General features: G+C 67.2%; 52 protein-coding genes and 1 tRNA gene (1 of these 53 only partly in view). 26 read left to right on the forward strand and 27 right to left on the reverse strand.

Features of this window, described 5'->3' with window-relative positions; genetic code table 11:
- Positions 1 to 101: 101 nt before the first annotated feature.
- A tRNA-Leu gene (locus E3T61_RS02270) sits at positions 102 to 186 on the forward strand.
- Between the two features lie 128 nt (positions 187 to 314).
- Here E3T61_RS02270 and E3T61_RS02275 read toward each other — a convergent pair.
- The gene (locus E3T61_RS02275) at positions 315 to 1,364 is read right to left on the reverse strand and encodes a LacI family DNA-binding transcriptional regulator (protein WP_166793123.1); all 1,050 of its coding nucleotides are present in this window, start codon (positions 1,362 to 1,364) and stop codon (positions 315 to 317) included.
- Positions 1,365 to 1,556: 192 nt separating this feature from the next.
- On the opposite strand from E3T61_RS02275, the gene E3T61_RS02280 reads away from it, so the two are divergent.
- From E3T61_RS02280 to E3T61_RS02310, 7 genes are all read left to right on the forward strand, one after another.
- On the forward strand, positions 1,557 to 3,662 hold the full coding sequence (locus E3T61_RS02280) for a beta-galactosidase (protein WP_241992350.1): 2,106 nt from the start codon (positions 1,557 to 1,559) through the stop codon (positions 3,660 to 3,662).
- Positions 3,663 to 3,708: 46 nt separating this feature from the next.
- Positions 3,709 to 5,061 carry an ABC transporter substrate-binding protein gene (locus E3T61_RS02285; RefSeq protein ID WP_174776973.1) on the forward strand — a complete coding sequence of 451 codons (1,353 nt, stop codon included), beginning with the start codon at positions 3,709 to 3,711 and terminating at the stop codon, positions 5,059 to 5,061.
- 99 nt (positions 5,062 to 5,160) lie between these two features.
- Positions 5,161 to 6,132 (forward strand): carbohydrate ABC transporter permease, encoded by a 972-nt coding sequence (locus E3T61_RS02290; protein ID WP_134639308.1) that lies wholly within the window; start codon positions 5,161 to 5,163, stop codon positions 6,130 to 6,132.
- A complete protein-coding gene (locus E3T61_RS02295; RefSeq protein WP_134639309.1) occupies positions 6,129 to 7,064 on the forward strand; it encodes a carbohydrate ABC transporter permease in 936 nt (311 codons plus the stop codon). The genes E3T61_RS02290 and E3T61_RS02295 overlap by 4 nt, the downstream gene beginning before the upstream one ends.
- A 2-nt stretch (positions 7,065 to 7,066) precedes the next feature.
- Positions 7,067 to 9,085 carry a beta-galactosidase gene (locus E3T61_RS02300; protein ID WP_134639310.1) on the forward strand — a complete coding sequence of 673 codons (2,019 nt, stop codon included), beginning with the start codon at positions 7,067 to 7,069 and terminating at the stop codon, positions 9,083 to 9,085.
- Between the two features lie 186 nt (positions 9,086 to 9,271).
- Positions 9,272 to 11,743, forward strand: coding sequence for a glycoside hydrolase family 94 protein (locus tag E3T61_RS02305; RefSeq protein WP_134639311.1), 2,472 nt, complete (start codon positions 9,272 to 9,274; stop codon positions 11,741 to 11,743).
- A 34-nt stretch (positions 11,744 to 11,777) separates the two neighbouring features.
- Positions 11,778 to 12,503, forward strand: coding sequence for a hypothetical protein (locus tag E3T61_RS02310; RefSeq protein ID WP_134639312.1), 726 nt, complete (start codon positions 11,778 to 11,780; stop codon positions 12,501 to 12,503).
- 74 nt (positions 12,504 to 12,577) lie between these two features.
- On the opposite strand, the gene E3T61_RS02315 is transcribed toward E3T61_RS02310, so the two are convergent.
- Together E3T61_RS02315 and E3T61_RS02320 are read right to left on the reverse strand one after the other, a co-directional pair.
- Positions 12,578 to 14,173, reverse strand: a complete 1,596-nt coding sequence (locus tag E3T61_RS02315) for an ABC-F family ATP-binding cassette domain-containing protein (RefSeq protein WP_134639313.1) — start codon at positions 14,171 to 14,173, stop codon at positions 12,578 to 12,580.
- 67 nt (positions 14,174 to 14,240) lie between these two features.
- On the reverse strand, positions 14,241 to 14,612 hold the full coding sequence (locus E3T61_RS02320) for a hypothetical protein (RefSeq protein ID WP_134639314.1): 372 nt from the start codon (positions 14,610 to 14,612) through the stop codon (positions 14,241 to 14,243).
- Positions 14,613 to 14,676: 64 nt separating this feature from the next.
- Here E3T61_RS02320 and E3T61_RS02325 point away from each other — a divergent pair, with 64 nt between their 5' ends.
- Complete coding sequence (locus E3T61_RS02325) at positions 14,677 to 15,567, forward strand: hypothetical protein (RefSeq protein WP_134639315.1); 891 nt, start codon at positions 14,677 to 14,679, stop codon at positions 15,565 to 15,567.
- On the opposite strand, the gene E3T61_RS02330 is transcribed toward E3T61_RS02325, so the two are convergent.
- The gene (locus tag E3T61_RS02330) at positions 15,564 to 16,490 is read right to left on the reverse strand and encodes a J domain-containing protein (protein ID WP_134639316.1); all 927 of its coding nucleotides are present in this window, start codon (positions 16,488 to 16,490) and stop codon (positions 15,564 to 15,566) included. The two genes, E3T61_RS02325 and E3T61_RS02330, sit on opposite strands and share 4 nt — an antisense overlap.
- A 126-nt stretch (positions 16,491 to 16,616) precedes the next feature.
- Here E3T61_RS02330 and E3T61_RS02335 point away from each other — a divergent pair, with 126 nt between their 5' ends.
- Positions 16,617 to 17,264, forward strand: coding sequence for a DUF1345 domain-containing protein (locus tag E3T61_RS02335; protein WP_241992351.1), 648 nt, complete (start codon positions 16,617 to 16,619; stop codon positions 17,262 to 17,264).
- Positions 17,265 to 17,282: 18 nt separating this feature from the next.
- Here E3T61_RS02335 and E3T61_RS02340 read toward each other — a convergent pair whose 3' ends face one another.
- The 3 genes from E3T61_RS02340 to E3T61_RS02345 form a co-directional block, all read right to left on the reverse strand.
- On the reverse strand, positions 17,283 to 18,131 hold the full coding sequence (locus E3T61_RS02340; protein WP_134639317.1) for an SMP-30/gluconolactonase/LRE family protein: 849 nt from the start codon (positions 18,129 to 18,131) through the stop codon (positions 17,283 to 17,285).
- Between the two features lie 57 nt (positions 18,132 to 18,188).
- The gene (locus E3T61_RS21820) at positions 18,189 to 18,353 is read right to left on the reverse strand and encodes a hypothetical protein (protein ID WP_166793124.1); all 165 of its coding nucleotides are present in this window, start codon (positions 18,351 to 18,353) and stop codon (positions 18,189 to 18,191) included.
- Between the two features lie 89 nt (positions 18,354 to 18,442).
- The gene (locus tag E3T61_RS02345; RefSeq protein ID WP_134639318.1) at positions 18,443 to 19,168 is read right to left on the reverse strand and encodes an SOS response-associated peptidase; all 726 of its coding nucleotides are present in this window, start codon (positions 19,166 to 19,168) and stop codon (positions 18,443 to 18,445) included.
- An 84-nt stretch (positions 19,169 to 19,252) separates the two neighbouring features.
- On the opposite strand from E3T61_RS02345, the gene E3T61_RS02350 reads away from it, so the two are divergent.
- The 5 genes from E3T61_RS02350 (at position 19,253) to cspE (ending at position 26,446) form a co-directional block, all read left to right on the forward strand.
- A complete protein-coding gene (locus E3T61_RS02350; protein WP_134639319.1) occupies positions 19,253 to 20,008 on the forward strand; it encodes a hypothetical protein in 756 nt (251 codons plus the stop codon).
- Between the two features lie 5 nt (positions 20,009 to 20,013).
- Entirely contained in the window at positions 20,014 to 21,663 is a 1,650-nt protein-coding gene (locus E3T61_RS02355; protein WP_241992352.1) for a Y-family DNA polymerase, read from the forward strand.
- A 65-nt stretch (positions 21,664 to 21,728) separates the two neighbouring features.
- Complete coding sequence (locus E3T61_RS02360; protein WP_134639321.1) at positions 21,729 to 25,142, forward strand: error-prone DNA polymerase; 3,414 nt, start codon at positions 21,729 to 21,731, stop codon at positions 25,140 to 25,142.
- Positions 25,143 to 25,152: 10 nt separating this feature from the next.
- The gene (locus E3T61_RS02365) at positions 25,153 to 25,992 is read left to right on the forward strand and encodes a DUF3097 domain-containing protein (RefSeq protein ID WP_194114241.1); all 840 of its coding nucleotides are present in this window, start codon (positions 25,153 to 25,155) and stop codon (positions 25,990 to 25,992) included.
- Between the two features lie 250 nt (positions 25,993 to 26,242).
- Positions 26,243 to 26,446 (forward strand): transcription antiterminator/RNA stability regulator CspE, encoded by a 204-nt coding sequence (gene cspE, locus E3T61_RS02370; protein ID WP_035840308.1) that lies wholly within the window; start codon positions 26,243 to 26,245, stop codon positions 26,444 to 26,446.
- A 186-nt stretch (positions 26,447 to 26,632) separates the two neighbouring features.
- Here cspE and E3T61_RS02375 read toward each other — a convergent pair whose 3' ends face one another.
- Positions 26,633 to 27,112, reverse strand: a complete 480-nt coding sequence (locus tag E3T61_RS02375) for an Lrp/AsnC family transcriptional regulator (protein WP_130177483.1) — start codon at positions 27,110 to 27,112, stop codon at positions 26,633 to 26,635.
- A gap of 139 nt (positions 27,113 to 27,251) precedes the next feature.
- Positions 27,252 to 29,087, reverse strand: a complete 1,836-nt coding sequence (locus E3T61_RS02380; protein ID WP_134639571.1) for a DEAD/DEAH box helicase — start codon at positions 29,085 to 29,087, stop codon at positions 27,252 to 27,254.
- Positions 29,088 to 29,278: 191 nt separating this feature from the next.
- Between E3T61_RS02380 and E3T61_RS02385 the strand changes: the two genes are divergently transcribed.
- Entirely contained in the window at positions 29,279 to 30,073 is a 795-nt protein-coding gene (locus tag E3T61_RS02385) for an SGNH/GDSL hydrolase family protein (protein WP_134639322.1), read from the forward strand.
- Between the two features lie 15 nt (positions 30,074 to 30,088).
- Here the strand turns inward: E3T61_RS02385 and E3T61_RS02390 are convergent, their stop codons facing one another.
- Both E3T61_RS02390 and E3T61_RS02395 read right to left on the reverse strand, forming a co-directional pair.
- On the reverse strand, positions 30,089 to 31,312 hold the full coding sequence (locus tag E3T61_RS02390) for a D-alanyl-D-alanine carboxypeptidase family protein (RefSeq protein WP_134639323.1): 1,224 nt from the start codon (positions 31,310 to 31,312) through the stop codon (positions 30,089 to 30,091).
- 64 nt (positions 31,313 to 31,376) lie between these two features.
- Positions 31,377 to 32,180 carry a TrmH family RNA methyltransferase gene (locus E3T61_RS02395; RefSeq protein ID WP_134639324.1) on the reverse strand — a complete coding sequence of 268 codons (804 nt, stop codon included), beginning with the start codon at positions 32,178 to 32,180 and terminating at the stop codon, positions 31,377 to 31,379.
- Positions 32,181 to 32,344: 164 nt separating this feature from the next.
- On the opposite strand from E3T61_RS02395, the gene E3T61_RS02400 reads away from it, so the two are divergent.
- Complete coding sequence (locus E3T61_RS02400; RefSeq protein ID WP_134639325.1) at positions 32,345 to 33,199, forward strand: Sir2 family NAD-dependent protein deacetylase; 855 nt, start codon at positions 32,345 to 32,347, stop codon at positions 33,197 to 33,199.
- Between the two features lie 40 nt (positions 33,200 to 33,239).
- A complete protein-coding gene (locus E3T61_RS02405) occupies positions 33,240 to 33,809 on the forward strand; it encodes a histidine phosphatase family protein (protein ID WP_134639326.1) in 570 nt (189 codons plus the stop codon).
- Positions 33,810 to 33,828: 19 nt separating this feature from the next.
- Here the strand turns inward: E3T61_RS02405 and E3T61_RS02410 are convergent, their stop codons facing one another.
- Together E3T61_RS02410 and E3T61_RS02415 are read right to left on the reverse strand one after the other, a co-directional pair.
- Complete coding sequence (locus E3T61_RS02410; RefSeq protein ID WP_134639572.1) at positions 33,829 to 34,926, reverse strand: glycosyltransferase family 4 protein; 1,098 nt, start codon at positions 34,924 to 34,926, stop codon at positions 33,829 to 33,831.
- A 17-nt stretch (positions 34,927 to 34,943) separates the two neighbouring features.
- The gene (locus E3T61_RS02415; RefSeq protein ID WP_134639327.1) at positions 34,944 to 35,861 is read right to left on the reverse strand and encodes an alpha/beta fold hydrolase; all 918 of its coding nucleotides are present in this window, start codon (positions 35,859 to 35,861) and stop codon (positions 34,944 to 34,946) included.
- Positions 35,862 to 35,978: 117 nt separating this feature from the next.
- Between E3T61_RS02415 and treS the strand changes: the two genes are divergently transcribed.
- Positions 35,979 to 37,676, forward strand: a complete 1,698-nt coding sequence (gene treS / locus E3T61_RS02420) for a maltose alpha-D-glucosyltransferase (RefSeq protein ID WP_134639328.1) — start codon at positions 35,979 to 35,981, stop codon at positions 37,674 to 37,676.
- Between the two features lie 48 nt (positions 37,677 to 37,724).
- Here treS and E3T61_RS02425 read toward each other — a convergent pair whose 3' ends face one another.
- The 5 genes from E3T61_RS02425 to glgA all read right to left on the reverse strand — a co-directional run bounded on the left by E3T61_RS02425 (position 37,725) and on the right by glgA (position 42,044).
- The gene (locus E3T61_RS02425) at positions 37,725 to 38,987 is read right to left on the reverse strand and encodes an RNA polymerase sigma factor (protein WP_198418629.1); all 1,263 of its coding nucleotides are present in this window, start codon (positions 38,985 to 38,987) and stop codon (positions 37,725 to 37,727) included.
- Between the two features lie 4 nt (positions 38,988 to 38,991).
- Positions 38,992 to 39,354 carry a YciI family protein gene (locus tag E3T61_RS02430; protein WP_134639330.1) on the reverse strand — a complete coding sequence of 121 codons (363 nt, stop codon included), beginning with the start codon at positions 39,352 to 39,354 and terminating at the stop codon, positions 38,992 to 38,994.
- A gap of 299 nt (positions 39,355 to 39,653) precedes the next feature.
- Positions 39,654 to 39,905 (reverse strand): type B 50S ribosomal protein L31, encoded by a 252-nt coding sequence (locus E3T61_RS02435; protein WP_066595443.1) that lies wholly within the window; start codon positions 39,903 to 39,905, stop codon positions 39,654 to 39,656.
- Positions 39,906 to 40,039: 134 nt separating this feature from the next.
- Complete coding sequence (locus E3T61_RS02440) at positions 40,040 to 40,822, reverse strand: ABC transporter ATP-binding protein (protein ID WP_134639331.1); 783 nt, start codon at positions 40,820 to 40,822, stop codon at positions 40,040 to 40,042.
- Positions 40,823 to 40,862: 40 nt separating this feature from the next.
- Positions 40,863 to 42,044: a glycogen synthase gene (gene glgA / locus E3T61_RS02445; protein WP_134639332.1), complete on the reverse strand. Its 1,182-nt coding sequence runs from the start codon at positions 42,042 to 42,044 to the stop codon at positions 40,863 to 40,865.
- A gap of 81 nt (positions 42,045 to 42,125) precedes the next feature.
- Between glgA and E3T61_RS02450 the strand changes: the two genes are divergently transcribed.
- The gene (locus E3T61_RS02450) at positions 42,126 to 43,370 is read left to right on the forward strand and encodes a glucose-1-phosphate adenylyltransferase (protein ID WP_134639333.1); all 1,245 of its coding nucleotides are present in this window, start codon (positions 42,126 to 42,128) and stop codon (positions 43,368 to 43,370) included.
- Positions 43,370 to 44,014 (forward strand): phosphoserine phosphatase SerB, encoded by a 645-nt coding sequence (gene serB / locus E3T61_RS02455; protein ID WP_134639573.1) that lies wholly within the window; start codon positions 43,370 to 43,372, stop codon positions 44,012 to 44,014. Before E3T61_RS02450 ends, serB begins: the two co-directional genes overlap by 1 nt.
- 107 nt (positions 44,015 to 44,121) lie before the next feature.
- Here the strand turns inward: serB and fabG are convergent, their stop codons facing one another.
- Positions 44,122 to 44,832, reverse strand: a complete 711-nt coding sequence (gene fabG / locus E3T61_RS02460; RefSeq protein WP_134639334.1) for a 3-oxoacyl-ACP reductase FabG — start codon at positions 44,830 to 44,832, stop codon at positions 44,122 to 44,124.
- Positions 44,833 to 45,008: 176 nt separating this feature from the next.
- On the opposite strand from fabG, the gene E3T61_RS02465 reads away from it, so the two are divergent.
- The 3 genes from E3T61_RS02465 to E3T61_RS02475 are packed head-to-tail and all read left to right on the forward strand — an operon-like array spanning position 45,009 to position 46,440.
- Entirely contained in the window at positions 45,009 to 45,374 is a 366-nt protein-coding gene (locus tag E3T61_RS02465) for a DUF3099 domain-containing protein (RefSeq protein WP_134639335.1), read from the forward strand.
- A complete protein-coding gene (locus tag E3T61_RS02470; RefSeq protein ID WP_134639336.1) occupies positions 45,371 to 45,601 on the forward strand; it encodes a hypothetical protein in 231 nt (76 codons plus the stop codon). The genes E3T61_RS02465 and E3T61_RS02470 overlap by 4 nt, the downstream gene beginning before the upstream one ends.
- Positions 45,598 to 46,440 carry an SURF1 family cytochrome oxidase biogenesis protein gene (locus E3T61_RS02475; protein WP_134639337.1) on the forward strand — a complete coding sequence of 281 codons (843 nt, stop codon included), beginning with the start codon at positions 45,598 to 45,600 and terminating at the stop codon, positions 46,438 to 46,440. The genes E3T61_RS02470 and E3T61_RS02475 overlap by 4 nt, the downstream gene beginning before the upstream one ends.
- Positions 46,441 to 46,513: 73 nt before the next feature.
- On the opposite strand, the gene E3T61_RS02480 is transcribed toward E3T61_RS02475, so the two are convergent.
- The 7 genes from E3T61_RS02480 to sufB all read right to left on the reverse strand — a co-directional run bounded on the left by E3T61_RS02480 (position 46,514) and on the right by sufB (position 53,187).
- Entirely contained in the window at positions 46,514 to 48,112 is a 1,599-nt protein-coding gene (locus E3T61_RS02480; RefSeq protein ID WP_134639574.1) for an ABC-F family ATP-binding cassette domain-containing protein, read from the reverse strand.
- Between the two features lie 117 nt (positions 48,113 to 48,229).
- The gene (locus tag E3T61_RS02485) at positions 48,230 to 48,880 is read right to left on the reverse strand and encodes a TetR/AcrR family transcriptional regulator (RefSeq protein ID WP_134639338.1); all 651 of its coding nucleotides are present in this window, start codon (positions 48,878 to 48,880) and stop codon (positions 48,230 to 48,232) included.
- Positions 48,881 to 49,040: 160 nt separating this feature from the next.
- Entirely contained in the window at positions 49,041 to 49,370 is a 330-nt protein-coding gene (locus tag E3T61_RS02490; protein ID WP_134639339.1) for a metal-sulfur cluster assembly factor, read from the reverse strand.
- A 4-nt stretch (positions 49,371 to 49,374) separates the two neighbouring features.
- The gene (gene sufC / locus E3T61_RS02495; RefSeq protein ID WP_130177464.1) at positions 49,375 to 50,139 is read right to left on the reverse strand and encodes a Fe-S cluster assembly ATPase SufC; all 765 of its coding nucleotides are present in this window, start codon (positions 50,137 to 50,139) and stop codon (positions 49,375 to 49,377) included.
- Positions 50,140 to 50,215: 76 nt separating this feature from the next.
- Positions 50,216 to 50,542 (reverse strand): non-heme iron oxygenase ferredoxin subunit, encoded by a 327-nt coding sequence (locus E3T61_RS02500; protein ID WP_130177463.1) that lies wholly within the window; start codon positions 50,540 to 50,542, stop codon positions 50,216 to 50,218.
- Positions 50,543 to 50,544: 2 nt separating this feature from the next.
- Entirely contained in the window at positions 50,545 to 51,768 is a 1,224-nt protein-coding gene (sufD, locus tag E3T61_RS02505; RefSeq protein WP_134639340.1) for a Fe-S cluster assembly protein SufD, read from the reverse strand.
- Positions 51,769 to 53,187: a Fe-S cluster assembly protein SufB gene (sufB, locus tag E3T61_RS02510; protein ID WP_130177461.1), complete on the reverse strand. Its 1,419-nt coding sequence runs from the start codon at positions 53,185 to 53,187 to the stop codon at positions 51,769 to 51,771.
- Positions 53,188 to 53,471: 284 nt separating this feature from the next.
- On the opposite strand from sufB, the gene E3T61_RS02515 reads away from it, so the two are divergent.
- A complete protein-coding gene (locus tag E3T61_RS02515) occupies positions 53,472 to 54,413 on the forward strand; it encodes a COX15/CtaA family protein (protein WP_134639341.1) in 942 nt (313 codons plus the stop codon).
- Between the two features lie 242 nt (positions 54,414 to 54,655).
- Here the strand turns inward: E3T61_RS02515 and E3T61_RS02520 are convergent, their stop codons facing one another.
- Positions 54,656 to 55,606: a heme o synthase gene (locus E3T61_RS02520; RefSeq protein ID WP_134639342.1), complete on the reverse strand. Its 951-nt coding sequence runs from the start codon at positions 55,604 to 55,606 to the stop codon at positions 54,656 to 54,658.
- Between the two features lie 261 nt (positions 55,607 to 55,867).
- Here E3T61_RS02520 and tkt point away from each other — a divergent pair, with 261 nt between their 5' ends.
- Positions 55,868 to 57,119, forward strand: the 5' portion of a protein-coding gene (tkt, locus tag E3T61_RS02525; RefSeq protein ID WP_134639343.1) for a transketolase. The gene runs 842 nt beyond the window's last position; only the first 1,252 of its 2,094 coding nucleotides appear in the window; the start codon lies at positions 55,868 to 55,870; its stop codon lies beyond the right edge, outside the window.

Here is a 57,119-nt window from a genome sequence, read left to right on the forward strand (position 1 = left end):
GCCCGCGGGGTGCTCGGGGAACCCGTCGGTGTCCGGAAGGGCTTCGGATCCGTGCTAAGTTATTCCCCGGCAGCAAAACATAACTGCGGCCAAAACATCCAGTCCGGGTGGCGGAAATGGCAGACGCGCTAGCTTGAGGTGCTAGTGCCCGTATAGGGCGTGGGGGTTCAAGTCCCCCCTCGGACACGGAGATTGTTGGTAAGACAGCAGTCAACGAGAACTGGTTGAGACAGTTCACGGGCCGGATCTTAGGATCCGGCCCTGTCTCGTTAACGCGCGAGGGTCGACCCGCCCAGATCGAACGCCGCGCTCGGCTACCGCTGCGGAGCGGGTCCCGACGACCGCCGGATCACGAGTAGCGGGGCCGGCACCGACATGGGAGCCACCTCGGTGTTCCCGATCCGCGCCAGGAGCTGGAACACCGCGGCGCGGCCCTGGCCCTCGAAGTCGTTTCGCAGTGTGGTCAGCGGCGGATCGAAGAACGCGGCCTCGGCGATGTCGTCAACACCGACGACGCTGACATCGGCCGGAATCCGGAAGCCGCGTTCCTTCAAGGCGAGCATCGCCCCCAGCGCCATCTGGTCGTTGGCAGCGAGGAACGCTGTTGCATCGGGGACCTGAGCGAGCTCGCTGATGGCGCGGTATCCCGAGGCCGCCGACCAGTCGCCATGCAGGATGCCGACCGACTGGAGGCCTCTCGAGTGAAGGGCCGCCTCGTAGTCGCGGACGCGGTTACGCGCAGCAGACCACATCGACGGTCCGGCGATGTGCACGAAGCGCCGGTGCCCCAACTCGGCGAGGTGCGCGACGAGCATCGGAAGGCCGACCCGTGACAGGATGCCTCGCGGGTCAGCGGGAACCCCCTCGGACTCCGCGGCAACGTAGGCGGGTACGCGGAAGGCCGTCGCGGCGAAGGCCCTGGTCATCTCGTCGGTGACGGCGAGAGCGAGGACACCGGCCAGATCGTGCTGGGTGATGAGCGCGAGGGAGTCCTCGATCGCGCGAGGATTGCTACTGTCGAGCGACACGATGTCCAGGACGTATCCCGCTTCGCGGGCAGCGATGCTCGCGCCCTCCACGATGCGGCTCGGGCCGACCAGCGAAATCTCGTGGGTGAGTGCGCCGATGCGGTGCGACCGCCCCGACTTGAGGCTGCGCGCGGTGAGATTCGGGCGGTAGCCCAGGTCTTCGAGCGCCTGGACGACCCGTTCCCTGGTTTCCGGACGTATCCCCTCGAACCCCCTGAGGAACCGGCTCACGGTCTGGTGGGACACTCCGGCGGCCTGGGCGACGTCGTAAATGGTCGCGGCCTTTCCGCGGGTGGCGGCGCCGCCGCCTCCGAGTGGATCTGCGCGTGTGTTCACTGCGGTCCTCTCGTCTGCCGGTCGTGGGGCGTTGGTGGCCCAGGCCTTCAATGGACGCTCCGGATTGATTTGACCCTTGACAACCGATGTTATCGACAACATCCTAGATCCTACCCAATGTGGTCGAAAACATAAGCAATCATCACCTCCGCCCGGCACCACCCTGACACCCCACAACGAAGTGAGGATCACGTGAACTCTGCTCTCCCCGTCCACCCCCGGAGCGGCCTTCTCTTCGGCGTCGCGTACTACCCGGAATACCACCTCACGGACCGCGTCGAGACCGATCTCGACCTCATGCAGCAGGCCGGGATCAACGTGATCCGGGTCGGAGAATCGGTGTGGTCCACCTGGGAACCCCGGGAGGGCGAGTTCGACCTGGACTGGCTGGCGCCGGTGTTGGACGGCGCCCAACGGCGCGGCATCCAGGTGATCCTCGGCACACCGACCTACGCGGTCCCGCCCTGGCTGCAGGTCGCGCATCCCGATATCGCCGCTGAACGCCGGACGGGCGAACCCATCCCCTGGGGCGGTCGTCAGGAGATCGACTTCACGCACCCGGCCTTCCGCCGGTACGCGGAACGCGTCATCCGTGCCGTCGTCGGACGATACGCCGAGCACCCCGCCGTGATCGGGTTCCAGGTCGACAACGAACCCGGGCTCGAACTCTTCCACAACGACCATGTCTTCACAGAATTCGTCAGCCGGCTCCGCAGCCGGCACGGCACCGTGGAATCCCTCAACCGGGAATGGGGCCTCACCTATTGGTCGCACCGAATCAACGACTGGGCCCAGCTGTGGCGGCCGGACGGCAATTCTTTTCCCCAGTACGACCTCGCCTGGCGACGCTTCCAGAGCGACCTCACGACCGAGTTCATCTCCTGGCAGGCCGACCTGGTGCGCGAGTACAGTCGCCCCGGCCAGTTCGTGACCACCTGTTTGCAGTACGGGCGCCCTGCCCTTGACGACGAACGGGTGAGCCGGGCCCTGGATATCACCGCGGGGAATCCCTACTACGGCATGCAGGACCGTCTTGATGCCACGCTCGAGCTGTCGCAGTTGAGCGACTGGACCACGACGGGCGTCCCCGCCCTCTTCCGCCAAGCGGACCGGATGTACTCCTCGAAGCAGGGCCGTTACCTCGTGACCGAGACGAACGCCCAGTCGATCGGACACTCCGACACCAACTTCCCGCCGTACCCGGGCCAGCTGAAGCAGGCCGCTTACGCGTTTATTTCGCGTGGGGCGGCCATGATCGAATACTGGCACTGGCACACGTTGCCATACGGGATCGAAACCTACTGGGGTGGAGTACTCCCACACAGCCTGGTCCCCGGCCGAGTCTACTCGGAAATCGCCGAGATCGGCGGTGAACTCGCCCGGATCGGCACCACGCTGGACGGCTTCGAACCGGATGCGGATATCGCGGTCCTCTGGTCCAATCCGAGCCGAAACGCTATGCAGTTCACCCCATTCCTGCGAGCGGACGGGCTGCCCGATGCGCAGTCCTACGAAAGAATCGTCGACGCGTTCCAGCGTGGGGCCATCGAAGCCGGCCGGCAAACCCGCCTGCTCCACCTTGCCCAGGCGACAGAGATCGGCGCCGGAGCACTCGCCGCCCGATTCCCGGTGCTCATCGCGGCCGGGGTCTACGTGACAACGGATGCTGATCTTGCGCTGTTGAGGGACTACGTCGCCGCCGGCGGCCATCTCATCGTCGGCCCGCGCACCGGCTATGCCGACGAAGAAGCGCGTGCCCGCGTGGAGGTCTCCCCGCCCCGCCTGGCCGACCTGGCTGGCAGCCGCTATGACGAGTACTCCAATCTTGAGCAGGACGTGCCGGTCGTCTCCACGTCCGACGAGCTCCGCCTGGGCGCCGGAGCAGTCGCACGGCTGTGGATCGACGGCCTCATCGCCGACGACGCCGAGGTACTCGCCCGCTACGTCCACCCGAGATTCGGCGATTTCCCCGCCGTGACAAGCCGCGCCGTCGATGACGGTCGAGTCACCGTCGTGGGCTGCGTGCCCGGTCCCACCCTGGCCAGCGGGCTCGTCAGCTGGGCTGCGGCAGCCGGGCACGGACACGAACTCGCGGGAGACACCGCGGAGCCCGTCACCGTGGCCTCCGGCGCGCTCCCCGGCGGGCGACGCGCCTGGTTCGTCTTCAACTGGGGATGGGAGCCGCAGGCGCTCACGCTCGCGGTCACCGTCTCCGACACCGTCACCGGAGCAGTCCTCCAGACGGGCACAGAAGTCTCACTGACCGCATGGTCGAGTAGGACCTTTCTCAGCCAGTGAGCACCCCCGGGATCCTGCGATCCAACCAACCACAGAAAGAGTGATCATGAACAAGAAGGCACGGAGAACAGCAGTGGCGCTGGTGACCGGCGCCGTGTCGATCGGGCTACTCGTCACCGGGTGCACGCCGAGCTCCAGCGACGAGTCCACCCAGGAATCGGTCAGCCAGGACGACATCGACACGGCGATGACCACCCCCACGAAATTGACGTTCTGGACCTGGGTCCCCGACATCGAGAACGAGGTCGCTCTCTTCGAGGCGAAGTATCCCGCGATCGACGTCACGGTCGAGAACGTCGGCCAGGGCCTCCCTCATTACCAGAAGCTGCGCAGCGCCATCGAGGCCGGCGAGGGCGCACCCGACGTCACCCAGATCGAGTACCAGTACATCCCGTCGTTTGTGCTCAACAACTCATTGCTCGATCTGACGGCGTACGGTGCGGACGACCTCTCCTCCGACTACGTCGACTGGGCCTGGAACCAGGTGTCGCCCGATGAGGAGGTGTGGGCGATTCCCCAGGACGTCGGCCCGATGGGCAATCTCTACCGGGAGGACATCCTGACGGCGGCGGGCATCACCGAACCGCCCGCAACCTGGGACGACTATGCGGCCGCGGCGAAGACGGTCAAGGACACGACGGGTTCGTACATCTCGAACGTCGGCGCTACCCAGGCCGGTCAGATGATCGGTTTCCTCTGGCAGGCGGGCGTCAAGCCCTTCGGCTATGACGGGAGCGAGACCGTGTCGATCGATGTGAACAGCGACGAGGCCAAGAAGGTCGCGGACTACTGGACCGACCTGATCCAGCAGGACCTGATCTCCACCGACGTCGATTTCCAGGACCAGTGGTACCAGGGTCTCGCCAGCGGCAAGTACGCCGGCTGGCTGACCGCCGCGTGGGGGCCGATCTTCCTGCAGGGCACGGCTGAAGCCACCACGGGCCTGTGGCGCGCGGCTCCGCTGCCGCAGTGGAACGCCGGCGACGAGGTCTCCGGCAACTGGGGCGGCTCGTCCGATGCCGTGCTCGCGTCCAGCGAGAACAAGATCGCCGCATACGAGCTCGCGAAGTTCATCAACAACGACGAAGAATCGGCCATGAGGCTCGCGACGGAACAGTTCCTGTTCCCGCCGCAGGTGTCGGTGCTGGAGGACCCGGCGTTCGTCGATCAGGAGTCGGAGTTCTACGGAGGCCAGAAGGTGAACGAGTTGTTCGCCGAGATCTCGCAGACCGTCGACACGGACTTCCAGTGGTTGCCGTACATGGACTACGTGTACTCCTCCTACGAGGACACCGTGGGAACGGTGATCGCCGACAAGGGTGACATCTCCGGCGCGCTCGATGTCTGGCAGGACCAGCTCGTCACGTACGCCACCGACCAGGGCTTCACGGTCGAGTAAGACCCCGCCGGGCGTCCGCCGTCCTGTCGGCGGGCGCCCGGCTCCCACCGCATCGCATCGGCCGGTCCGACCGGTCTGTCACTCCCAGAAGGAGTCGTTATGACGCACTCCCCGGCGCTCGCCAGCGAGCGCCCCGCCTCCGCTCCCCCGCTGAAGAAGCGCACGACGCCGATGAAGCGCAAGCAGCGCCTCGCCGCCTACCTGTTCCTGGTGCCGTTCTTCATCGTGTTCATCACGATGCTGGTCGTCCCGCTCGTGTACGCGGGGTACCTCAGCCTGTTCGAGAGCAAACTGATCGGCGGTGATGTTTTCGCAGGCCTCGCCAACTACGTCCGTGCCCTGACCGACTCCGCGTTCCTGGCCGGACTCGGCCGGGTCGGCCTGTTCTTCATCATCCAGGTGCCGATCATGCTCGGCCTGGCCCTGTTCCTGGCCCTGGCGCTCGACAGCGCTCGCGGCCGGGGATCGAAAGCCGTGCGCCTACTGATCTTTGTGCCGTATGCGGTGCCGGCGGTGGTCGCCACGCTGATGTGGGGCTACCTGTACGGGCCCGACTTCGGACCGATCGCCCAGATCTCCCGGGCGGTCGGGCTCGGGACTCCGGACTTCCTCTCGCCGGAGTCGATTCTCGGCTCGATGATGAACATCGTCACCTGGGAGTTCGTCGGCTACAACATGATCATCATGTACGCGGCCCTCCGGTCGATCCCCGCCGAACTCTACGAAGCGGCCGAGATCGACGGCGCCGGCCAATTCCGGTTGGCGTGGAGCATCAAGATCCCTGCCATCAGGCCGGCGCTCATGCTCACGGTGATCTTCTCGATCATCGGCTCCTTCCAGCTTTTCGCCGAGCCGAGTCTGCTGAACGCGATCGCCCCCGACGCGATCTCAACCTCGTTCACGCCCAACTACTACGCCTACAACCTCGCCTTCATCAACCAGGAGCTGAACTACGCGGCAGCCATCGCGTTCCTCCTCGGAGTCGTGATCGCCATCGTGTCGTACTTCGTCCAACTCGCCGGGGAACGCCGGGAACGGGTCGGCCATGCTGAAAGGGGAATTGAGCCATGACCTCCATCGACACGAGCCTGATCACGACGGACGATGCGAGCGATGGCACGGCATCCCCGCCTCGCACCGGTCGCCGGTACTCGCCGGAGGGGCGCCGCAGCCTGCTGCTCACAATTCTGCTGTGGCTGTGTGTTCTCTACTTCGTGCTCCCGCTGTGGTGGTTGTTCGTCTCCTCGACCAAGAACAACTCCGCGCTCTTCTCGACCTTCGGCATGTGGTTCGGCGGAGACTTCTCGTTGTGGGAGAACCTGCAGACTCTCTTCACCGTGCGCGACGGGATCTTCCTGCGCTGGATGCTCAACACCTTCGTCTACGCGTTCGTGTCCGCGGCCGGAGCCACACTGCTGGCCACCATGGCGGGCTATTCGTTCGCGAAATACGACTTCCCCGGCAAGAAGCTGCTCTTCAGCGCGACCCTCGGTGCCGTGATGATCCCGTTGACCGCCCTCGCGCTGCCGACCTACCTACTGTTCTCCCAGGCGGGCCTGACGGACACTCCGTGGGCGGTCATCATCCCGTCGCTGGTGAGCCCCTTCGGGGTCTATCTGATGCGGGTCTATGCGGCCGATGCGATTCCCGACGGCCTCATCGAGGCGGCGCGGGTGGACGGCGCTGGAGAGTTCCGGATCTTCGCCCAGGTCGGCCTGCGCCTGCTCGGTCCGGGCTTGGTGACGGTGTTCCTGTTCTCCCTCGTGGCGACCTGGAACAACTACTTCCTGCCGCTGATCATGCTGAACAGTTCCGAGCTCTACCCCATCACCGTGGGCCTGGCTCAGCTGCAATCCGCGGCGTCGGCGGGCGGCGGTTCCCAGGCGCTCTTCTCAACGGTGATCACGGGATCGTTCGTGTCGATCCTCCCGCTGGTCATCGCGTTCCTGTTCTTACAGCGTTACTGGCAGTCCGGTCTCGCCAGCGGTGGAGTGAAAGGTTGATCATGACGATCTGGTATGGAGGGGACTACAACCCGGAGCAGTGGCCGAGGGAGATCTGGGACGAGGACGTGCGTCTGATGAACCGGGCGGGCGTGTCGCTTGCGACGGTGGGAGTGTTCTCCTGGGCGCGGCTGGAACCCCGTGAAGGGGACTACGACTTCGCCTGGCTCGACGAGGTGCTCGACCTGCTGCACGCCAACGGTGTGCGGGTCGACCTCGCCACCGCGACGGCGTCACCGCCACCCTGGCTGGCGCTGCGGTATCCGCAGACGCTGCCCGTGACCGAGCACGGCGTGCGCCTCTCGGTGGGCAGCCGGCAGCAGTACTGCCCGAGCTCACCCGTGTACCGCCAGAAGGCAGCGGAACTCGTCCGACGCATCGTCGAACGCTACGCCGACCATCCGGCGCTTGAGTTGTGGCACGTCAACAACGAATACGGCTGCCACGTCAGCCACTGCTACTGCGAGGTCTCCGCCGAGGCCTTCCGGGACTGGCTGCGCGCAAAGTACGGCGACGTCGAGGAACTCAACCGGGTCTGGGGCACAGCGTTCTGGTCACAACGGTACGACTCGTTCACCGAGGTTTCTCCGCCGCGGGCGGCACCCACCTTCCGCAACCCCACCCAACTGCTCGACTTCGACCGGTTCTCCAACGACGAACTCCTCGCCTGCTACCGGGCCGAAGCCGCCATCATCCGCGACCGCTCCGCAATACCCGTCACCACGAACTTCATGGGGTTCTTCAAGGCCGTGGACTACTGGGCGTGGGCGCGCGAGGTCGACGTCGTCAGCGACGACACCTACCCCGATCCCGCCGACCCCGATGCGCCCGCGTATGCGGCGATGGTGCGGGACCTCATGCGTTCGCTCGGCGGTGGGGCGCCGTGGCTGCTGATGGAGCAGGCGCCGAGCGCTGTCAACTGGCGGCGGCAGAACGCCGCGAAAGCGCCCGGGCAGATGCGGGCCTGGTCCTACCAGTCCGTGGCCCGAGGGGCCGACGGCGTCCTCTTCTTCCAGTGGCGGCAATCCGCGGCTGGCTCCGAGAAATTCCACTCCGGGCTGGTCCCGCACGCCGGAACCGACACGCGGCTGTGGCGCGAGGTGGAACAGCTGGGCAGCGAGCTGGCGGCCCTCTCGGTGCGCACGGGTGCCGAGGCGATTGCCGGCACCCGGGTGCCGTCGAGCGTCGCCATCACCCTCGACTGGGACAGCTGGTGGGCGATTGAGCAACCGGCCGCCCCCACCGACGTGTCATATCTGCGTATCCTGTTCGCCTGGCATCGCGCCCTCACCGAGTCAGGGGTCACCGTCGATTTCGTCCGATCGGATGCCGACCTCTCCGGCTACAGCCTCGTCGTCGCCCCGGCGCATTTCACCGCCACCGATGCGCAGGTGGCGAACCTGGCGGCGTTCGCCCAGACGGGCACCCTCGTCGTCGGGTTCGGCACCGCGGTGACCGATGAGAACCTCCACGTGAGGCTCGGCGGCTATCTCGGCGCACCGCTTCGGAGCGCGCTCGGCGTGTGGATCGAGGAGTTCGCGCCGCCGGCCGCCCCTGATCCGCAGAACCTCGGCACCGGCACTCCCCCGGCGCTCGCCCTGGAGGGCGCGGTCCTCGGCGGTGCGGGCGCGGGTGGGGTCTGGGCCGAATACCTGCGGGTAGAGGATGCCGAGACTCTGGCGACCTTCGGTGATGGTGCACTCAGCGGCTGGCCAGCGGTGACTCGTCGGGCGACCCCGGGCGGAGCGGGCTGGTACGTGGCCACGCTGCCCGAGCCGGCCGCCCTCCAGCGGCTGGCCGCCGCGGTGCTCCTGGACGCCGGCATCGAACCGCCGGCACCGGTGACGCGAGGCGGACGGGTGGAGTGCGTGCGCCGGGGCGGATCCCTGTTCGTGATCAATCACGGTGCGGATGAAGCCGTGCTCCAGATCGACGGTACCGACCTGCTGACGGGCGCGCCGACATCCGGGATGCGGCTGCCGCAGCACGGAGTGGCAATCGTGCGGCCCCGGGAGGTATGAGCGATCCAGGCACGGGTCGGACCCTGAGCCGGAATTCCCCTCCCGGGATCTTCCCGTGAGGCTGCTAGAGTCAACGAAAGCACTCGTGAGAGCGCTCTCATTGAGACTAGGCCCGGCTACGGCGGCGGATTCAGGACGTTGAATCTTGCCCTCCAGACGGACCGTGGATACCGAAAAGGTGCACGCATGAAGTTCGGCCACTTCGACGACGAAGCCAGGGAATATGTCATCGAGACCCCGTTGACCCCCTATCCGTGGATCAACTATCTCGGCAGTGAGGACTTCTTCTCACTGGTCTCGCACACGGCGGGCGGGTACACCTTCTACAAGGACGCCAAGATGCGTCGCCTCACCCGCTACCGCTACAACGACATCCCCACCGACTCCGGCGGACGGTACTTCTTCATCAAGGACGGCGACGATGTCTGGACGTCGAGCTGGCTGCCGATGAAGAAGGACCTCGACTTCTTCGAGACCCGCCACGGCATGGGGTATACCCGCATCACCGGAGAACGCGGCGGCCTGCGCGTCTCCACCCTCTACTTCGTTCCCCTGGGCGAGACGGCGGAGGTTCAGAAGGTCACGATCACGAACACGTCCGACGCGGTCAAGACGTTCTCGTTGTTCTCCTACCTCGAGTTCTGCCTGTGGAACGCCCAGGACGACCAGACCAACTACCAGCGCAACCTCTCCATCGGCGAGGTCGAGGTGGAGGGCAGCGCGATCTACCACAAGACCGAATACCGGGAGCGTCGCGACCACTACGCCGTCTACGGGGTGAATGCCGAGATCGCCGGCTTCGACACCGACCGTGAGACCTTCGTGGGACTCTACGAGACGCTGGCCGAGGCCAAGGTGCCGCACGCGGGAAAGGCCGCGAACTCGATGGCCTCCGGCTGGTACCCGATCGGTTCGCACCAGGTCGACTCGACCCTGCAGCCCGGGGAGAGCCGGGACCTGGTCTTCGTGCTCGGCTACGTCGAGAACAACGCCGAAACCGGCGAGGAGAAGTGGGCCGACGACGCCAAGCAGGTCATCAACAAGGCCCGCGCCCAGGCCCTGCTGGCCCGCCTGTCCACCACCGAAGCCGCTGACGCGGCCTTCGACGCCCTCGGCGTCTATTGGACGGACCTGCTCTCCGCCTACACGGTGACGTCTCCGGACGACAAGCTCAACCGGATGGTCAACATCTGGAACCAGTACCAGTGCATGGTGACCTTCAACATGAGCCGCTCGGCGTCGTACTTCGAGACGGGCATTGGCCGCGGCATGGGCTTCCGGGACTCCACCCAGGACCTGCTCGGTTTTGTGCACCTGATCCCGGACCGTGCCCGCGAGCGCATCCTGGACATCGCCGCGACCCAGCTACCGGACGGTTCTGCGTACCACCAGTACCAGCCGCTGACCAAGCGCGGCAACAACGAACTCGGCTCGGGCTTCAACGACGATCCGGCCTGGCTGATCATCGGAGTGGACGGTTACCTCAAGGAGACCGGCGACTACACGATCCTCGACGAAGTGGTGCCGTTCGACAACAACGACGCCCTCGCCGAGACCCTGTACACCCACCTCACCCGGTCGTTCGAGTTCACCCTGAACAACCTCGGGCCGCACGGGCTGCCGCTGATCGGGCGGGCCGACTGGAACGACTGCCTGAACCTGAACTGCTTCTCCACCACACCGGGAGAGTCCTTCCAGACCACCGAGAACCAGGCCGGCGGAGTGGCGGAGTCGACCTTCATCGCCGCGCAGTTCGTTCTCGCCGCCGGGCAGTACGCGACCATCGCCGAACGCGGCGGTGACACCGTGCAGGCGGACAAGGCCCGCAAGGCCGCCGCTGACATGAGCCAGGCGTTGCTGACCCACGGCTGGGACGGCGACTGGTTCCTGCGCGCCTACGATTTCTACGGCAACAAGGTCGGTACGCACGAAGACACCGAGGGTCAGATCTGGATCGAGCCGCAGGGCTTCGCCGTTCTGGCCGGTGTCGGGGTCGAGCACAACAGCGACGGCACCCCGGTGAAGACGAGCCCCGCGTTCCGGGCGCTGGACGCCGTGGACCGGTTGCTCGGCTCCGACCACGGCCTGGTGTTGCAGTACCCCGCCTACCGGAGCTACCGCATCGAACTGGGCGAGGTCTCGACCTATCCCCCGGGCTACAAGGAGAACGGCGGCATCTTCTGCCACAACAACCCGTGGGTGATCATCGGCGAGACCGTGCTCGGCCGCGGCGCGAAGGCGTTCGACCACTACCGGAAGATCACGCCGGCCTACCGGGAGGAGATCTCCGAGGTGCACCGCACCGAACCGTATGTCTACGCGCAGATGATCGCCGGCAAGGAAGCTTCCAGGCACGGCGAGGCGAAAAACTCCTGGCTGACCGGAACGGCGGCCTGGAACTTCGTCACGGTCTCCCAGTACCTGCTGGGTGTGCGCACCGACTACGACGGCCTGGTGGTCGACCCGCAGATCGGACCGGATGTCGCGGAGTTCACCGTCACCCGGCAGGCCCGGGGGGCCACGTACGTGATCACGGTGGCCAACTCGGGCCGTGAGGGTTCCCGCGCGAGCCTCGAGGTCGACGGTGTCGCCATCGAGGGCCGCACGGTGCCGTACGCTCCGGCCGGTGCGACCGTGCAGGTGCGCGCGACTCTGTAGGGAACCACTTGCGGCCGGCCGGACAATAGTGGGTATGGACGTCTCCCGAACAGCCCGAGCACGGGCCTGGCAGCTGTGGGTCGCCGTTGGGTGCGTCGGTGTGCTGATCACCGGATGCGGGCACGGCGACGCCACGGAACCGGCTGGAGCCGGCCCGACCATCGGCCCGATACCAGCCGGCCCCAGTCCTGCCGAGGTTTTCACGGCGTGCAGCCCACCGGGGATCGTGGACTACGAGCCGATCGAGTCGCTGGCCATTCTGGCCGAGGACAGCACCGTGGTGATCGCGGGTGAAATCGATCGGATCCAGGCCGGCCGCGACACCACCTACAGCGCACCGAACAAGGCGTCCACGACCGGCAGCGCGGTGATCGTCGTGCGGGACGTCACGGTGGTGTACGGAGAATTGGAGCCGGCCGTCAACGGCAGCGTCTACATCGAATTTGCGTCGAGCAGTCCGGATGAGTGCGCGGGAACGGTGCCGCCTGGAACGGCGGTCGTCGCCTATCTGGAGCCCGCCTGGGACGGTGCCCGCCGTTACGTGGACGAGTACCTGGACCAGACCTCGGTGTACACGGAGATCGAGGCCCCGGGCGCCGGTCGTCCCGCCGGCCAGCCGCTGTACCAGGCATCCGCGCTCGAGGGCCTGGTCTGGCAGATCCCGGGCAGCGCCGATGTGGTCTGGCCGCTCTACCTGGGCACCGGCCCCGGGGCGATCCGCGAGGCGCTCCCCGACGGCACTCTCGCCGGCCCGGAGTGAACCTGACCGGGCTCAGCGATCCGCGGGTCAAGCGCCGTTGCGCGGCGCCCGCGAATCGCAGGGGCGGCAGGCGGTCAGGCGACGGCGACCTCGACCTCGCCGGGCTCGGCGCCCTCGCTGCCGAAGATCAGGCGGCGGTTGGCGATCTTGTCGGTGAAGAACCTGTCGTGGCTGACCACGACCACGGCGCCGGGGAAGTGCAGCAGGGCGCGCTCCATCACCTGGGTGCTTGACATGTCCAGGTGGTTGGTCGGCTCGTCCAGCAGCAGCACCGACGCGCCGGAAAGCAGGCACTGGGCCATCGCCACGCGGGCCTTCTGGCCACCCGACAAATTGCCGATCTTCTGTTTGAGGTCGGCCTCGGAGAACTGGAACATGGTGAGGAACCGGTTCACCGACTTGCGGGTGGCGGTGAACGCCAGGCTGCCCTCGAGCGCGTTGACGGCGTGGCTGACGGTGTCGGTATCGTCGAGTTCCGCGAGGACCTGGTTGTACGACACCATGCCCGCACCCTTGGCCCAGTCCACCTCACCGTGATCGGCCGATTCCTCCCCGGTGAGCACCCGGAGCAGGGTGGTCTTGCCGCTGCCGTTGGCGCCGAGCACCACGATGCGGTTGCCGCGACGGATCTCGAAGCTCAGGTCGTTGAAGAGCACCTTGTCGCCGTAGGCCTTGCTGAGCATCTCCACCCGGCAGAGCACATCCTTGACGTGCAGGTTGCCGTAGATCTCGGTGATGATCTTGTCGACCGGTCGCGGCGTGCGGGACTTCTTGATGGTGGCCAGCTGGCTGCCGAGCTTGCGGCTGGCCGCCTTCTGGGCTTCGCGCCGGTCGGCGATGCCCTCGGACTCGAAGGCGAGGAGTTCGGACTCGTGCACGAACTGCGCCTCGAGGGTCTTGAGCCGGAACTGCTTCTGCACGACGTACTCGCCGAAGTTGCCCGGGTACTCGTGCAGGTGGAAGTTCTCCAGTTCGATGATGCGGGTCACGACGGCGTCGAGGAAGGTACGGTCGTGCGACACGATCACGGCGGCGCCCTTGAAATCGCGGAACCAGCCCTCCAGCCATTCCACGCCGGCGACGTCGAGGTAGTTGGTGGGCTCATCGAGCAGCAGCACATCGGGCGCCTCGAGCAGGATCTTCGCCAGGGCGGCACGGTTGCGCCAGCCGCCGGACAGCTCGTCGATCGCACAGCTGCGATGGGCCTCGTCGAAGCCCAGGATGGTCAGGGCCGCGTCGATGCGGCGCGGGTAGTCCCAGCCGTCCAACCGGTCCATGTCCTCGAACAGTTCGGACTGGCGGTGGATCAGCCGGTCCAGCTCGGCGCTGGCCGACGAATCAGCGGCGATCGCGGCATCGATGGACGCGAGTTCGGCCTCCACGGCCTTGATCTCCACGAAGAGTGCGTCGAGCACCTCGGTGATGGTGGACTCTCCGTTCAGCTCGGAGAACTGGGAGAAGTAGCCGATCTTCACCCCGTCGTCGACCGTGACGGTTCCGGTATCCGGGGTCACCTGGCCGAGGATCAGCTTGATCAGGGTGGTCTTTCCCGACCCGTTCCGGCCGATCATGCCGACCCGGTCCCCCGGCTCAAGGCGGAAGAAGGTCTCGCGGAGCACCTGGGTGTTCTCGAAACGCACACTGACGTCGTTCAGCCTGATCAGGCTCATGGGTTCTGCACTCTCGGGGTTGGTTCGTCCAGCAGGGTCAGTCGACCCGGCGATGTCTGGCGGCTGGTCAGTCGCTGTGTTCGGCGGCATCGACGATGCCGATGAAGCGGCTGCCGATGCCGTCGACCTCGCGTCGGCTGAGCCCGGCAGCGGCGGCGGGAAGTTCGTCGTAGCCGTGGTGGTCACAGGTCAGATAGCTGAACTCCGGCCACCACTTCTTGGGCCGTGCGGCCTCGGTGAACCCGCAGACGCTGCAGGTCAGTTCGATCCACACGGGCTTCTTGCCGGTGCGGTTGGCCCGCGACTGCACCAGCCAGGCCGGCGGGTTCTTCTCGATCTCGGCGAGCTGGGCTTCGGTCATGCGGCTGGGAAGGTCGTGGCGCTGGGCCATCTCGAGGGGAATGTCGAGGCGGAGCGCTGCTTCTCGTCTGGTTATCATCAGGTTCAACGATAGGCGCTGCGACCTGTGCCACGGGCCGGTACAGGAACTGGTTCAATGAAGCATGCCTGAAATCGTTTCCCCGCTCGGCCTGCTGCTCGATGTCGATGGGCCGATCGCCAGCCCGGACAGCCGCACCATCGCCACGCCCAGCATCATCGCCGACCTCATCACCCTGGCCGGAGCGAACGTGCCGATCGGCTTCATCACCGGGCGATCGGCCCAGTTCATCAGCGAGCAGGTGGTCGCTCCGCTGGTGGAAGCCGGCCTGCCGCCGGTGATGCGCATGTACGGAGTCTGCGAGAAGGGCGCCGTGTGGTTCCCCATCACCGACGCCGGCATGGGCGAGGTCGTCGTCGACGACAGTGTGGCCCTCCCGGAGGCCGTCGCCGGTCGCATCCGTGCCCTGGTCGCCACCGACTATGCCGACACGATGTTCTTCGACGAGACCAAGCTCGCCATGGTGTCCGTCGAGCAGCGCACGGATGTCGACCGGGCCGCCTACCATCTCGCCCAGGCGTCGTTCGAAGAAGCCGCCTACGCGATCATGATCGAGCACGGCCTCGGCGTGCGATTCGGCGACCAGGTCTCCCCCGACGCCGCCGGCGCGGTGCCGTTTCGCATCGACACCACGATCATCTCCACCGACATCGAATCGGTGGACCTCGACAAGGACCACGCCGCGAAGCGTGCCCTGGCCTTCTTCGCCGAGGGGGGTGCGCTCCCCCGGCTCTGGCGCTCGGTGGGAGACTCCCGCAGCGACTACAAGATGGCCGATCACCTGCACGCGGCGGGATTCGACGTCGCCCATGTCGACGTACGTCCGTCCGACGGCATCCTGGACCGGCCGTACCCGGTGATCGTGGAGGGCGACCTCATCCACGATGCGGCCGGCGCCGCGTTCCTCGGCTACTGGGTGCGGAAACTCGGCCTGGGCGAGGCCGTGCCCGCCTAGTCTTCGACGAAGCGGATGCCGTTCTGCAGCGTGCTCCGCAGCTCGAAGACCTTCTCGAAGCTACCCCGTTCCATGCCGGGGATCCCGTCGCGTAGCACGCCGACCAGGCGGGAACGCGGGATCACCACGACCATGGGCCGCCGTCCGCGGCTGGGCAGCGACAGTGTCTCGGGGACGGCCTCATCCGGGGCCACCACGATCAGGGCGGTGAAGCGCACCCGCAGCGACTTCGCGAGGATCCGGGCGGCTGCGGCGAACTCGGCCAACGGCTCCTCGCCGGATTCGAGCGCTTCTCCGGCGAGCTCGCCGCGTTTGAGCTGCACCGGCGAGCCCCAGTCCTCGGACAGGATCGCGAAGAGCCCGGCCGGGCCGAGCACAACGTGGTCGACCTTCTCGACGTCGTCGCGGGTGGCGATGTCGTGCCAGGCCGTGTAGCCGATGCCGAGACCGGAGATCAACTGAGCGGTTGACTCCTCCGCGAGGGCCTTGGCGAGCCGATGCCGGATCTCTCGCGGCGCGGACCGGATCAGGTCGGGGGCATAGGGGTCGTCGATGACGGTGCCGCGACCGGCCCATTCCCGCAGCAGGGCCAGGTAGCGCTGCCGGGAGTGGCCGCCGGGGTGGCCGTGCATCCTGGCCTTCATCCCCGAGGAGGACGGACGCGCCGAGGTGCTCGCCGGGGTGGGCGCGCCGGAGTAGGACGTCTCCGGGTAGCGGGCGCCGTCGTAGGCAGCTCGGCTCTCCGGGCTGCCGATACGTTCCCACGCCACTTGCACGGCGTGGAAGGAGGCGGCGCTGCCACCGACGTCGGGGTGGGACTGGCGGAGCTTACGCCGGTAGGCGCGTCGCAGCTCCTCGTCGGTGACCGAGGGGCTCACCCCCAGCACCTCGTAAGGACTGGCCGCGGCCGGGCTATCTGACATTCTCGCGGTCTCTTTCGGCCTGGAACGGGAAATTCATTCGGCCACCAGCCTAACCAGCGTTTCTGGTATCTCGCCGACACCGCCCGGTGCGCCCGTCCCGGCGGAGATTCGTGGGACGATCAGCGAGTGAACACCCCGTCTCCGGTGCCCCGCGTGCACCGCTCCAGCACCCGCCTGACCGCCATGGTCCTTGTCGGCGTTCTGGCCGGCCTGCTGACCGGTTTCCTCGGCGGCTGGCTCCTGGCACCGGCCGTCGGCTGGTCCGCCGCCGCGATCTTCTACATCAGCTGGGTGTGGTTCGTCGTTGCGCGCATGGATGCGCCGACCACGGCGGCGCACGCCACCAGGGAAGATCCGTCCAGGGGCATCACCGACCTGCTGTTGATCCTGGCCAGCCTGGCCAGCCTGGGCAGCATCCTGATCGTGCTCCTGCAGGCCCGTGGTGCGGCCGGGGCCGGGCAGGTCCTGCTGGCGGCGCTGGCCCTGGCCACGGTCGCGTTGTCCTGGCTGCTCGTGCACACCCTGTTCACCCTGCGATACGCGTCCTTGTACTACGCCGATGACGACGGCGGGGTGGATTTCAACCAGGCCGAGCCGCCGCGCTACGCGGATTTCGCCTACCTGTCGTTCACCCTGGGAATGACCTTCCAGGTGTCGGATACCTCGCTGACCTCATCGGTGATGCGGGCCGCGGCGCTTCGGCATGCGTTGATGTCATTCCTGTTCGGCTCGATCATCCTGGCCACCCTGATCAACCTGGTCGCGGGCCTCTAGCCGCGACCGGTTTCGCGGCTACCCCGCGAACGGTCTCACGGGCTGCCCGGTGACTCCGGGCGCCACCGTGAAGATCGACCCGGCGAGGGGATCCTCCCCCGGGGCGAGGTTCTCCCTGGAGGTGGTGATGAACAGCTGGCTCAGGTCGTCGCCGCCGAAGGTGCAGGCCGTGACCCGGTCGGCGGCCACGGTGATGACCTCGTCCAGGCGGCCGTCCGGCGTGTAGCGCCGGACCGCCCCACCCGCGTACAGGGCGACCCAGACGCCGCCGTCGCTGTCGACGGTGAGGCCGTCGGGGTATCCGTCCGCCGACGGGATCTCCGCAAAGGTGCGCAGTCCCGTCAGCCCGGTATCCGGCGCCCAGTCGAACACGCCGATCCGTCCGGTCGGAGTGTCGTTGTAGTACGCCAGCGACCCGTCCGGGCTCCAATCTAGGCCGTTGGAGATGGTGACCCCCGCCTGGGCCAGGGTGACCGACCCGTCCGGGGCCAGCCGATACAGCGATCCAGCCCCGGTGCGCTGGTCGTAGGCCATCGAACCGCAGTAGAACGAGCCGTCCGGGGCGGTGCCGCCGTCGTTCATCCGCACGGTCGCATCGCTCCACACCTCGGGCAGGCGGTTCAGGGTGCCGTCTGGCTCCTCGAGGGCGAAGCCGCGCTCGAGGGCGATGACCGCACCCCCGCCCACCCGTGGCCGGAGGGCGGCCGCGATGGTGTCGACGTGCCGGCGGGTCACCGTGCCGTCGGGAGCCAGGGACAGGACGTCGCCGGCGAAGAGATCGACAAGCCGCAGGCCGCCCCAGGACGGTGAGAAGACCGGGCCCTCACCGTGAAAGGTGATCGGGTCGGTGAGCTGGTCGGCGCGCATGCGAATCCTCGTGCGGTTGTGTCAGTGGTAGCTGAGTGGACCGGGTCGCCCCGGGAATCAGTTGCGCAGTGCGCGAACCGGGATGGCGACGGCCGCGCTGACGGCCAGGATGCCGGCGAAGAAGATCGCGCCCTGCCAGGCGGTCACCGTGAAGGCCAGGCCGAACAGCCACAGGCCGAAGACGAAGACGACCATCGCGATGACGAAGGTAAGAATGGGCATGGCAGGGTCCTCTCAACGGTGCCGCGAAAGCTTATCCGCGCTCGCTTCGAGCGTACTAGCTCGCAGGCCAGCGTGGCTCCGCCCGGCGGTCAGGCGGTGTAGCCGACTTCGCGCTCCGGGCCGAGGGGCTCGAGGAGCTCAGGCGCATCGCCGGTGACCGGGGCGACCTGGTAGAAGGCCAGTCCGGCCGCCGCCTCGATGGAGGCCTCGACCACCGCGTCGACGAGGGCCTGATCACCCTCGGTGTGCGGGTCCAGCCAGGAGTCCCAGCATTCCTCGGGCAGCACCACGGGCATCCGGTCGTGGATGCCGGCGAGGGCGCCCTGGGCGCCGGTGGTGAGGATCGTGGCCGTCAACACCCAGCGGGCCGGGTCGTCCGGGCCGAGCGTCGGATTGCGCCACCACGAGTACAGTCCGGCCAGCGCCAGTGGCAGGCCGTCGTCGGAGTGCACGAAGAACGGCGTCTTCGTGGTGCCCTCCGTGTGCCACTCGTAGTAGCCGGTGACCGGGACGATGGCCCTGGTCTTGGCCAGGGCGGTTCGGAAGGTCGGCTTCTCGCCGACGGTTTCAGCGCGGGCGTTGAAGGTGGCGAACGCGGCGGTCAGCTCGGGAGAGAAGGTGGGAACCAGCGACCAGCGAGCCTGTTCCAGGCGACGAACGGCAGGATCGGACTTCATCGATTCGAGAACGATCGGGATCTGGTCGGTCGGTTTCACGTTCCAGGACGGCTCCGGCAGTTCGCCGGCCTCGTGCTCGATGTCGAACATGGCGGCGAGGTCAGGCGCCGAATCGGTAATGATGAATCGCCCACACATAGGCTCAGGTTACCGTGTCCCCGGTGCACCCTTCGGTCACCCACACCGGTTGACTAAATCGAATCTGTGTTCGAAAATTGAAGGGTGTCCATCCCCCTGATCTCCGTAGCCAACGCCCCGGCTCTCCCGTCCGGCGTCTCGGCTGCCGACCGGGTCAGCGAGCTGCAGGCGCGCATCCACGGAATGCAGCGCGACCGCTGGGAAACCGGGGGCAGGGCCGTTTCCGGCGCCCTGGCCGGCATCCTTCCGGACGGAATCCTACGCAACGGCGTGGTCTACACGGTCGGCAATTCGACGTCACTGATCATGGCCGTGCTGGCCGAAGCCGGCCGGGACGGCGACTGGAGTGCCGTGGTGGGTCTGCCCGATTTCGGCGCGGAGGCCGCGATCGGGTGTGGCATCGACCTCGAACGACTTGTGCTCGTTCCCTCCCCCGGTGACCAGTGGTTGGCGGTGACGGCGGCGCTCGTCGACGCGCTGCCCCTCGTGGTCGTGCACCCCGAGCGCACGGTCGGCGACGCCGAGGCGGCCAGGCTCGGCGCGCGGCTACGGCAGAGCGGCTGCACCCTGATCGTGGCCGGCGCCTGGACCCAGGCCGAGGCGGATCTGCGGGTCACCGGCACCCGGTGGGAGGGGCTCGGCAGCGGACACGGCTACCTATCTGGACGGGACCTGACCGTGCAGGTCTCCGGGCGAAACGGCAGCGGCCGCCGGCGCTCGGTGATGGTGCACCTGGGCGACCTGGCGTCGCCGGGCGAATCGTTCCCTGCCCGATCGACAGCGCTCGGCGACGCCGCGTCGACGCGGTCGAGCCGGCGCCGGCAGCCGGCAGCGGGGTGAGCGCCGTGAACCGCGAACGCACCATCGTGCTCTGGTGTCCGGACTGGCCGGTGCTCGCCGCACGGTCCGCCACCCAGCTGCCCACCGGCATCCCGCTGGCTCTCATCGACCGCGGTATGGTCTTCGCCTGCTCCCCCGAGGCGCGGCACCTGGGCGTCCGGCGCGGCCTCACGGTTCGGGAAGCCCAGTTCCGGTGCACGGATCTCGTCGTCCTCGCCTACGACCCGGCATTGGATCGGCGGGCCTTCGACCCGATCCTGGATGGGCTCGAGGAGATCACCCCCGGGGTCGCGGTGCTGCGCCCGGGCACCTGCGCCATCCGGGCGCGCGGACCGGTGCGCTACTACGGCGGCGAGCCCGCCGCCGCCCAAGCCATGCTCGACTACCTGCACGGCGCCGGACTCACCGAGGCCAGGGTCGGCATCGCCGACGGGCCGTTTGCCGCTGAGCAGGCGGCGCGGCGCGGCCTTCCCGGACCTGGCACCGCTCCGACCGTCACCGGGCGCCTGGAACCAGACCCCGGTGAACGAATTCAGCGAGTACGCATAGTCCCGGCCGGGGAATCGGCGGCGTTCCTGGCGCCCCTGCCCGTGTCGGCTGTGGCAGAGGCCGGGCTCGGCACCCTGCTCGCCAGGCTCGGCGTGCACACCCTCGGCCAGTTCGCCGCACTGCCCGCCCAGGACGTACACCGGAGATTCGGTGCCGCGGCTGCGCAGGCGCACGCGAGGGCATCCGGTCGGGAGCACGAGGAGATCGTCCCCCGCACGCCCACACCGGTGTTCGACCGCGGTCAGGACTTCGAACCGGCGCTTGACCGCATCGACCAACTCGCGTTCGCCCTACGCAGCACCGCAGACGCCTTCGTGCAGGCACTGCGGGAACGAACCGTGGTCTGCACGGCCGTGTCGATCCTGGTCAGCACCGAGGACTCCCTGCTGACCGAGCGCACCTGGCGGCACCCGCGCTGGTTCACGGCCTCCGACCTCATCGACCGGGTGCGCTGGCAGCTGCAGGGGGACGGCCGCGCGGATTCCGGGCTGCGCGCCGGCGTGGTGCGCGTGGTCTTCTCCCCCGACCAGGTCGACGCCGTCGCCAACCACGAGGACGGCCTGTGGGGATCAGGACCCGACGAACGCATCCACCATGCCCTCACCAGAGTGCAGGGGTTGGTCGGCCACGCCGGGGTGCTGACCGTGGCCATCGATGGTGGCAGGCTGCTCGCCGACCGCCAACGCTGGCTGCCCTGGGGTGATGACCCGGCAGGTTCAACGGGCAACGTGTCTGCCAGGGGGCCCGGTGGGTTCGGTCGGCCGTGGGCGGGCAGCCTGGGCGGGCTGCTCCCCGCCACGGTGTTCCGGACAGCGCATCCGGTCACCCTTGTCGCCGACGACGGACGGTCTCCTGGTGTTGATGAGCGCGGCACCCTCGACGGCGAACCTCGACGCTTTGCGCCGGAGCGCTCCGTCGCCGGATCCGCCGGGCCCGACCTCCGCCCGGTGCTGGCCTGGGCCGGACCGTGGCCGGTCCTGGAGCGGTGGTGGGACACGGCGGCCGGGCGCGCGGTGCACCGGTTGCAGATCGTCGACGAGGGCGGCGACGCCTGGCTCTTGGCATTGGACGACGACGGCTGGCGCGCGGAGGCCCGCTATGACTAGGCGGGAGCGCGCGACTCCAGGGCGAACCGGCAACGCCGGTCGGGACGAGAGGACGGTGCACCTCAATGGGATTCAATAACCCGCCGATTCCGTGGTCTGAACTCGAGCGCCGGCTTTCCGACCGGCGGCCGGGCGGCCCTCCCCCGGAAGCCGACGGCGGTGACAGCCCGGCCTGGTCCAGGCACCGTCAGCCTTACACGGCCCCTACCCCTGCCGGCCCGCCGGCTGGGCCGCCCGCCGGCGGCACCGTGGGTTACGCGGAGTTGCACGCCCACTCGAACTTCAGCTTCCTCGACGGCGGCAGCTCACCGGAACACCTTCTCGAGGAGGCCGGGGCGCTGGGCCTGCACGGTCTGGCCCTCACCGACCATGACGGTTTGTACGGGGCCGTTCGCCTGGCCGAAACCGCCGAGAGTTACCCCGGCGTGCGCACGGTCTTCGGTGCAGAGCTGTCCCTGGGGCTGACCCGCCGGCAGAACGGGGTGCCGGAGCCCGAGGGCAGTCACCTCGTCGTCCTGGCCAGGGGCCAGGAGGGCTATCACCGGCTCGCTGCCGCGGTCACCCACGGCCAGCTTGCCGGCGGGGAGAAGGGGCGGCCCGTTTACGACGTCGACGAGCTCGCCGCGGCGTCCGGCGGGCACTGGAGCATCCTGACCGGCTCCCGGTCCGGAGCCGTGCGCCAGGCCCTGCTGCGCGACGGAGACGAGGCTGCGGCCAGGGAATTGGACCGGCTGGTGGCCCTGTTCGGCCGGGACTGCGTCAACGTCGAGCTGGTCGACCATGGCCGGCCGCAGGACTCCGTGACCAACGACAGGTTGGCGGCCCTGGCGGAACGAGTCGGGCTGCCCGTGCTCGCGACCAACAACGTGCATTACGCCCGGCCGGCAGACTTCAGGCTCTTCGGTGCCCTCGCGGCCGTCCGCGCCCAGCGGAGCCTGGACGACATGGACGGCTGGCTGCCCGCTGCCCCCACTCAGCACCTGCGGAGCGGAGCCGAGATGGCCGCGCGCTTCAGCCGGTACCCCGGGGCGGTGGCCCGTACCGTGCCGCTGGCCGACGAGCTGGCCTTCTCGCTCCGCCGGGCCAGGCCCAGGCTGCCCCGGCAGCAGGTGCCGGAGGGACACACGCCGATGAGCTGGTTGCGCCACCTGGTCTGGGAGGGGGCCGAGCGCGCGTATCCCGGCTTCAACGCCAACGTCCGCGACCGGCTGGAGAAGGAACTCGCCGTGATCGAGGCCAAGGACTTCCCCGGCTACTTCCTGATCGTGCACGACATCGTGCAGTTCGCCCGGCGCAAGGGCATCCTCTGCCAGGGCCGCGGCTCGGCGGCGAATTCGGCGGTCTGCTTCGTGATCGGGATCACCGCGGTGGACTCGATCTTCTACAGGCTGCCCTTCGAGAGGTTCCTCTCCAGCCTACGGGAGGAGGAACCCGACATCGACGTCGACTTCGACTCCGACCGGCGCGAGGAGGTGATCCAGTACGTCTACGAGCGCTACGGCCGCCTCAACGCCGCGCAGGTGGCCAACGTGATCACCTACCGCCCGAAGTTCGCCGTGCGTGACATGGCCAAGGCGCTCGGCTACAGCACCGGCCAACAGGATGCCTGGTCCAAGCAGGTGGAGCGCTGGGGCGCCGCGGTGTCCAGCCCCGACCACGACATCCCCGACCAGGTCGCCGACCTCGCGGGCCAGGTGCTCGGTTTCCCGCGCCACCTCGGCATCCACTCCGGCGGGATGGTCCTGACCGACCGCCCCGTCGGGGAGGTCTGCCCCATCGAACACGCCCGCAAGGAGAATCGCACGGTGCTGCAGTGGGACAAGGACGACTGTGCCTGGATGGGACTGGTCAAGTTCGACCTGCTCGGCCTGGGCATGCTCGCGGCCCTGCAGTACACCTTCGACCTGGTCAGGGAGTCGCTCGGCGAGGACTGGAGCCTGGCCGGCATTCCCCGCGAGGAGGCCGGGGTCTACGACATGCTCTGCCGAGCGGATTCGATCGGGGTGTTCCAGGTGGAGAGCCGGGCCCAGATGGGCACCCTGCCCAGGCTGCAACCGCGCCGCTTCTATGACCTCGTGGTCGAGATCGCGCTGATCCGGCCCGGACCGATCCAGGGTGGGGCGGTGCACCCCTACATCCGGCGCAAGCTCGGTCAGGAGCCGGTGACCTATCTGCATCCCAAACTCGAACCCGTGCTGGAGCGCACCCTCGGCATCCCGCTGTTCCAGGAACAGCTCATGCAGATGGCCATGGCGGTCGGCGGCTGCACCGGCGAAGACGCCGACCTGCTGCGCCGGGCGATGGGATCCAAACGTGGAGTGGAGAAGATCTCCTCCCTGCGGGCGACCCTGTACGAGGGCATGGCCGGCAACGGGATCAGCGGCGCCTTGGCCGACGAGATCTACGAGAAGATCGAGGCTTTCGCGAACTTCGGTTTCGCTGAGAGCCACTCGATCAGCTTCGCGCTGCTCGTCTATGCCAGCGCCTGGTTGAAGCTGCATTACCCGGGCGCCTTCCTCGCCGCCCTGCTCCGAGCCCAGCCGATGGGGTTCTACTCGCCGCAATCCCTGGTCGCGGATGCCCGCCGGCACGGTGTCCAGGTGCTCCGACCGGATGTGCAGCTCTCCGGGGCCGACGCCTCCCTCGAGCCGCTGGCCGCCCCGTCGGGCGATGCCCTCGGACGGCCGAGCTGCCTGGACCACCAGCAGCCCACCGTGCCGGACTATGACCGGACCGTGCCGGTGGACGATCGTGGTCACCGCAGGGATAGTGCCCTGGCCGTGCGTCTCGGGCTCGCGGAGGTCCGTTCCATCGGTTCGGCCGTGGCGGAGCGGATCGTCGCCGACCGCACCAGGTTCGGCCCGTTCCGCTCGATGAACGACCTCGCCAGGCGGGCCAGGCTGAACACCGAACAACTCGAATCCCTCGCAACGGCCGGGGCCTTCGAGGGGTTGGGCCTGGAGCGCCGGCAGGCGCTGTGGTCTGCCGGCGAAGCAGCCCAGGAAACCGACGCCCATCTTCGGGGCTCCTTCGAGACCGTGCAACCACCGTTGCTGGCACTGATGACGCCCGTGGAACAGGTGGCCTACGACCTGTGGGCCACCGGCGTCTCCACGGACGACCACCCGATCCGACACGCCAGGCCGGTCCTGGCCGCCAGGGGCGCTCTGGCGGCCAACCAGCTGGCCGCTAGTGAGAACGGCCGTCGGATCGAGGTCGGCGGTGTCGTCACCCACCGCCAACGACCGGCCACGGCGAACGGGGTGACCTTCATCAACCTGGAGGACGAGACCGGCAACGTCAACGTGGTGGTGAGCGTGGGGGTGTGGAACCACTTCCGGAGGATCGCCAGGGAGTCTCCGGCCCTGATGATCAGGGGCATCCTCGAACGCTCGCCTGAAGGCGTGGTCAACCTCATCGCCGACAGATTCGAACCCCTCACCGTGGCGGCCCACACCTCCTCGCGGGACTTCCGCTAGCGTCGATCCAGTGAATGAAGACCGTTACTCCAATGATGTGCTCGCCGCGGGATGGCGGGACGCCGGCCGCCGTGTCGTCCCCCAGCAGGAGGCCGTGCGCGACCTCGTGATCGAAGAGGTCGCCACCGGCTTCTGCGGTGCCGTCCTCAGGGTCGAGAAGAAGGTCGTCACGCTGGAGGACCGGCACGGCAAGCTCCGGTTGTTCCCGCTGGGCGCCGGCTTCCTGCTCGACGGTGAACCGATCGTCCTCGTGGCGCCGCGCGCGAGCGCACCGGCCGGCCGTGGGCGCACCGCATCAGGCTCGCTGGCGGTGGCGGATGCGCCGGCACGGGTGGCCAGGGCCAGCCGCATCTTCGTGGAGGGCCGCCACGACGCCGAACTGGTGGAAAAGGTCTGGGGGGCGGATCTGCGTATCGAGGGCGTCGTCGTGGAATACATCGAGGGCGTCGACAATCTGGCCGAACTGCTGGCCGAATTCAAGCCCGGCCCCACCCGCCGGGTCGGCGTTCTGGTCGACCACCTCGTGCCCGGATCCAAGGAGAGCCGGATCGCCGACGCCGTCGCGCGCGGCCCTCACGGACGGCACGTTCTCGTGGTCGGGCATCCCTACGTGGATGTCTGGCAGTCGGTCAAACCGGCTCGATTGAATTTGCCGGTCTGGCCGCAGATTCCCCGAAACATCGAGTGGAAGCACGGCATCTGCGCGGCCCTCGGCTGGCCGCACGATGACCAGGCCGACATCGCCAGGGCATGGCAGCGCATCCTGGGCCAGGTGCGCACCTACGCCGACCTCGAACCAGCGTTGCTGGGCAGGGTCGAGCAACTCATCGATTTCGTCACCGTCGATTAGCGCCGTCACCGGCACGCTTTGAGCATTTCTGTCAGAATTCGTAACACTTTGATGGCTTTTTCGCACAGATCTCCACGGAGACCGAGCGATGTGGGCTAGTGTTGTCGAAGTAGTTGTAGTGCTTGCACGTCTAAAAAACGTACTGACTTCGGTTGGTGCGGGCTTATTCCTTTCGGAAGCGGACGACGAATACCGCGACGAACGGCCTCGAAAGTCGGGGCCTTTCTAACACTCCTGGAGGAGTTTCATAATGGCAACAGGTACCGTGAAATGGTTCAACGCTGAAAAGGGCTTCGGATTCATCGCTCCCGACGACGGAAGCGCCGACGTTTTCGCGCACTACTCTGCGATCGCTTCGAACGGCTACAAGTCGCTCGACGAGAACCAGAAGGTCGAGTTCGAGGTAACCCAGGGCCCCAAGGGTCCCCAGGCCGAGAACATCCGCGCCCTCTAAATAGAGCTGCGTAGCTGTATAAAGCTGCTGACAACGCCCCCGCTTCGGCGGGGGCGTTGTTTTTTTAACGCCAGGCAGACTCACCCCAACCACCTGTTCACCGTGCGGACGATTGCGTCCGGTGTGCCGGGCGCAATCGTCCGCACGGGAAACCGTTGGCGTGCGAGGTGAAGCTGTGGTGTCTCGCTACTTCACCAGGTCCTGCCAGCCATCCCCGTCGACGTACTCGAAGATCAGGTTCGTCTCGGTGTGCGCCACGGCCGGATGCTCCGCGAGGTGCTCGAGAACGAAGTCGCGCAGGTCCGAAGCATCCGCCGCCGCGACGTGCAGCAGGTAGTCGTCGGCGCCGGCGGTGTGGAACAGTCCGATCACGCCGGGCCAGTGCGGCGCGGCACTGCGGAAGTCGTCGATCTGCTCTCTGGCGTGCTTGGCCAGACGCACGGAGATCAGGGCCTGCAGTGACGCGCCCAGAGCGGCCAGGTCGATATTGGCCCGGTACCCGCGGATGTGGCCCAGCTGCTGGAGCCGGCGCAACCGCAGGGACACCGTGGATTCTGCGACGCCGATTTCAGCCGCCAGGGCGGAGCCTGACGCGCGAGCATTGACCGAGAGTGCCCGCAGGAGGGCACGGTCGACGCGGTCGAGGTCGGCCTTCTTGGATTCCATTCACGCTCTCTTTCGTTGAGAGCCAGTTTATCGACCGTTCTTCGACAGCGACAGCCGCCCCTGCATCAACTGCATCACAGCTGGGTTTCCGGCGCATTACGCCGCCGAAGCTGCGACCGCGCCACCACCGCCCTGCGACTCAGCTGCGGCCGAGGCGTTGGCGGAGCAGATCGATGCGCTTCTGAATCTGGGTGACGCTGGCCTGGGCGACCGCGGGACCGCCGCACAGCCTTCGCAGTTCGGCGTGCACCATGGCGTGCGGCTCCCCGGACAACTTGGACCACATGCCCACCAGACTGCCCAGCAGCGTGCGCTGCTCCTTGAGCGTGCGGTAGAGCGGGATCGGCTCCGGCGGTGCACCCTCGACCGCTGCGGCCGCTGTGCGCCGTTCAGAGCCGCGCTTGGACTGCCGCTGTTGGCGTTGGCGTAGCAGCTCCGACACCTGCTCCGGTTCGAGCAGCCCGGGGATGCCGATGAAGTCGAACTCCTCGTCGGTGCCGGGTTCGGCGAGTTCGCCGTACTCGTCGCCGTTGAACATCACCATGTCGAAGGTGGCCTGGGAGTCCAACGCCTGCCAGGTGAATTCCTCACCGAGGTCGTCCGATGCCTTCTCGGTCTTGTTCGCGGCCGCCACCATGGCGTCCTCAGGGTTGTACATGCCGTCGTCACCGTCGTCGCGGTTGCTGCGATCCAGGGCGTGATCGCGTTCCAGCTCCATGGCGTTGGCCAGGCTCAGCAGCCCGGGAACGTTGGGCAGGAAGATCGACGCCGTCTCACCGCGGCGGCGGGCGCGCACGAACCGGCCGATGGCCTGCGCGAAGAACAGCGGCGTTGACGCGCTCGTGGCATAGACGCCGACAGCGAGGCGGGGCACGTCCACCCCTTCGGAGACCATCCGCACCGCGACCATCCAGCGCCGGGTGTTGTGCGAGAACTCGTCGATCCGGTCGCTGGACTCCTTCTCGTCGGAGAGCACCACGGTGGCAGGCTCGCCGGAGATCTCCTCGAGGATCGCCGCGTACGCCCGAGCCGTGGTCTGGTCGGTGGCGATGATCAGGCCGCCGGCGTCGGGGATACCGTGCCGCACCTCGGTGAGGCGGGCATCCGCTGCCCGAAGCACCGCGGGAATCCACTGGCCGCTGGGCTCGAGGGCGGTCCGCCAGGCCTGCGAGGTGATGTCCTTGGTGTTGCCCTCGCCGAGTTTGGCTTCCATCTCGTCGCCGGCCCTGGTGCGCCACTTCATGTGTCCGGCGTAGACCATGAACATCACCGGGCGCACGACGCCGTCCGCCAGGGCGCGGCCGTAGCCGTAGTTGTAGTCGCTCTGCGACAGCCGGATGCCGTGCTTGTCGGGCAGGTAGGTCACGAACGGGATGGGCGAGGTGTCGGACCGGAACGGGGTTCCGGTCAGGGACAGCCGTCGGGTGGCGGGGTCGAAGGCTTCCCGGATGGCGTCTCCCCAGCTCAGGGCGTCGCCGCCGTGGTGTACCTCGTCCAGGATCACCAGGGTGCGGCTGGCCTGGGTGAGCTCACGGTGCAGCGCGGCGCGGGTGGCCACCTGGGCATAGGTGACGGCGATGCCGTGGAAATGGCTGCCGTAGCGACCGTGCGCGTTCTTGAAGCCGGGGTCGAGGCGGATGCCGGCTCGTGCGGCCGCGTCGGCCCACTGCCGTTTGAGGTGCTCGGTCGGGGCGACGACGGTGATCCGGTCGATCACGCGGCGTGCGCGCAACTCAGCGGCCAGGCGCAATGCGAAGGTGGTCTTGCCGGCGCCCGGCGTTGCGGCGGCGAGGAAGTCCCGGGGCTGATGCTGGAAGTAGGCCTCGAGGGCCTCGGCCTGCCAGGCCCGCAGTTTGCTGGCCGTTCCCCAGGCGGCACGCTCGGGGAAGGACGGTGAGAGGTGCTCGGCAGCGCTGGTGCCGGCGGGCCCGCGGTCCGGCCCGAAGACGGGCGGGGTGTCGACGGTCTCGGCCAGGAACGACGTGGCTGGGAACGAGGCGGCTGCGAAGGTTGCGGGTGTAGCCGATTCGGGTGCGCCGGATCCAGATGCAGTGGTCTCCCGGTGCGAGGGTTCCCGGAAAGCGGATCCGAAGTCAGGTGGAGTAGTCACTTCATAAGAACTTACCAACACCTGCCGACATCTGCCCGACGGGGCAGAATGAAACCATGACGAAGCAGCAGCATCCGTGGTCTCGCTACGTCGCCGTCGGCGACTCCTTCACGGAGGGGGTCGGCGACCCGGAGCCGGCCAGCCCGGGCGGCAACCGCGGTTGGGCTGACCGGGTGGCCGAGATGCTCAGCCTCGGCTCCGACGACTTCGCCTACGGGAATCTCGCGGTTCGGGGCAAGTTGATGAATCAGATCCTGGTCGAGCAGGTGGCTCCCGCGCTGGCTCTGCATCCCGACCTTGTGACGATCTCGGCGGGCGGCAACGACGTGCTGCGGCCCGGTAGCGACCCTGACGCCATCGCCGAGCGGCTGGACGAAGCGGTCACCCTGCTGGGCTCGGAGGGCGCCACTGTGGTGCTGTTCACCGGCACCGATGTGCGCTTCTCCCCCGTGTTGCGGGGGCTGCGGGGCAAGGTCGCGATCTACAACGAGAATCTCCGCGCCGTCGCCGCCGCCCACGACGCGATCGTGGCGGACATGTGGTCGTTGACGGAGATCCAGGACTCCCGGATGTGGGCTCCGGATCGCCTGCACCTGAACCCGCTCGGCCACCACACCGTGGCGCGGATGGTGCTGGACGTGCTCAACGTGCCCAACCCGCTCGAGCCGCAACTGCCGGAACCGATGCCCGGAGTCACCTGGCGTCAGGCTCGCACGGAAGACCTTGCCTGGGCGCGGGAGTACCTGGTGCCCTGGGTGCTGCGCCGGGTGCGCCACCAGTCGTCAGGGGACCACGTCCTGCCCAAACGTCCCGCCGCGGATCCGGTGACCAGGCTCGACCATCCGGCCTGACCCAGGGGTTCGCGATTAGACCTCGCCCGGGTGCGTCCAACGCCAGAACGGGCCCGGATCGGTGATGGTCTGATCGAGCACCAGGGGAACCGTGACCGTGTCAGATCCGACGGTCACGTCCAGACTGCCGACGGAGTCGCCCTTCTCGCCCAGGGTCACCGCCGTAACGTCCACGGTGCTGGTGATCGGGGTGTCTGACCAGACCACGGTGGACGCAGAGGTCTCGGCGACGGCCTGCCCTGACTGGCCCCAGGGCGTCGTGTAGGTGCCGAACGGCGTCCCGGCCTCCACCAGGGTCACCGTGCGGAAACCGGGCTCCACACTGTCGACCAGGCCGAGAATGCTCTCGTTCAGCTCGCTGTGGGTGTCCCCGCCGAGCACCACGCCCACGAGGGTGACCGACGAGTCACCGACGGGCACATCGACCGCGAAGAGCAGGCAGGCGCCGGCCTCATCGGTGGTGCCCGTCTTGATGCCCTCGACACCGTCGACTCCGAGCAGTTTGTTCGTGTTGGTGACGGTGCCGACGGTCGGAATCTCAGCGGTGGGCATGGCCACGATGGACGCCAGGACGGGATCGGCCATGACCAGCTTGCCGATGGCGACCAGGTCGGCCGGGCTGCTCATACTCTGGGCGGAGAGTCCGCTGGTGTCGGCGACGGTAGTACCTGTCAGCCCATTGGCGGCCAGGAAGTCCGCCGCGGCGGCGAGGTAGGCATCCACCGAGCCGAATGCCCACACGGCCAGGGACACGCTGTAGTTGTTCGCCGAGGGGATCAGCATCGTCTCGAAGGCTTCACGCTGGCTGAGCACCATGCCGGACACGACGGGCGCCACCGACCCGTTCTCCGCGATCGCGTCGTAGTAGATGTCCACGTCGGCGTCGGTGAACTCGATGTCCGGCCCGGGGTCGTCGCCGGTCAACGGCTTGCTCTCCAGGATCACCAGGGCGGTGACCATCTTGGTGATGCTCGCGATGGGCACAGCCCCCTGCTCCCCGCTGGACGCCAGGACCCCGTCGAACCCGACAGCACCGATGGCTCCGGCGCCCTGGTCCGGCCAGGCGGGCAGCGCGGCCGCCTGGGTGAGGGCCGGAGGTTCGGCCAGCGTCGCGGCCGTACTGGAGACCGGGGCGAGGCCCGTGCTGGTGAGGTAGGCGACGAACGCGAGCGCAACGGCGAGGACGCCGAAGAAAGCGATGCGCCGACGGCGGTAGACCTGGCGTCGGGAGAGTGACATTCGATGATTCTAACCACGGCCGCCGTGACCGGCTCGCAGGGCTGCCGCGCGCCCCGTGAATCGGCTACGCGCGCAGTGCGTACAGGGCGACGGCGCTGGCCGAGGCGACGTTCAAGGAGTCCACGCCGTGCAGCATCGGGATGGTGACGACGCTGTCAGCCACGGCCAGGGCATGGCGGCTCAGGCCGTCGCCCTCGGTGCCGAGGATCAGGGCCACCCGTTCCGGCGGGTCGGTCGCGAAGGTGTCCAGGGACACCGCGTCGTCGGCCAGGGCCAGGGCAGCGAGATGGAAGCCGTTCTCCTTGAGGACCGGTGCGGCCTCCCCCCATTCCGGCAGCCGGGTCCAGGGCACCTGCAGCACGGTCCCCATGCTGACCCGGACGCTGCGGCGGTATAACGGGTCGGCGCAGCGCGGGGTGATCAGTACGGCGTCCGCGCCGAGCCCGGCCACCGATCTGAAGATCGCCCCGACGTTGGTGTGGTCGACGATGTCCTCCAGGATCACGATGCGCCGGGCGCCACGAATGATGTCGGCCACCGAGGCCAGGGCAGGCCGGTGCATGGCCGCCATCGCGCCACGGTGCAGGTTGTACCCGGTGAGCTGCTCGAGCAGCGCCGCCGAACCGACATAGATCGGAACGTCGGGCCAGTCCGCCAGCAGACGCTGGGCATCCGGCAACCACTGCTCCTGCACAAGAACCGAACGGGGTCGGTGCCCGGCGGCCAGGGCGCGGCCGATCACCTTGGCCGACTCGGCGATGTAGAGACCGTTGGCCGGCTCGGAGACCCGGCGCAGGGCCACATCGGTCAGCCGGGAGTAGTCGGCCAGGCCGGGGGCGTCGAGGTCGGTAATCGGGACGATCTGCACGGAGGCCGCCGCCTTTCTGGGAGGTGTCTGTTGCACAGCTGCCGGAGCGGGAACCTCGAACCGTAACACAGCCGAAAACTCACCAGTTTAGACTCAGAGGACATCATCGTCGCGCCGGCTCCCCCGGGGCCGGGCCGGCGGCGACGGGACGAGGATGGAGCACCATGACGGCCGAGACTGTCCTGACGACATCGGCGGCAGCCGAAGAGGCCCTCGATCAAGTGGCGGCGATCCTGCGCGGCCGGCGCACCGCGGTCCTCACCGGTGCCGGGGTGAGCACCGACTCCGGGATCCCCGACTACCGCGGCGCTGGCGCCCCGGTGCGGGTCCCCATGACATTCCAGACCTTCCTCGCGGACGAACGGGCCCGCAAACGCTACTGGGCCGGGAGCCACTTGGGCTGGCACCGGTTCAGGGCGGCCGAACCCAACCTGGGTCACCTTTCGTTGGTGTCCCTCGAAGCGGCCGGACTGGTCAGCGGCATCGTCACCCAGAACGTGGACGGCCTGCATACCCGCGCCGGGTCCCGCCATGTCGTCGACCTGCACGGGTCGATGGACCTCGTGGTCTGCCTCTCCTGCGGCCAGGCCTTCGGCCGGGACAGCATCGCCGCCCGTCTGGAAGCGCACAATCCAGTGCTGGCGAACCCCGACCAGGTCGAGATCGCACCGGACGGCGATGCCATCGTGGTCGACATCGATGATTTCGTCGTGCCGGACTGCTCGGTTTGCGGCGGCCTGCTCAAGCCCAATGTGGTGTTCTTCGGGGAGCTGGTGCCGACCGGGAAATTCACCGCGGCGGCGGCGCTCGTGCGGGCAGCGGATGCCCTGATCGTGGCAGGCTCCTCCCTGGCGGTCAATTCCGGCATCCGGTTACTCGAACTGGCCCGGCGCCGCAAGCTGCCCATCGTGGTGATCAACCGCGGGACGACCAAGGGCGACGGGCGGGCGCTGGTTAAACTGGAGGCTGGCACGTCGGAGTCGTTTGCCGGGTTGGTGACCCGCCTCACCGGTCGGTAGTGTGCCAGAAGGCAGTACCCGTCCAGCAGAAGGCAGCGTTGTGACCACCAAGCTCGCGATCGTCCGGCACGGCCAGACGGACTGGAACCTGGAAAAACGCATCCAGGGCAGCACCGACATCCCACTGAATTCCACCGGTCGCGCCCAGGCCGCCGAGACCGGGCTGCGGCTGAGCCGTTCCCGCTGGGACGCCATCGTGACCAGCCCGCTGCTGAGGGCGCACGAGAGTGCCAGGATCATCGCGGGTGAACTGGACCACCCAGCACCGCTCGTCGTGCCGGAACTGACCGAGCGCCACCACGGTCATATCGAGGGGTTGACCTTCACCGAGCGGCAGGCACGGTTCCCGGACGGGTCATCGGTACCGGGCTTGGAGAGCCGGCAATCCGTGCTCGACAGAGTGCTGCCGGCCCTGGAACGAATCGCCCTGGACTATCCGGGCCAGGAGGTCGTCGTGGTCTGCCACGGCGGAGTGATCGGCACCCTCTTGCGTTACACCACCGCCGGCGGCCGGCCGGCCGCCGGTGAACTGATCCCGAACGGTTCGATCCACGATTTCCTTTGGCAGGGTGGCCGGCTCCAACTGGAGAGCGTCGTCTCGGCGCGCTGACCGGCGCGCTGATCCATGGTCAGCCCCTATGGTCGGCCCGGCGGGCTGTCGCCGCGGTGCCCTGCAGCACCCGGAGCAGTCGAGCGGCCGATTCGGCCCAGGTGAAACGTGCGGCTTGACTGACCGAGAGCCGGGACCGCCGCGCCCACTCCCCCGGCGCCTCCAGGTGGCGCACCGCTGCCGCCACCGCGTCCGGGTCGCGTGGCGCCACGTAGCTTGCCGCGTCGCCACCGATCTCCCGGAAAATGGGGATATCGCTCACGACCACCGGGATGCCCAGGCTCATCGCCTCGACCAAGGGAATGCCGAATCCCTCGTCGAGGGACGTGGTGACCAGCGCCGTGGCGTTGGTCAGCAGCGAGACGTACTCCTCGTCGCTGACGCCGTTGTGGAAGACCAGGCTGGCCTGGGGGGCGAGGGCGGTCAGCCGGGCGCGTTCGGCGTCACCGATCCGGCTGAGCAGGTGCAGCTCGTAGCCGGGCAAGTCCGCCGCGGCACGCACCAGGGTGTCCACGTTCTTGTACGGCATGAACGAGCCCATGTACACCAGGGTCTTCGTCGCCGGAGCGCTCCGTTCGAGGGCCGCGGCCGTTCCGGCGACGGAGTCGGCGGCATTGGGAACGACGGACACGGGCCGGCGGGTGAGCCGGTGTCTCGTGATCAGTGCACCGGTGGTCTCCGACACCGTCACGACGCCGTCCGAGCGGTTCAGCAGTAGCCGCTGCGGCGCCCAGGAGAGGTGATAGAGACGCCAGAGCAGACGAATGCCGGCGGAGAACTCCCTCGGTGGTGTGCGGTTGCGGTAGTAAATGAGGTCGTGCACCGTCAGCACCAGGCGGTATCGCCTGCCCCAGGAGCCCATGGTCTGCATCGGGCTGAAGACGATGTCGGGGGCGAGCCGGTTCACGGTCAGGGCGACCAGCGGTTCGAGCGGGCTGGTGGGCGACCGCACGAGCTGCCAGGGCAGAGCCGGCAGCATGGCGAGTTGCCTGTGGTCGCTGATCAGCATCGTCACCGGGTGCAACCGGCCCAGTTCGGTGACCAGTCCTGCGGTGTAGCGGCTGATGCCGTCGTGACGGTCGATCCGGGTGTAGCGGCAGTCGAAGACGATGCGCAGGGGGCGTTCGGCGGTGGTCATGACGCCTCTCCCGCCGGGACAACCGGCTCCAGGAAACGGCGCAGTTCCCTTGCCGCGTCTTCGGGGACTTCGTAGTGGATGAGATGGCCGACCCCGGGCAGGACATGCAGCTGAGCGTCCGGAAACTGTGCGCGCAGCCGAACCTGGGCCTCGACCGGGGTGATGTCGTCCTTCTCAGCGGCGATCAGGAGCGTGCGGATGTTGATGTCCGTGGCGTATTCGCTGACGTCGTGCCCCACGGATGCCTGGAAGGCCTCGAGCACCACGGTGCGGTCCGCGAACGCGGAGAAGTACCGGTCGTGCTGGTTGTGGATCCAGCGCCGCCGCTGCCGGCTCCGGGTCTTGGCCATGGTGATGCTCATCACCCGCACGATGACCCGGTTGCGGAGCAGGCCGAAACCGAGCCGCTCGGGCAGCTTGGACGCCAGCCAGTAGTAGAACACGGCGAGCCGGGTCAGCAGGCCGCGGGGCCCGGACAGGGCCGGGGCGGCGATCGGGTTCACCAGCACCAGATCCTGGGCCGGCAGGCCTTCCGCCGACGCGGCGGCCGCCGACACCACGATCGAGCCGAACGAATGTCCGAGGACCACCAGCCTGCCCGGCAGCGCCAGCAGACGCAGGAACTCGGCCAGCCAGGCGGCGTACGCGTCGATGGAATGCGGCCCAGCCGCGAACGCGGCGGATTCACCGAAGCCGGGCAGGTCCGGCGAGATGATCCGCAGGCCCTGCAGCTGCGCGACGACGGCCTCGAGGCCGTGGTGGTCGCCGCGGAACCCGTGCACCATCACGACGGTGGTCGCTGAGTCCGGGGCGCCATACTCCCAGTACCGGGTGTCGCTGCCGGACACCTCGAGGGTGTGGGCACGCGCATCCATGAGGGCGAGCAGGTCGGCGTATGGCGAGGGAACGATCATCGCTCCCAGTTTAGGCGGGCGACGCTGACCGGGCTGGACCCAACCCGCGCGGATCGACCTAGACTCTCCCACATCTGCACCATCCAGATCCGCGTCAGCGTCAGCGGAAGGAACGCCGTGAGCTTTACCGCACCCATTCAGCTGCCAGGGCTGACCCTGGATCCCCTGTGGTACCGCCGCGCGGTGTTCTACGAGGTGATGGTACGCAGCTTCGTCGACAGCAACGCAGACGGCGCCGGTGACCTGTCCGGGCTGATCTCCAAACTCGACTACCTGCAGTGGCTGGGCATCGACGCGCTCTGGATCCCGCCGTTCTTCACGTCCCCGCTGCGCGACGGCGGCTACGACGTGTCCGACTACCGAACGATCCTGCCCGAATTCGGCACCCTCGACGAGTTCAAGGAACTCGTCACGAAGGCACACGAGCGCAACATGCGCATCGTCATCGACCTGCCGCTGAACCACACCTCCGACCAACACCCGTGGTTCCAGCAGTCCAGGCATCAGCCGGGCGGGCCTTTCGGCGACTTCTACGTATGGAGCGACGACGACAATAAGTACCCTGACATCCGGATCATCTTCACCGACACCGAGGACTCGAACTGGGCGTTCGACTCGGTGCGGCGCCAGTTCTACTTCCACAGGTTCTTCTCCCACCAGCCCGACCTCAATTACGACAATCCAGCCGTGCACGAGGCCATCCTCGGTGTGGTGCGCTTCTGGCTGGACTTGGGTGTTGACGGGTTCAGGCTGGACGCAATCCCCTACCTGTACGAATCCGAAGACGGCAACGGCGAGGGCGAGCCGCCGACGCACGAGTTCATCAAACGGCTCCGCGCTGTCGTGGACCGGGACTATCCGGGGCGCATCATGATCGCCGAGGCCAACCAGTGGCCTCGGGAGGTTGCCGCTTTCTTCGGCACCGAGGAGGAACCGGAGTGCCACATGGCCTTCGACTTCCCGGTGATGCCGAGGATCTTCTACTCGCTGCGGTCCCAGCGCGCCGGCGAACTCGTCCGGGTGCTGTCCGAAACGACGGACATCCCCGAAGGCGCCGGATGGGCGGTCTTCCTGCGCAACCACGACGAGCTCACCCTGGAGATGGTCAGCGAAGAATACCGGCAGGCCATGTACGGCTGGTATGCCTACGACCCGCGGATGCGCGCCAATATCGGCATCAGGCGCCGCCTGGCACCGCTGCTGGACAATTCCCGCTCCGAGCTCGAACTCGCGCACGCCCTGCTGTTCTCGCTGCCGGGCAGTCCGTTCCTGTACTACGGCGACGAGATCGGAATGGGCGACAACATCTGGCTACCCGACCGGGACAGTTCCCGCACACCCATGCAGTGGACACCGGACCGCAACGGCGGATTCTCCGCCGCAGACCCCGGCAAACTGTACCTGCCCGTGGTGCAGTCGCTGGTCTACAACTTCGCCCAGACCAACGTCGAGTCCCACCTCGCGCAGTCCGGTTCGCTGCTGCACTGGATCCGGAACGTCATCCACGTGCGGAAGGGCCACCCAACCTTCGGGTTGGGCACCCTGCGCGTGCTGAATACCGACCACGAGTCCATCCTGGCGTTCACCAGGGCCTACGCCGGTTCGGGCTCGAGCTTCGGCGACCAGCCGGAGACCGTGCTGTGTGTCTTCAGTTTTGCGCACAATCCCGTCGCGTTCCGGATCGAGGAGCCGGACCTGGCCGGGACCCGGTTGTACGACATCTTCGGCGGCGGCGTCTTCCCGTCCTTCGACGAGGAGGGCGGCCTCACCCTCACCCTGGGCGCGCAGAGCTTCTTTTGGCTGCACTGCGGCTAGTGCGGCTAGGGGTTTGAGTAAGGGTAGGCACGGAAATTCACCACACGCTCAGCGAGACTCGTGTGGGGAATCAGTTTCAGCATGAGCGACATCCGCGACGCGTCGGTCCAGGTGGCGTTGCTCGGCGGGGTTCGCGGCCAGACGGCGCGCGCGGCGAAAGGATTCGCGCGCTCCGCCGAAGTCGAAGCTTTGGAGCAGCAGCTCGCCGCGTGTGGCATGCCAGAGATAGTAGTCGTCGAGCCCGCGCGCTGCATTCAGCACGTCAAGACCGGCGCCTGGGCCCTCGGCCATTGCTACCGCCACGGCGCGGTTGACCTCGACAACTGGTGAGCCTGTCATCGCTGACAACTGCGCATACAGCGTCGCGATCGCAGCCCAGTCAGTGTCGGCGGATGTGCGAGCGTTGCCATGATGCGCTGCGATCATCGCTTGCACCTGGAAAGGCCCTGGTCTCATGGCACTGAGGGCTAACGCCAGCACACGGTTTGCCTCCGCGATGAGTTGCAGATCCCACCGCGTGCGATCTTGTCGGTCGAGCAGTATGAGGTCGCCTTCACGATCGACTCTCGTATCGATCCGTGCTTGAGCGAACAGCTCCACTGCGAGCAGCCCGAGCACCTCCACGCTGTTGGGGAGCAATTCCACGGCCTGTTCGGTGAGCCGCACCGCGCACTCCAGAAGATCCGGCCGGATCGCCGAATCACCGGCGCCTCGGGACAGGTAGCCCTCATTGAAGATGAGGTACAGCACATCCAAAAGCGCGTCGACTCGCTCGTCAAGGTTGGCGGGGATGCTCAACGGAATGCCCGCATCCCGAATCTTGCGTTTCGCGCGAACGATCCGCTGGGCAAGCGTCGCCTCTGGGACCAGAAAGGCGGCAGCAATCTCAGTCGTGGTCAGGCCACCGACGAGCCGCAACGTCAACGCGACCTGGGTATTGCGGTCGAGCGAAGGGTGGCAACACAGCAGCAGCAGCCGCAGTTGCTCGTCTCCGACGTAGGAATGTTCAACGACCATGTCGGGTTCCTCCTCCCCTGGCTCGGCGACAAGCTCGTGGGCAGACTCGCGAAGCCGGCGTTTCGCACTGGCCGCGCGACGCAGACGATCGATGGCCTTATTGCGCGCGACCGTGTAGAGCCAAGCGGGTGGGTTCGACGGGATGCCGCGAACCGGCCACACCTCGACGGCCTCGAGCAGGGCATCCTGAACTGACTCGTCTGCCAGGTCGAGGTCACCGAAGCGGTGCGCGAGGAGAGCGATCACGCGACCGCTCTCCTCGCGGGCGAGTTGGACAATGGCCACCTCGCCCACTCTGTCACCTAGCGTCCGGACGGAAGGCAACTGGCCGAATCTCAAACGATCCAGCCAGGACGGGCATCTGCTTGGCAAGCTCGATCGCCTCGTCGAGATTTTCGGCCGAGATCAGGTAGTAGCCGCCGAACTGCTCCTTGGTCTCAAGGTAGGGACCATCGACTACGGCGTCGGGCGTGCCGGCAGTGCGGCGCACGGTGGTCGCGGTCGTGGTCGGTTGCAGGCTCGCTCCGCTCACCCAGTGGCCACCGTCGATGAGCTTCTGGTTGTAGGCCATCCAGGGGCCCATGAATTCCTCGAACCCAGGCTCTCCGTACTCCGGCGCCTGAACCGTTTCATCAATGTTGATCAAGATCATGTATTCCATGGCCATCTCCTTGTGTCGGATGTAAAAAGAAGCCGATGTACTCCGCCTCACGCAATCATGACGCAGTCGCACCGAAGGATCGACAGCACTCGAAGGAACTTTTTTCGGGAAATCAGGGTTGTGGTGTTTGCCTTCCTGAATCCACGCCGTGTGTGTCCGACACGCCCAGCGGCATCGTCCAACCGGCGGAAGCGTGGCAGGTGCTCCTGAGCCACCTCTGTGGGGCCGGATCCGGCGAATGGCGCGCAAAAACGGGCGACCTGCCGAAGCAGGTCGCCCGTGAAGGTAAAGCGGCGTGGTTACTTGCCGAAGCCCTTGTAGCGCGAGTTGAACTTCTCCACGCGTCCGGCGGAGTCCATGATGCGCTGCTTGCCCGTGTAGAACGGGTGCGACTCGGAGGAGATTTCCACGTCGATGACCGGGTACGTGGTGCCGTCTTCCCACTCGATGGTCTTCGAGCTGGAGACCGTCGAACGGGTAAGGAACGTCGCACCCGACGCGAGGTCGCGGAAAACCACGGGAGCGTATGTGGGGTGAATGTCAGACTTCATGGAGACTTCCTTGGTGCGTTTCGGTGGGTGGGTTCTGGCTCGCCGGTTGCGGCAGAAAAGTGTTCCGGTCACGAGGACCAGCTAGTGAGTTTAGCAGAATCTCAGGGCCGGGGGTGGCCAGGACACGCGATCGGTCAGATTGCGCGTGCCGAGTACCGGCCGTCGGTCTCGGTGAGCTCGATCGGGAGCCCGAAGGCCTCGGTCAGGGTGTCGGCGGTGAGCGCCTCGGCGAGCGGGCCCGCACTGACCACCTTGCCGCCGGCGAGCAGCAGGACGTGGGTGAAGCCGCGCGGGATCTCCTCCACGTGGTGGGTGACCATGATGATGGCCGGAGAGTTGGGCTCGCTCGCGTAACCGCTGAGCAGGCGAAGCAGTTCTTCTCTGGCGCCGAGGTCGAGGCTGGCCGCCGGCTCGTCGAGCAGGAGGATCTCCGGGTCGGTCATGATCGACCTGGCGATCTGCACCCGCTTCTGCTCGCCGTCGCTCAGGGTGCCGAACTTGCGGTCGGCGAGGTGGTCGAGCTTCCACTCGCCGAGGACTCGCTGCGCGCGACGCTCGTCGATCTCCTCGTACTCTTCGTTCCACCGGCCGGTCACCGAGTAGGCCGCGGTCATCACGACGTTCAGAACCGTTTCACCGGCCGGCACGCGACGGGCCATCGCCGTAGAGGCGAAACCGATCCGGGGGCGCAATTCGAAGAGGTCGCTGCCGCCGAGCGGCTCCTCGAGGACCTCGGCCGTTCCCTTGGACGGGTGGATGAGCGCGGCCGCGATCTGGAGCGTGGTGGTCTTACCCGCGCCGTTGGGGCCCAGGATCACCCAGCGCTGATCGCCGTCGACGCTCCAATCCACTGAGTCGAGGATGGTTGTGCCACCCCGGACGACGGAAACTCCGGTGAAATGAAGAACGTTGACCATATAGCCATGTTATCGGGCGCCGCCCAAGCCCCCGGTCACGCTAGAGCAGCGAGGCGTAAATCTCCCGGGTGCTCGCAGCGATCTGGCCCCAGCTGAACATCTCTTCAGCACGCACACGGCCGGCGCGGCCCATCTCGGCCGCCAGGGCGGGGTCGGCCAGCACCTCGGTGAGCGTCCTGGCCAGGTCGGCCACGAACACCGCCGGGTCGGTCGGGGTGCCGGTGCCGTCGCTGAGCTGGTCGATGGGCACCAACCGTCCCGTCACGCCATCCGCCACGACCTCGGGGATGCCGCCGGTGGCGGTGCCGACGACGGGCAGACCGCAGGCCATGGCCTCGAGGTTGACGATGCCCAACGGTTCGTACACCGACGGGCAGACGAACACGGTCCCCGCCGTGAGCACGGCTGACAGTTCGTGCTGTGGCAGCAGCCTGTCGATCCAGACCACGCCGGAACGTTCCCGCTGCAGTGCCTCGACCAGCTCGGTGACTTCGGCCAGGATGCCTGGAGTGTCGGGGGCGCCGGCGCACAGCACGAGCTGCACCTCCGGCGGCAGCAGGGCCGCGGCCCGGAGCAGGTAGGGCAGGCCCTTCTGCCGGGTGATCCGCCCGACGAACACAACGGAGGGACGGTCAGGATCGATACCCAGAGCGCGAACGACGTCGTCGTCGGTTGTCGGCTTCCACCGGTCCAGGTCGATGCCGTTGTAGACAACGTGTACCCGGGAAGCGTCGAGCGCCGGGTAGCTGCGCAGGATGTCGGCACGCATACCGCCGCTGACGGCGATGACCGCATCAGCCGCTTCGAAGGCGGTCTTCTCGATCCAGCTGGAGACGCGGTAACCGCCGCCGAGCTGTTCGGCCTTCCACGGGCGCAGGGGTTCGAGGCTGTGCGCCGTGACGACGTGGGGAACACCGTGCAGCAGTTTCGCGATGTGTCCGGCCCCGTTGGCGTACCAGGTGTGCGAGTGCACGACATCGGCGCCCTGCACGTCCTGCGCCATCTGCAGGTCCACTCCGAGAGTCGTCAAGGTTGCGTTCGCTTCGGCGAGTTCGGCCGGAACGCCGTAGGCGAAGGTATCCGCCTCCGAACGGGGGGCACCGAAGCACCGCACGGTGACGTCGATGTCGGTGCGGAGGGCCTTCACCAGCTCCGCAACGTGGACACCGGCCCCTCCATAGATTTCGGGCGGGTATTCCTTGGTGAGCAGATCGACGCGCATGCAGTAAAACTAGCGCAGGCTGAACCGAGGACACACCCCCGCGCGCTGGCCCAAGCCCGCGGATAGCCCTACTCTGAACTTATGAAGGCCAAGAAGATCTTTGGAATCGTTCTCGCAGGCGGCGAGGGGAAACGGCTGATGCCGTTGACCGAAGACCGCGCCAAGCCGGCAGTGCCGTTTGGAGGGCATTACCGTCTGATCGACTTCGCATTGTCGAATTTGATCAACTCCGGTGTCACCCAGATCGTTGTACTGACCCAGTACAAGTCCCACAGCCTCGACCGCCATGTCTCCCAGACCTGGCACGTCTCGGGTGGGCTCTTCAACTCGTATATCGCTTCGGTTCCCGCCCAGCAACGCCTGGGCAAGCGCTGGTTCAGCGGTTCGGCTGACGCCATCCTGCAGAGCCTGAACCTGATCCACGACGAGAAGCCCGACATTGTTGTCGTGGTCGGTGCCGACCACGTCTACCGCATGGACTTCAGTCAGATGATCCAGGCGCACATCGACTCGGGTGCCCAGGCGACCGTCGCCGCGATCCGTCAGCCGATCGCCCTGGCCGACCAGTTCGGTGTCATCGAAGTGGATGCCGCCACTCCGGACCGGATCAGCGATTTCCGGGAGAAGCCCAAGGACGCGGTCGGCCTGGCCGACGCGCCGCACGAGGTCTTCGCCTCGATGGGCAACTACGTCTTCAACGCCGACGCGCTGATCGAGGCTGTCCGCCGCGACGGCGAACGCACCGATTCCAGTCACGACATGGGCGGCGATATCGTTCCCGACTTCGTCTCTCGCGGTGAAGCCGGCGTGTACGACCTGCAGCGCAACGACGTGCCGGGCTCGACAGACCGGGACCGGTACTACTGGCGCGACGTGGGAACGATCGATTCGTTCTTCGAAGCGCACCAGGACCTCATCTCGGCCCTGCCGGTGTTCAACCTGTACAACCAGAGCTGGCCGATTTTCAGCCAGCAGCTGAACTCGCCGCCGGCCAAGTTCGTGCGTGACGGCAAGGGTGCCCTCGGTAGCGCCATCGACTCGATCGTGTCGCTCGGCTGTGTAATCTCCGGTGCTCATCTCGAGCGCAGCGTTGTCGGGCCGTGGGCCGTCATCGACTCCGGCGCCCACGTGGTGGACTCGATCGTGTTCGACCGGGTGCAGATCCGCCCGGGCGGCGTCGTGCACCGCGCCATCCTCGACAAGGACGTCATCGTCGAGGAGGGAGCCGCCATCGGTGTCGACCGCGATCGCGACCTTGCCCGTGGATTCAGCGTCACCGAATCCGGCATCACCGTTGTCGGTAAGGGCGTGCACGTCCACCCGTGATCCCTGCAGCCCGATTCCTCGTCGTCCTGGATGCCGACTCCACCCTCATCGAGAACGAGGTCATCGAGCTACTCGCTGACGCGGCCGGTTCCCTCACCCTGGTGGCCGAGGTGACCGACCGCGCCATGCGGGGCGAGCTCGACTTCGCCGAAAGCCTGCGGCAGCGGGTCGCCACCCTGGCCGGACTGTCCACCGACGTGTTCGCCGAGGTGGGCGCCCTGATCCGCCCGACTCCCGGCGTGCACGACCTGATCAATGGGCTGCACGCCGGCGGCAGCCGCATCGGCGTCGTCTCCGGCGGCTTCCACGAGCTGCTCGACCCCCTGGCCGCGGCCCTGGGCCTCGATCACTGGCGGGCCAACCGGCTCGAGATCGAGGACGGGCACCTCACCGGCCGGCTGGCCGGACCGATCATCGACGCGACGGCCAAGGCCGCCGCGCTGACCGAATGGGCGGCGCTGGACGGCGTGGACCTGTGCTCCACGGTGGCGGTGGGCGACGGGGCCAACGACCTCACCATGATGCGCATCGCCGGTCTCGGAGTGGCCTTCAACGCCAAGCCCATCGTGCGCCGCACGGCCGACCTGGTGATCGGCACGACCGACCTCAGCCAGGTGCTGCCCATCCTGGGCCTGCGCGGCTGAAGCCGATCCGGCCCGGCGGACGCAGCAAGAAACCGAAAGAAGCCCGGCGGGACCATTGGTCCGGCCGGGCTTCTGGCGTCCGCGATGAAGCTGCCTGGTGGAGCTTCCTAGTGGCCCATGCCCATTCCGCCGTCGACAGGGATCACGGCGCCGGAGATGTACGAGGCGTCGTCGCCGGCGATCCAGCTGACGACCCGGGCGACCTCGCCGGGAGATGCGAACCGGCCGGCCGGGATGCTGCGCTTGTACTCGGCCTGCTGCGCTTCGGGCAGCGCCGCGGTCATGTCGGTCTCGATGAAGCCCGGGGCCACCACGTTGGCGGTGATGCCGCGGGCGCCGAGCTCGCGGGTGACCGATCGGGCCAGGCCGACGAGGCCGCTCTTGGACGACGAGTAGTTGACCTGACCGGCGGAGCCGTACAGGCCCACGACACTGGAGATCAAGACGATCCGGCCGAACCTGGCCTTGAGCATCCCCTTGGAGGCGCGCTTGACCACCCGGAAGGCTCCGCTGAGGTTGGTGTCGATGACCGACGTGAAATCCTCGTCCGACATGCGCATCAACAGGGTGTCCTTGGTGATGCCGGCGTTGGCCACGACGACCTCCACCGGCCCGTAAGCGGTCTCGATCTCGGTGAACGCGGCGTCGATCGATGCGTAGTCGGTGACGTCGGCACGCACGGTGAGGCTGCCGGCCGGGCCTTCGCCGGAGCGCGCGGTGATGGCGACCCGGTGCCCCTTGGCGAGGAATTCCTCGGCGATGGCATAACCGATGCCCCGGTTGCCTCCGGTCACCAGAACTGTTCGAGCGGTCGCCATGGCGCGGTCCTTTCAGTGGGAACGCCCGCGGAACGGCGGGCACAGATTCATTTAGCTTAGAGCGTTCGGTGGGAGGACCCGGGGAGCGGGCAGTGGACGTAGGCTTGGTTCATGCGTGGACAGGCGCAGGAGGAGCCCGCCAGGTGCGATCCTCACCCTCAGTCAAAGCGATGGGCATGATGAAGCAGCAGCAGTCGATCACGACGCTCCCTCTGTCACCGGACGAGGAGCGCCGACGCCGCATGATCAGGTACACGGTGACCATGGGCATCCGCATGGTCTGCATCGTGCTGATGCTGTTCGTGCAGGGCTGGTGGCTGCTGGTCTGCGCGCTCGGGGCCATCCTGCTGCCCTACTTCGCGGTGATCGCCGCGAATGTGCACGGCGACCAGCGTTCCGAGGCCGTCCTACGGCCCGGCGCCCTGGTGCTACTCCCCCGCCAGGATGATCCTCGCCCCGAAGGCGCACGGCCCGATGGCAGAGGGACGGATGGGACGCTGCCCGATGACACCCGGCCCGTCGATCGCGAGGATCCACGGTGATCGGCTTCGGTGCCACCCCGGAAACGACCAGCTGCTCACGCGCGGGTTGCCGGGAAGTCGCCGGTTGGCGGTTGGACTGGCGCAACCCGCGGATCCACACCGAGGACCGGGTCAAGACCTGGCTGGCCTGCGACGAGCACGTCGAGTTTCTGCGCCAGTTCCTGCTGACCCGCGATTTCCCGCTGCGGGTGAGCCCGCTCGCGGTCGACGTGACGGAGGGTGCATGACCGGCTGGCGCTTCCTGCTCTCCAGGCAGTGGGCGGGCTACCTCGCGCTCACGATAATCTTCGCGGTGGTCTGTTCGGGGCTGGGCATGTGGCAGCTCGCCCGGCGTGCGGAGGCTCAGGCCGAGATCAGCCGGGTGGACGCGAATTTCGACGCCGAGGGGATTCCCATCACCGACGCCCTGCCCACGCTGGAGTCCTTCGATGAATCCCAGAAGTGGTTGCCCGTCGAGGTGACCGGTACCTACCTCAGGGACGAAGAACTGCTGGTGCGCAACCGGCCGTTGAACATCAACCCCGGCTTCGAGGTACTCACTCCCCTGTTGCTGACCAACGGCGACGTGTTCATCGTCAACCGGGGCTGGGTGCCCACCGGCGAAGACCAGAACGCGCCAGACGCCGTGCCGTCGGCCCCGGCCGGGGAGGTCACCGTGATCGCCAGGCTCAAGCAAGGCGAACCGTCCCTGGCCGGCCGCAGCGCCACCGGGAACCAGGTCGCCACGATCAACCTGACCGAGATCGCCGAGCGACTCGGCACCGACACGTACACGGGTGCATACGGCCTGATGAAGTCCGAAGATCCAGCGCCCACCGACCGGCCGACCGCCGTCACCAGGCCCGTGCGCGATGAAGGCCCACACCTGTCCTACGCCTTCCAATGGTTCGTATTCGCCCTGATGGCCTTCATCGGCCTCGGCTGGGCGGCCAGGCAGGAGTACCGCACCGTCAATGCCGAGGACCCCGAAGAACAGGACAGGGCCGCCGAGCGGGCCCGTCGCCAGGCGGCCAAGCCTCGCAGCGATTCCGACATCGAGGACGAACTGATGGATCAGCACTCCTGATCCAGATCAATATCGAACCCGCCGGTCCATTGGACCGGCGGGTTCATTGTTGTGCGTGGCGCAGGCCGGGCGATCAGGCCAGCGTGATCAGGTCCAGGTAGTCCTTGTTCCAGTGGTCCTCGGTGCCGTCGGGCATGATGAGCACCCGCTCGGGGTTGAGCGCCTCGACGGCGCCCTCATCGTGGCTGACCAGGACCACGGCGCCGGTGAAGTGAGCCAGGGCGTCGAGGATCTCTTCGCGGCTGGCCGGGTCGAGGTTGTTTGTCGGTTCGTCGAGCAGCAGCACGTTGGCACCCGAGACCACGATCATGGCCAGGGCCAGACGGGTCTTCTCGCCGCCGGACAGGACCCCGGCGGGCTTGTGCGAGTCATCGCCGGTGAACAGGAACGAACCGAGAACCCGGCGCGCCTCCATCTCGGTGATGTTCGGCGAGGAGGAGATCATGTTCTGCAGCACGCTGCGCTTCACGTCGATGGTCTCGTGCTCCTGGGCGAAATAACCGATCCGCAGGCCGTGTCCGGCTACGATCTCGCCGGTGTCCGGCTTGTCGACGCCGGCCAGCATCCGCAGGAGGGTGGTCTTGCCCGCACCGTTGAGGCCCAGGATGACGACCTTGGAGCCCCGGTCGATGGCGAGGTCGACGGCGGCGAAGATCTCCAATGAGCCGTAGCTCTTGGACAGGTCACTGGCCATCAGCGGGGTGCGGCCGCACGGAGCGGGCTCGGGGAAGCGCAGCTTGGCGACCCGGTCGACTGCTCGCACGGCGTCCAGGCCGGACAGGAGCTTCTCGGCCCTGGCGACCATCTGGTGCGCGGCCGCGGCCTTGCTGGCCTTCGCGCCGAATTTGGCGGCCTGCAGCTGCAGGGTGGACGCCTTCTTCTCAGCGTTGGCGCGTTCCTTCTTGCGACGGTCCGCGTCGGCGACGCGCTGGCGCTGGTAGTTCTTCCAGTTCATGTTGTAGATGTCGATGACCATCCGGTTGGCATCGAGGTAGAACACCCGGTTGACCGTGTCGCCGACAAGTTCGATGTCGTGGCTGATGATGATGCAGCCGCCGCGGTAGTTCTTCACGAACTCGCGCAGCCACACCACTGAATCGGCGTCCAGGTGGTTGGTGGGCTCGTCGAGGATCATCGTCTCGGCCGCGGAGAAGAGAATGCGGGCCAGTTCGATGCGGCGGCGCTGGCCACCGGAGAGGGTGCGCAACGGCTGGTCGAGGATGCGGTCCGGCAGGTTCAGATTGCTCGCGATGGACGCGGCCTCGGCCTCGGCGGCGTACCCGCCGAGCGCATTGAACTCGTCCGTGAGGGTGCCGTAGCGCTTCATGGCCCGTTCGCTGGTCTTGCTGTCGCTGCTGCCCATCTCGATACCGGCTTGGGTGAGGCCGAGCGAGATGGTGCCGAGGCCGCGGGCGTCCAGGATGCGGGTGCGTGCAAGCATGTCAGGGTCGCCGGAGCGCGGGTCCTGCGGCAGGTAGCCGATCTCGCCGGACTTCTCGATCTTGCCCTTGGTCGGCATCGTCTCGCCGGCCAGTGTCTTCGTCAGCGTCGTCTTGCCTGCACCGTTACGGCCGACCAGTCCGATCTTGTCGCCGGCGGACACCCGGAAGCTGACGTCCTCCATGAGCACGCGCGCCCCAACTCGGATTTCGAGATCTTGCACACTGAGCACAGCAATAGTCCATTCGAGGGAGTCGTGGGAGGCGGCCGAACGTGGCCAATTCACCAGTATATTTGCTCGCGCGCGGTTTCTGGTCCGATCTGACCGAAGAGGCCCGGTCGAAGCGGGTTACCTGGCCGGAATCCGGCCGGTCGGCAGCACTCCGGGCAACGCGGATCGGAGCCACGCCGTGTAGGCGTCCCTGGACCAGCCGAGCCCGACCACCAGGGTGTGAAAGACCTGCGGGTGGCCGAGGGCCCAGATTGACGTGGCCGCCTCGTGGTCGCTCAGCCCGGGCCGCAGGCCCAGCTGGGCCCGGAGGGCACCGACGGCTTCGGCGTAGGCATGCAGGCTGCGGGCGGCCATGGTCACTTCGAGCTCCCGGATCTCCGGGTCGGTCCCCGCCGCCTCGTTCACAACGCGGTGCAGTGGCGCCGCCCGCTCGTTGTCGGCAGTGATCCAGGTCGCCAGGGCCCCGACGGCGGCGACCGGTGTCCTGGCTCCGGTGATCCCGGTGGCGAGCTCGGCCGCGGAGACCCCTGAACTCCGTGCGTCGCTGTGGGCGCTGGCGAGCACGGCGGCGAGCACATCCACCTTCGACCCCACCGTGTTGTAGATGGTCTGCACGGCCACGCCGCCGCGCTCGGCGATGGCGGCGATCGATGTGCCGATGTAGCCGTGTTCACGCATCAGTTCGGAGGCGGCCTGGACAATGTCGCCCCGGGTACCCATGGTCTGGAGGTCTCGCCGGATCTGACTGCGGGTGCGTGGAGTCTCCATGCCTTTTAGAATACCCCTCTAGTTGATGGAGTGTGATTCCACATGATTGTTGATGCCCGTCCTCGCCCGCCGTAGCATGGGCGGCCGGGTTAAACCACACCGCGCCGGGCGACGGATGCGGGGGCATCCGTCCCGGCGCGGGACTGGCGTTCGGTTCGGGTCAGATAGCGAAACCGAGGGCTCGCATCATGTCGCGGCCGTCGTCGGTGATCTTCTCGGGACCCCACGGCGGCATCCAGACCCAGTTGATCCTGAACTGGTCGACAACGCCGTCCAGCGCTTCAGCGGTCTGTTCCTCGAGCACGTCGGTGAGCGGGCAGCCCGCCGAGGTGAGGGTCATGTGAATGATCAGGGCATCGTTCTCGTCGTCCCAACCAAGGTCGTAGATGAGCCCCAGGTCCACGACATTGATGCCGAGCTCCGGGTCCATGACGTCCTTGAGCGCCTCTTCGATCTCGTCGAAGCGCGACGGGGTGAGTGTCGAAACCATGGCTCTAGCCTACGGGCGTCTCGGCCAGGAAGCGATCGTAACCTTCGTCTTCCAGACGGTCGGCGAGCTCGGGGCCGCCCTGCTCGGCGATGCGGCCGTCGACGAAGACGTGCACGAAGTCCGGCTTGATGTAGCGCAGGATGCGGGTGTAGTGCGTGATCAGCAGCAGGCCGAGACCAGTGTTCTCCTTGGCCCGGTTGACACCCTCCGAGACGATCTTCAGGGCGTCGACGTCGAGTCCGGAGTCGGTCTCGTCCAGGACGGCGAACCTGGGCTTGAGCAGTTCGAGCTGCAGGATCTCGTTGCGCTTCTTCTCACCACCGGAGAAGCCCTCGTTGACATTGCGCTCGGCGAAGCTCTTGTCCATCCGGAGCCTGACCATGGACTCGCGGACGTCCTTGATCCAGTGGCGGATGGCCGGAGCTTCGCCGTCGATCGCGGTCTTGGCCGTGCGGAGGAAGTTGGTCACAGTGACGCCGGGGATCTCGACCGGGTACTGCATGGCGAGGAAGAGTCCGGCGCGGGCGCGTTCGTCCACGGTCATCGTCAGCACCTCTGCGCCGTCGAGCAGGATGGAGCCGCTGTCGACGTGGTACTTCGGGTGCCCGGCGATCGTGTACGCCAGGGTGGACTTGCCGGACCCGTTCGGACCCATGATCGCGTGGATCTCACCCTCGTTGATGGTGAGGTCGACGCCGCGCAGGATCTGCTTGGTGCCCTGGTCGGTCTCGACGCTGACGTGCAGGTCTTTGATCTCAAGAACAGACATTATTCGGTATCTCTTTCGTTGTCCGCGTGCGGCGGGCTTTTTAGTATGTGGGGCGCGGCCTGGGAGGCCGAGCGCGTCAAACGGCGATGGTGACCAGAGGATCGATGAACACGTCGCCGTCGATCAGGTCGACCTGGTAGACGGGGACCGGCTCGTAGGCCGGGAGCGTCAACGGTCGGCCGGTCTTGAGCGAGAACTTGGATCCGTGCGCCCAGCATTCCAGGGTGTCGCCTTCGACGAAACCCTCGGACAGCGAGATGTCGCCGTGGGTGCAGGTGTCACCGATGGCGAAAACCGCTCCGTTCGAGTCGCGGACGACGGCGATGTTCACGCCGCCGATCTCGACCTTGATGGCCTCGTTGGGTTCGAGGTCGTCGAGCGCACAAATCTTGGTGGATGCCATGTTCAGTTGCCCTCTGTTCCGCGGAGTTCGTCTTCGATAACGCCCTGCAGGCGTTCCTCGAGCGGCGACGAGCCGATGTGTTGCACGATCTCGCTGAGGAATCCGCGAACCACGAGGCGGCGTGCCTCGACCTCGCCGATGCCGCGGGACTGCAGGTAGAACAGCTGCTCGTCGTCGAAGCGTCCGGTGGCGCTGGCGTGGCCGGCGCCCAGGATGTCGCCGGTCTCGATTTCGAGGTTCGGGATCGAGTCGGCGCGGGTGCCCTCGGTCAGGACCAGGTTGCGGTTCTGCTCGTAGCTGTCGGTTCCCGGTGCGGTGCGGCCGATCAGTACGTCGCCGATCCAGACCGTGCGCGCGCCGGCGCCTTGGAGGGCGCCCTTGTAGTTGACCCGGCTGCGGCTGTTCGGGGCGTCGTGGTTGACGTAGACCTGCTGCTCCAGGTGCTGGCCGGCGTCGGCGAAGTAGAGCCCGTACAGTTCGGTGTCGCTGCCCTGGCCGGCCAGCTGCACCGACGGGTTGACCCGAACGATGCCGCCGCCGAGGGAGACCACGACGTGCTTGAGGCGGGCGTCGCGGCCGATGGTGGCGAAGTGGTTGGCCAGCTGGACGGCGTCGGCGTTCCATTCCTGCACGGTGACCACCGTGAGGTTGGCCGATTCGCCCACGATGATCTCGATGTTCTCCGAGATCCGGGCGTCACCGGTGTTCTGCAGGATCACCACGGCCTGGCTGAACGGCTTGGCCTCGATCACGGTGTGGGCGGCGCGCGGAACCGAGCCGAGGTTCGCCCGGGTGAGGGTGATCTCCTTGGCTTCTTCTCCGGTCACGGTGATGGCGAGGGCCTTCTCGAAGGCGCTCCAGGCGTTGGCGGCGGCGCGCTCTTCCGGCGCCCCGGCAGTGCCGATCCGAGTGTCAGAGCGGTCGACCCAGGAGACGTCGACGTCGGGGTGCGGCGTCTGGTCGAAGTCGTAGACCGAGCCGTCGAGCACGCCGGCGGTGAGGTCGGTGAACTTGGCGACGGGTGAGAGTTTCCAGACCGCTTCCCTGCCGGTGACGGCGGGGAAGTCGGCAACGTCGAAGCTCTTGAACCTGGCGGACCGGGTCTGCACCGGGACGAAGCCGAAGCGTCCGTCCGAGTGTTCCTTGATGCCGTGCTGTTCGGCGGTGGGCAGGGCTTCCGACGATGGTGCGGAGGTGGGTGCTGTTGAAGTCGAGGCGGCGGACATTTAGCCGACGGATCCTTCCATGCCCATTTCAATGAGCTTGTTGAGTTCGAGGGCGTACTCCATCGGGAGCTCCCTGGCGATGGGTTCGATGAACCCGCGCACGATCATGGCCATGGCCTCGTCCTCGGGCATGCCGCGGCTCATCAGGTAGAAGAGCTGCTCTTCGCTGACCCGTGACACGGTGGCCTCGTGGCCGAGCTGCACGTCGTCGACACGGATGTCGATGGCCGGGTAGGTGTCGGAGCGCGACTGCGTGTCGACCAGCAGGGCGTCGCAGCGCACGGTGTTCGCGGAGTGGTGCGCGGTGGCGTCCACCCGCACCTCGCCACGGTAGCCGGCGCGACCGCCGCCGCGGGCGATCGACTTGGAGACGATCGAGGACTGGGTGTACGGGGCCATGTGGATCATCTTGGCGCCGGCATCCTGGTGCTGGCCGGGGCCGGCGAAGGCGACGGAGAGGGTCTCGCCCTTGGCGTGCTCGCCCATCAGGTAGATGGACGGGTACTTCATGGTGACCTTGGACCCGATGTTGCCGTCGATCCACTCCATGGTGGCGCCCTCGGCGGCCGTGGCGCGCTTGGTGACGAGGTTGTAGACGTTGTTGGACCAATTCTGGATGGTCGTGTAACGAACGCGGGCGTTCTTCTTCACGATGATCTCCACCACGGCGGAGTGCAGCGAGTCCGACTTGTAGATAGGCGCGGTGCAGCCCTCGATGTAGTGAACGTAGCTGCCCTCATCGGCGATGATCAGCGTGCGCTCGAACTGGCCCATGTTCTCGGTGTTGATCCGGAAGTAGGCCTGCAGCGGAATCTCGACGTGCACGCCGGGCGGCACGTAGACGAACGAACCGCCGGACCAGACCGAGGTGTTCAGCGCGGCGAACTTGTTGTCGCCGGACGGGATGACGCTGCCGAAGTACTCCTCGAAGAACTCCGGGTGCTCCTTGAGCGCCGTATCGGTGTCCATGAAGATGACGCCCTGGGCTTCGAGTTCCTCGTTGATCTGGTGGTAGACCACCTCGGACTCGTACTGGGCGGCGACGCCGGAGACGAGGCGCTGACGCTCCGCCTCGGGGATGCCCAGCTTCTCGTAGGTGTTCTTGATGTCGTCCGGCAGGTCTTCCCAGGTCTGGGCCTGCTTCTCCGTGGAGCGGACGAAGTACTTGATGTTGTCGAAGTCGATCTCCGACAGGTCGGCGCCCCAGGTCGGCATGGGCTTGCGCTCGAACAGCGCCAACGCCTTCAGGCGGCGCTCCAGCATCCAGGCCGGTTCCTTTTTCAGGTTCGAGATGTCGGTGACGACCTCGGGTGAAATGCCGCGTCGCGCGGATGCGCCGGCGGCGTCGGAATCGGACCAGCCGAATTCGTACACCCCCAGCCCCTCGAGCTCGGGTCGGTCCAGTAGAACGTCAGACATCTTTACCTCTTCTCCTACCCACATCAACCCGGATATCAGTCCGGTCATTCCCGTACCGGGCTGCGGCCGACCATTCGGACGGACGTGCAACCCGTTGCGCGCGTGAGTTGTGTGGATGGCTACGTTGCGTACCTAAGATGAACAAGGGCCTCTCGTGCCGCGACATTCGAACAGTCGTCGAGCACACGGAGCCCGTGAAACACCTAATTCTACAGGCTAGTGATGTTATTAGTAGTGCGACCCGGCGTATTCACATACGCGCGCACCAGCAGGGAGCAGAACCCGTGAACCGGATTATCCAGTGGTTGCCCACCCAGGTGGACCGTCGGCTGAGGGTGCTCGGCTGGGTCTACCTGGCCGCCCAGATCTTCCTCGTCGGCACCGGCGGGCTCGTGCGGCTCACCAGTTCGGGCCTCGGCTGCCCCACCTGGCCCAAATGCACAGCGGATTCCCTGGTGAACACGCCGGAGATGGGCATCCACGGTGTCATCGAGTTCGGCAACCGGCTGCTCGGGGTTCTGCTCGGCCTGGTCGCCATCGCCGCATTCGTCGCGGTGCTGCGGATGCGCAAGAGCCGCCCGGACCTGTTCAGGCTGACCCTGCTGGCCGGCCTGGGCATCCCGGCCCAGGCCGTGATCGGCGGCATCAGCGTGCTGACCCAGCTGAACCCCTACGTCGTGGGCCTGCACTTCGTGATCTCCGTCGGCCTGGTGGGCCTCTGCACGGCCTTCATCTACCGGTTGTACACCGTGCCGGGTCCGCGGGCACGGGTGGTGCCCCTCTGGTTCCTCATCGTCACCCACCTCACGACAGTGGCCGTCGCCGTCACCATCGCCGTCGGGATCCTGACCACGGGGTCCGGCCCGCACGCCGGCGACGCCGACGCGCCCCGAAACGGTCTGGACTCCGAGTTCCTACAGCACGTGCACAGCTGGCCCGCCTATCTGACGGTGGCCCTGACCCTGGTGCTCGTCGTCGGCGCCGTGTCGCTGCGCCTGCCGGTGCGCCGTTGGGTGATCCTGCTGCTGGCGGTCGAGCTGGCCCAGACGGCCGTCGGCCTGATCCAGGCCAACCTGGGCCTGCCTGCCATCCTCGTCGGCATCCACATGGTGCTCGCCTGCGTGCTCGCGTCGGCCATGACCGCCGTGGTCCTGAACCTCAAGCAGCCCGTCGCGGTGGCCGCTCCCCCGGCCCCGCGCACCACCGCGGACTCCATGACGCGCTGACCGACGCGGCTCACGCGCGTGCTCCGCGCATCCTCGCGGACTCGTGCGCATCCCCGCGAGAGCGGGGAAACGGTCACCTCAGGGTGCCCGAAGCAGCCCCACCCCCGCTTTCGCGGGTGACCTACCTCGCGTGTGCGGGTGACCTACCTCGCGAGAGCGGGTAAACGGTCGCCTCAGCACGCGCGAAGCAGCCACACCGCCGCTTTCGCGGCCGGCGCGCCCTGAAAGAGCGACGGACCCGGCTAGAAGGGCAGCAGCGGGTCGACGCCCACGGCGACGAAGACCAGGGTGAGGTACGCGATCGAGCCGTGGAAAACCCGCATCGGCGACACGTGCTCGTGGCGGATGGTGAGGTTGTAGAGGCGGTGGGTCTCGAAGATGAACCAGGCGCCCGACGCCGTCGCGACGACGGTGTAGACGATGCCCATGCCTGCGATGGGAATCAGCAGCAACGAGCAGGCAACGGTGGCCCAGGCGTACAGGATGACCTGCAGGCCGACCTGGGCGCGACCGCGCACCACGGCCAGCATGGGCACGCCCGCGGCCTGGTAGTCGTCCCGGTACTTCATCGACAGCGGCCAATAGTGCGGCGGCGTCCAGAGGAAGATGATCAGGAACAGGATGAACGGGGGCCAGGACAGGTCACCGGTCACGGCCGCCCAGCCGATCAGAACCGGCATACAACCGGCTACCCCGCCCCAGACGATGTTCTGCGCCGTGCGGCGCTTGAGGATCATCGTGTAGAAGACGACATAGAGCAGGATGGCGCCCAGCGACAGCGCTGCGGCGACCCAATTGGTGAACAGCCAGAGCCAGGCGATCGAGATGGCGCCGAGGACCCAGGCGAACACCAGGGCCTGGCGGTCGGTGAGTTCGCCGGTGACCAGCGGCCGGCCCTGCGTGCGGTTCATCAGACGGTCGATGTCGCGGTCGAGGTAGCAGTTGAACGCTCCAGCGGAACCGGCGCTGAGCGCACCGCCGATCAGGGTGGCGATAACCAGCCACAGGTCGGGCAGTCCTCCGGTGGCGAGGATCATCGTCGGGGCGGTAACAACGAGCAACAATTCGACCACACGCGGCTTGGTCAGGGAGAGGTAGGCCAGGAACGTCCGCTTGTACCGTGCAGCACGGTCCTCGGTCCCCCGTTCGCGGGGTTCCTGGGCCGTTTCGACTGTCTCTCGTGCGCTTCGCATATTGCCTTGATTCTAGATCATTCCCACACCTCTCAGTCCCGGCTCCCCACTGCGACAGTGGCGCAATACCGGCGAAACAACGTCGCCAAGCCACGGTCCCTATACTGGAAATGCTCGCCAATCTAGGTGCACGCATCCATGAGCGCCTGATATGGGCCCTGTGCTGCGCACCTGATGCCGATAACGATGTCGGCGGGCATTCACTCTCCAGCGGCGCGGGTATAGCGTGCCGCCTTTTCGGATTCAGAAGGGTCAGTTCACGTGGCAGCATTGCAGTGGGATTCCATCGACAACCGGGCGGTCGACACCGCCCGCATCCTGGCGGCCGACGCCGTCGAGAAGGTGGGCAACGGTCACCCTGGTACCGCCATGAGCCTCGCTCCGGCCGCGTACCTCCTGTTCCAGAAGGTGATGCGTCGTGATCCCGCTGACAACGAGTGGATCGGCCGTGACCGGTTCATCCTCTCGGTCGGCCACAGCTCCCTGACCCAGTACGTGCAGTTGTACCTCGGCGGCTACGGCCTCGAACTCGACGACCTCAAGGCCCTGCGCACCTGGGGCTCCAAGACCCCCGGCCACCCCGAGTACGGCCACACCGACGGCGTCGAGATCACCACCGGACCGCTCGGCCAGGGCCTCGCCTCCGCCGTGGGCTTCGCCTACGCCTCGCGTTTCGAGCGTGGCCTGTTCGACCCCGAGGCCGACGCGGGCACCAGCCCGTTCGACCAGTTCGTCTACGTCATCGCCGGCGACGGCGACCTGCAGGAGGGCATCACCTCCGAGGCCTCCTCGCTCGCCGGACACCAGCAGCTCGGCAACCTGATCGCGATCTACGACTCCAACCAGATCTCCATCGAGGACGACACCAACATCGCCTTCACCGAGGATGTCGCCGCCCGGTACGACGCGTACCACTGGCACGTGCAGACCGTGGACTGGAAGAAGACCGGCGAGTACGTCGAAGACATCGCCGCTCTCAACGACGCCATCGAAGCGGCCAAGGCCGTCACCGACAAGCCGTCGCTGATCATCCTCAAGACCATCATCGGCTGGCCCAGCCCGAAGAAGCAGAACACCGGCAAGATCCACGGCTCCGCCCTGGGCGCCGAGGAACTCGCCGGCGTGAAGGAGATCCTCGGTTTCGACCCCGAGAAGACCTTCGAGGTCTCCGACGAGGTCATCACCCACACCCGCAAGGCCCTCGACCGTGGTGCTGAGCAGCACGCCGAGTGGAACCTGCGGTTCGACGCGTGGGCGGCCGCGAACCCCGAGCGCAAGATCCTGCTCGACCGTATCCTCTCCGGCGACCTGCCCGACGGCGTCGAGGAAGCCCTGCCGGTCTTCCCCGCCGGCACCGAGGTCTCCACCCGTGCGTCGTCCGGCAAGGTGCTCAACGCGCTCGGCCCGGTCATCCCCGAGCTCTGGGGCGGCTCCGCCGACCTCGCCGAGTCCAACAACACCACGATCAGCAACGCCGCATCCTTCATCCCGAGCGAGCACTCCACGGGCGAGT

The organism is Cryobacterium lactosi, assembly GCF_004403945.1.
In the GTDB taxonomy this organism is placed as follows: Bacteria; Actinomycetota; Actinomycetes; order Actinomycetales; family Microbacteriaceae; genus Cryobacterium; species Cryobacterium lactosi.

Coding starts and splice junctions, on each gene's coding strand:
- E3T61_RS02285 (WP_174776973.1), top strand. CDS start 3,709: ATGAACAAGAAGGCACGGAGAACAGCAGTGGCGCTGGTGACCGGCGCC.
- E3T61_RS02290 (WP_134639308.1), top strand. CDS start 5,161: ATGACGCACTCCCCGGCGCTCGCCAGCGAGCGCCCCGCCTCCGCTCCC.
- E3T61_RS02295 (WP_134639309.1), top strand. CDS start 6,129: ATGACCTCCATCGACACGAGCCTGATCACGACGGACGATGCGAGCGAT.
- E3T61_RS02300 (WP_134639310.1), top strand. CDS start 7,067: ATGACGATCTGGTATGGAGGGGACTACAACCCGGAGCAGTGGCCGAGG.
- E3T61_RS02305 (WP_134639311.1), top strand. CDS start 9,272: ATGAAGTTCGGCCACTTCGACGACGAAGCCAGGGAATATGTCATCGAG.
- E3T61_RS02310 (WP_134639312.1), top strand. CDS start 11,778: ATGGACGTCTCCCGAACAGCCCGAGCACGGGCCTGGCAGCTGTGGGTC.
- E3T61_RS02315 (WP_134639313.1), bottom strand. CDS start 14,173: ATGAGCCTGATCAGGCTGAACGACGTCAGTGTGCGTTTCGAGAACACC.
- E3T61_RS02320 (WP_134639314.1), bottom strand. CDS start 14,612: ATGATAACCAGACGAGAAGCAGCGCTCCGCCTCGACATTCCCCTCGAG.
- E3T61_RS02325 (WP_134639315.1), top strand. CDS start 14,677: ATGCCTGAAATCGTTTCCCCGCTCGGCCTGCTGCTCGATGTCGATGGG.
- E3T61_RS02330 (WP_134639316.1), bottom strand. CDS start 16,490: ATGTCAGATAGCCCGGCCGCGGCCAGTCCTTACGAGGTGCTGGGGGTG.
- E3T61_RS02340 (WP_134639317.1), bottom strand. CDS start 18,131: ATGCGCGCCGACCAGCTCACCGACCCGATCACCTTTCACGGTGAGGGC.
- E3T61_RS21820 (WP_166793124.1), bottom strand. CDS start 18,353: ATGCCCATTCTTACCTTCGTCATCGCGATGGTCGTCTTCGTCTTCGGC.
- E3T61_RS02345 (WP_134639318.1), bottom strand. CDS start 19,168: ATGTGTGGGCGATTCATCATTACCGATTCGGCGCCTGACCTCGCCGCC.
- E3T61_RS02360 (WP_134639321.1), top strand. CDS start 21,729: ATGGGATTCAATAACCCGCCGATTCCGTGGTCTGAACTCGAGCGCCGG.
- cspE (WP_035840308.1), top strand. CDS start 26,243: ATGGCAACAGGTACCGTGAAATGGTTCAACGCTGAAAAGGGCTTCGGA.
- E3T61_RS02375 (WP_130177483.1), bottom strand. CDS start 27,112: ATGGAATCCAAGAAGGCCGACCTCGACCGCGTCGACCGTGCCCTCCTG.
- E3T61_RS02385 (WP_134639322.1), top strand. CDS start 29,279: ATGACGAAGCAGCAGCATCCGTGGTCTCGCTACGTCGCCGTCGGCGAC.
- E3T61_RS02390 (WP_134639323.1), bottom strand. CDS start 31,312: ATGTCACTCTCCCGACGCCAGGTCTACCGCCGTCGGCGCATCGCTTTC.
- E3T61_RS02400 (WP_134639325.1), top strand. CDS start 32,345: ATGACGGCCGAGACTGTCCTGACGACATCGGCGGCAGCCGAAGAGGCC.
- E3T61_RS02415 (WP_134639327.1), bottom strand. CDS start 35,861: ATGATCGTTCCCTCGCCATACGCCGACCTGCTCGCCCTCATGGATGCG.
- E3T61_RS02430 (WP_134639330.1), bottom strand. CDS start 39,354: ATGGAATACATGATCTTGATCAACATTGATGAAACGGTTCAGGCGCCG.
- E3T61_RS02435 (WP_066595443.1), bottom strand. CDS start 39,905: ATGAAGTCTGACATTCACCCCACATACGCTCCCGTGGTTTTCCGCGAC.
- E3T61_RS02440 (WP_134639331.1), bottom strand. CDS start 40,822: ATGGTCAACGTTCTTCATTTCACCGGAGTTTCCGTCGTCCGGGGTGGC.
- glgA (WP_134639332.1), bottom strand. CDS start 42,044: ATGCGCGTCGATCTGCTCACCAAGGAATACCCGCCCGAAATCTATGGA.
- E3T61_RS02450 (WP_134639333.1), top strand. CDS start 42,126: ATGAAGGCCAAGAAGATCTTTGGAATCGTTCTCGCAGGCGGCGAGGGG.
- fabG (WP_134639334.1), bottom strand. CDS start 44,832: ATGGCGACCGCTCGAACAGTTCTGGTGACCGGAGGCAACCGGGGCATC.
- E3T61_RS02465 (WP_134639335.1), top strand. CDS start 45,009: ATGATGAAGCAGCAGCAGTCGATCACGACGCTCCCTCTGTCACCGGAC.
- E3T61_RS02475 (WP_134639337.1), top strand. CDS start 45,598: ATGACCGGCTGGCGCTTCCTGCTCTCCAGGCAGTGGGCGGGCTACCTC.
- E3T61_RS02485 (WP_134639338.1), bottom strand. CDS start 48,880: ATGGAGACTCCACGCACCCGCAGTCAGATCCGGCGAGACCTCCAGACC.
- E3T61_RS02490 (WP_134639339.1), bottom strand. CDS start 49,370: ATGGTTTCGACACTCACCCCGTCGCGCTTCGACGAGATCGAAGAGGCG.
- sufC (WP_130177464.1), bottom strand. CDS start 50,139: ATGTCTGTTCTTGAGATCAAAGACCTGCACGTCAGCGTCGAGACCGAC.
- E3T61_RS02500 (WP_130177463.1), bottom strand. CDS start 50,542: ATGGCATCCACCAAGATTTGTGCGCTCGACGACCTCGAACCCAACGAG.
- sufD (WP_134639340.1), bottom strand. CDS start 51,768: ATGTCCGCCGCCTCGACTTCAACAGCACCCACCTCCGCACCATCGTCG.
- sufB (WP_130177461.1), bottom strand. CDS start 53,187: ATGTCTGACGTTCTACTGGACCGACCCGAGCTCGAGGGGCTGGGGGTG.
- E3T61_RS02520 (WP_134639342.1), bottom strand. CDS start 55,606: ATGCGAAGCGCACGAGAGACAGTCGAAACGGCCCAGGAACCCCGCGAA.